This is a genomic window from Streptomyces sp. NPDC001709, from assembly GCF_053596375.1.
In genome coordinates this window covers 57672-115342 of the sequence record NZ_JBSFGB010000003.1, presented here as the reverse complement: position 1 = coordinate 115342, position 57671 = coordinate 57672, and the positions used below count along the sequence as shown (strand labels likewise).

Annotated in this window: 49 protein-coding genes (1 of these 49 only partly in view); 33 read left to right on the top strand and 16 right to left on the bottom strand. The window is 71.7% G+C overall.

The features are described from left to right. Positions 1-170: 170 nt before the first annotated feature. On the top strand, positions 171-1673 hold the full coding sequence (locus tag ACWC0C_RS05675; protein WP_449196839.1) for an SDR family NAD(P)-dependent oxidoreductase: 1503 nt from the start codon (positions 171-173) through the stop codon (positions 1671-1673). Between the two features lie 226 nt (positions 1674-1899). Here ACWC0C_RS05675 and ACWC0C_RS05670 read toward each other — a convergent pair whose 3' ends face one another. Further along, positions 1900-2295: a hypothetical protein gene (locus tag ACWC0C_RS05670; protein WP_450861855.1), complete on the bottom strand. Its 396-nt coding sequence runs from the start codon at positions 2293-2295 to the stop codon at positions 1900-1902. Between the two features lie 408 nt (positions 2296-2703). Between ACWC0C_RS05670 and ACWC0C_RS05665 the strand changes: the two genes are divergently transcribed. Both ACWC0C_RS05665 and ACWC0C_RS05660 read left to right on the top strand, forming a co-directional pair. Continuing rightward, the gene (locus ACWC0C_RS05665; RefSeq protein WP_449196841.1) at positions 2704-2877 is read left to right on the top strand and encodes a hypothetical protein; all 174 of its coding nucleotides are present in this window, start codon (positions 2704-2706) and stop codon (positions 2875-2877) included. A gap of 62 nt (positions 2878-2939) precedes the next feature. Further along, positions 2940-3425, top strand: coding sequence for an N-acetyltransferase family protein (locus tag ACWC0C_RS05660; protein WP_450861854.1), 486 nt, complete (start codon positions 2940-2942; stop codon positions 3423-3425). Between the two features lie 33 nt (positions 3426-3458). Here ACWC0C_RS05660 and ACWC0C_RS05655 read toward each other — a convergent pair whose 3' ends face one another. Then, positions 3459-4808 carry an amidase gene (locus ACWC0C_RS05655; RefSeq protein WP_450861852.1) on the bottom strand — a complete coding sequence of 450 codons (1350 nt, stop codon included), beginning with the start codon at positions 4806-4808 and terminating at the stop codon, positions 3459-3461. 219 nt (positions 4809-5027) lie between these two features. Here ACWC0C_RS05655 and ACWC0C_RS05650 point away from each other — a divergent pair, with 219 nt between their 5' ends. Then, on the top strand, positions 5028-7364 hold the full coding sequence (locus ACWC0C_RS05650; protein WP_450861851.1) for an alpha-L-fucosidase: 2337 nt from the start codon (positions 5028-5030) through the stop codon (positions 7362-7364). A 28-nt stretch (positions 7365-7392) separates the two neighbouring features. Here the strand turns inward: ACWC0C_RS05650 and ACWC0C_RS05645 are convergent, their stop codons facing one another. Continuing rightward, a complete protein-coding gene (locus ACWC0C_RS05645) occupies positions 7393-8451 on the bottom strand; it encodes a LacI family DNA-binding transcriptional regulator (protein WP_450861850.1) in 1059 nt (352 codons plus the stop codon). A gap of 222 nt (positions 8452-8673) precedes the next feature. On the opposite strand from ACWC0C_RS05645, the gene ACWC0C_RS05640 reads away from it, so the two are divergent. Genes ACWC0C_RS05640 through ACWC0C_RS05615 form a run of 6 tightly spaced genes read left to right on the top strand, consistent with a single transcriptional unit; the run spans position 8674 to position 18128 of the window. Continuing rightward, a complete protein-coding gene (locus ACWC0C_RS05640; RefSeq protein ID WP_450861848.1) occupies positions 8674-9960 on the top strand; it encodes an ABC transporter substrate-binding protein in 1287 nt (428 codons plus the stop codon). Positions 9961-9965: 5 nt separating this feature from the next. Further along, a complete protein-coding gene (locus tag ACWC0C_RS05635) occupies positions 9966-10853 on the top strand; it encodes a carbohydrate ABC transporter permease (protein WP_450861846.1) in 888 nt (295 codons plus the stop codon). Next, complete coding sequence (locus ACWC0C_RS05630; RefSeq protein WP_449196848.1) at positions 10850-11755, top strand: carbohydrate ABC transporter permease; 906 nt, start codon at positions 10850-10852, stop codon at positions 11753-11755. Before ACWC0C_RS05635 ends, ACWC0C_RS05630 begins: the two co-directional genes overlap by 4 nt. A gap of 26 nt (positions 11756-11781) precedes the next feature. Continuing rightward, positions 11782-13038, top strand: a complete 1257-nt coding sequence (locus ACWC0C_RS05625; protein WP_450861843.1) for a glycoside hydrolase 5 family protein — start codon at positions 11782-11784, stop codon at positions 13036-13038. Beyond that, a complete protein-coding gene (locus ACWC0C_RS05620; protein WP_450861841.1) occupies positions 13035-15068 on the top strand; it encodes an endo-beta-N-acetylglucosaminidase in 2034 nt (677 codons plus the stop codon). The genes ACWC0C_RS05625 and ACWC0C_RS05620 overlap by 4 nt, the downstream gene beginning before the upstream one ends. A gap of 36 nt (positions 15069-15104) precedes the next feature. Then, complete coding sequence (locus tag ACWC0C_RS05615) at positions 15105-18128, top strand: alpha-mannosidase (RefSeq protein WP_450861839.1); 3024 nt, start codon at positions 15105-15107, stop codon at positions 18126-18128. A 130-nt stretch (positions 18129-18258) separates the two neighbouring features. Here the strand turns inward: ACWC0C_RS05615 and ACWC0C_RS05610 are convergent, their stop codons facing one another. Next, complete coding sequence (locus ACWC0C_RS05610; protein WP_450861837.1) at positions 18259-18984, bottom strand: FadR/GntR family transcriptional regulator; 726 nt, start codon at positions 18982-18984, stop codon at positions 18259-18261. Between the two features lie 163 nt (positions 18985-19147). Between ACWC0C_RS05610 and ACWC0C_RS05605 the strand changes: the two genes are divergently transcribed. Genes ACWC0C_RS05605 through ACWC0C_RS05565 form a run of 9 tightly spaced genes read left to right on the top strand, consistent with a single transcriptional unit; the run spans position 19148 to position 27500 of the window. Next, positions 19148-20212, top strand: a complete 1065-nt coding sequence (locus ACWC0C_RS05605; protein ID WP_450861835.1) for a sugar ABC transporter substrate-binding protein — start codon at positions 19148-19150, stop codon at positions 20210-20212. Next, positions 20209-21699, top strand: coding sequence for a sugar ABC transporter ATP-binding protein (locus ACWC0C_RS05600; RefSeq protein ID WP_450861833.1), 1491 nt, complete (start codon positions 20209-20211; stop codon positions 21697-21699). The genes ACWC0C_RS05605 and ACWC0C_RS05600 overlap by 4 nt, the downstream gene beginning before the upstream one ends. Further along, the gene (locus tag ACWC0C_RS05595; protein WP_450861831.1) at positions 21692-22720 is read left to right on the top strand and encodes an ABC transporter permease; all 1029 of its coding nucleotides are present in this window, start codon (positions 21692-21694) and stop codon (positions 22718-22720) included. The genes ACWC0C_RS05600 and ACWC0C_RS05595 overlap by 8 nt, the downstream gene beginning before the upstream one ends. 36 nt (positions 22721-22756) lie before the next feature. Next, complete coding sequence (locus ACWC0C_RS05590) at positions 22757-24097, top strand: L-fuconate dehydratase (protein ID WP_450861830.1); 1341 nt, start codon at positions 22757-22759, stop codon at positions 24095-24097. Continuing rightward, entirely contained in the window at positions 24094-24849 is a 756-nt protein-coding gene (locus tag ACWC0C_RS05585) for an SDR family NAD(P)-dependent oxidoreductase (protein ID WP_450861828.1), read from the top strand. Before ACWC0C_RS05590 ends, ACWC0C_RS05585 begins: the two co-directional genes overlap by 4 nt. Next, positions 24846-25817: an aldo/keto reductase gene (locus ACWC0C_RS05580; RefSeq protein WP_450861826.1), complete on the top strand. Its 972-nt coding sequence runs from the start codon at positions 24846-24848 to the stop codon at positions 25815-25817. Before ACWC0C_RS05585 ends, ACWC0C_RS05580 begins: the two co-directional genes overlap by 4 nt. Then, on the top strand, positions 25814-26128 hold the full coding sequence (locus ACWC0C_RS05575) for an L-rhamnose mutarotase (protein ID WP_449196859.1): 315 nt from the start codon (positions 25814-25816) through the stop codon (positions 26126-26128). The genes ACWC0C_RS05580 and ACWC0C_RS05575 overlap by 4 nt, the downstream gene beginning before the upstream one ends. Further along, positions 26125-26958 (top strand): amidohydrolase family protein, encoded by an 834-nt coding sequence (locus ACWC0C_RS05570; RefSeq protein WP_450861824.1) that lies wholly within the window; start codon positions 26125-26127, stop codon positions 26956-26958. The genes ACWC0C_RS05575 and ACWC0C_RS05570 overlap by 4 nt, the downstream gene beginning before the upstream one ends. Before the next feature lie 53 nt (positions 26959-27011). Then, positions 27012-27500, top strand: coding sequence for a cupin domain-containing protein (locus ACWC0C_RS05565; RefSeq protein ID WP_449196861.1), 489 nt, complete (start codon positions 27012-27014; stop codon positions 27498-27500). 10 nt (positions 27501-27510) lie between these two features. Here ACWC0C_RS05565 and ACWC0C_RS05560 read toward each other — a convergent pair whose 3' ends face one another. Next, positions 27511-28932: a lipase maturation factor family protein gene (locus ACWC0C_RS05560; protein ID WP_449196862.1), complete on the bottom strand. Its 1422-nt coding sequence runs from the start codon at positions 28930-28932 to the stop codon at positions 27511-27513. Between the two features lie 128 nt (positions 28933-29060). On the opposite strand from ACWC0C_RS05560, the gene ACWC0C_RS05555 reads away from it, so the two are divergent. The 3 genes from ACWC0C_RS05555 (at position 29061) to ACWC0C_RS05545 (ending at position 33397) form a co-directional block, all read left to right on the top strand. Continuing rightward, a complete protein-coding gene (locus ACWC0C_RS05555) occupies positions 29061-30326 on the top strand; it encodes a DUF6777 domain-containing protein (RefSeq protein ID WP_450861822.1) in 1266 nt (421 codons plus the stop codon). Positions 30327-30406: 80 nt separating this feature from the next. Then, on the top strand, positions 30407-32476 hold the full coding sequence (locus tag ACWC0C_RS05550; protein WP_449196864.1) for a SpoIIE family protein phosphatase: 2070 nt from the start codon (positions 30407-30409) through the stop codon (positions 32474-32476). A 57-nt stretch (positions 32477-32533) separates the two neighbouring features. Continuing rightward, complete coding sequence (locus ACWC0C_RS05545; RefSeq protein WP_450861820.1) at positions 32534-33397, top strand: Fpg/Nei family DNA glycosylase; 864 nt, start codon at positions 32534-32536, stop codon at positions 33395-33397. Between the two features lie 15 nt (positions 33398-33412). Here the strand turns inward: ACWC0C_RS05545 and ACWC0C_RS05540 are convergent, their stop codons facing one another. The 3 genes from ACWC0C_RS05540 to ACWC0C_RS05530 all read right to left on the bottom strand — a co-directional run bounded on the left by ACWC0C_RS05540 (position 33413) and on the right by ACWC0C_RS05530 (position 35480). Beyond that, a complete protein-coding gene (locus ACWC0C_RS05540) occupies positions 33413-34066 on the bottom strand; it encodes a zf-HC2 domain-containing protein (protein WP_449196866.1) in 654 nt (217 codons plus the stop codon). Between the two features lie 173 nt (positions 34067-34239). Further along, a complete protein-coding gene (locus ACWC0C_RS05535) occupies positions 34240-34755 on the bottom strand; it encodes a hypothetical protein (RefSeq protein ID WP_450861818.1) in 516 nt (171 codons plus the stop codon). Positions 34756-34910: 155 nt separating this feature from the next. Beyond that, entirely contained in the window at positions 34911-35480 is a 570-nt protein-coding gene (locus tag ACWC0C_RS05530; RefSeq protein WP_449196868.1) for a sigma-70 family RNA polymerase sigma factor, read from the bottom strand. Between the two features lie 216 nt (positions 35481-35696). Between ACWC0C_RS05530 and ACWC0C_RS05525 the strand changes: the two genes are divergently transcribed. Continuing rightward, positions 35697-36842 (top strand): CapA family protein, encoded by a 1146-nt coding sequence (locus tag ACWC0C_RS05525; RefSeq protein WP_450861817.1) that lies wholly within the window; start codon positions 35697-35699, stop codon positions 36840-36842. 11 nt (positions 36843-36853) lie between these two features. Here ACWC0C_RS05525 and ACWC0C_RS05520 read toward each other — a convergent pair whose 3' ends face one another. After that, positions 36854-38278 (bottom strand): amino acid permease, encoded by a 1425-nt coding sequence (locus ACWC0C_RS05520; RefSeq protein ID WP_450861815.1) that lies wholly within the window; start codon positions 38276-38278, stop codon positions 36854-36856. A gap of 50 nt (positions 38279-38328) precedes the next feature. Beyond that, complete coding sequence (locus tag ACWC0C_RS05515; protein ID WP_450861813.1) at positions 38329-39276, bottom strand: LysR family transcriptional regulator; 948 nt, start codon at positions 39274-39276, stop codon at positions 38329-38331. Positions 39277-39358: 82 nt separating this feature from the next. On the opposite strand from ACWC0C_RS05515, the gene ACWC0C_RS05510 reads away from it, so the two are divergent. After that, positions 39359-40672 carry an MFS transporter gene (locus tag ACWC0C_RS05510; protein WP_450861812.1) on the top strand — a complete coding sequence of 438 codons (1314 nt, stop codon included), beginning with the start codon at positions 39359-39361 and terminating at the stop codon, positions 40670-40672. On the opposite strand, the gene ACWC0C_RS05505 is transcribed toward ACWC0C_RS05510, so the two are convergent. Beyond that, a complete protein-coding gene (locus tag ACWC0C_RS05505) occupies positions 40608-41084 on the bottom strand; it encodes a universal stress protein (protein ID WP_450861810.1) in 477 nt (158 codons plus the stop codon). The two genes, ACWC0C_RS05510 and ACWC0C_RS05505, sit on opposite strands and share 65 nt — an antisense overlap. 159 nt (positions 41085-41243) lie before the next feature. On the opposite strand from ACWC0C_RS05505, the gene lysX reads away from it, so the two are divergent. After that, positions 41244-44522 carry a bifunctional lysylphosphatidylglycerol synthetase/lysine--tRNA ligase LysX gene (gene lysX, locus ACWC0C_RS05500; RefSeq protein ID WP_450861808.1) on the top strand — a complete coding sequence of 1093 codons (3279 nt, stop codon included), beginning with the start codon at positions 41244-41246 and terminating at the stop codon, positions 44520-44522. Here lysX and ACWC0C_RS05495 read toward each other — a convergent pair. Continuing rightward, entirely contained in the window at positions 44467-45957 is a 1491-nt protein-coding gene (locus tag ACWC0C_RS05495; RefSeq protein WP_450861806.1) for an MFS transporter, read from the bottom strand. The genes lysX and ACWC0C_RS05495 overlap by 56 nt on opposite strands. A gap of 170 nt (positions 45958-46127) precedes the next feature. On the opposite strand from ACWC0C_RS05495, the gene ACWC0C_RS05490 reads away from it, so the two are divergent. Continuing rightward, positions 46128-46964 (top strand): polysaccharide deacetylase family protein, encoded by an 837-nt coding sequence (locus ACWC0C_RS05490; protein WP_450861805.1) that lies wholly within the window; start codon positions 46128-46130, stop codon positions 46962-46964. A 50-nt stretch (positions 46965-47014) separates the two neighbouring features. Here ACWC0C_RS05490 and ACWC0C_RS05485 read toward each other — a convergent pair whose 3' ends face one another. Next, positions 47015-47686, bottom strand: a complete 672-nt coding sequence (locus ACWC0C_RS05485) for a class F sortase (RefSeq protein ID WP_450861804.1) — start codon at positions 47684-47686, stop codon at positions 47015-47017. 334 nt (positions 47687-48020) lie between these two features. On the opposite strand from ACWC0C_RS05485, the gene ACWC0C_RS05480 reads away from it, so the two are divergent. Then, entirely contained in the window at positions 48021-48728 is a 708-nt protein-coding gene (locus ACWC0C_RS05480; protein ID WP_450861802.1) for a hypothetical protein, read from the top strand. Between the two features lie 108 nt (positions 48729-48836). Here the strand turns inward: ACWC0C_RS05480 and ACWC0C_RS05475 are convergent, their stop codons facing one another. Then, the gene (locus ACWC0C_RS05475; RefSeq protein ID WP_449196879.1) at positions 48837-49601 is read right to left on the bottom strand and encodes a bestrophin-like domain; all 765 of its coding nucleotides are present in this window, start codon (positions 49599-49601) and stop codon (positions 48837-48839) included. Between the two features lie 33 nt (positions 49602-49634). After that, positions 49635-49763 carry a hypothetical protein gene (locus ACWC0C_RS05470; RefSeq protein ID WP_449196880.1) on the bottom strand — a complete coding sequence of 43 codons (129 nt, stop codon included), beginning with the start codon at positions 49761-49763 and terminating at the stop codon, positions 49635-49637. 22 nt (positions 49764-49785) lie between these two features. Here ACWC0C_RS05470 and ACWC0C_RS05465 point away from each other — a divergent pair, with 22 nt between their 5' ends. From ACWC0C_RS05465 to ACWC0C_RS05450, 4 genes are all read left to right on the top strand, one after another. Continuing rightward, on the top strand, positions 49786-50070 hold the full coding sequence (locus tag ACWC0C_RS05465) for a hypothetical protein (protein ID WP_450861800.1): 285 nt from the start codon (positions 49786-49788) through the stop codon (positions 50068-50070). 442 nt (positions 50071-50512) lie between these two features. Beyond that, positions 50513-51481 carry an SCO0930 family lipoprotein gene (locus tag ACWC0C_RS05460; RefSeq protein ID WP_450861799.1) on the top strand — a complete coding sequence of 323 codons (969 nt, stop codon included), beginning with the start codon at positions 50513-50515 and terminating at the stop codon, positions 51479-51481. Positions 51482-51739: 258 nt separating this feature from the next. After that, positions 51740-52552 carry an SAM-dependent methyltransferase gene (locus ACWC0C_RS05455; RefSeq protein ID WP_449196883.1) on the top strand — a complete coding sequence of 271 codons (813 nt, stop codon included), beginning with the start codon at positions 51740-51742 and terminating at the stop codon, positions 52550-52552. Then, positions 52549-54693: a putative bifunctional diguanylate cyclase/phosphodiesterase gene (locus ACWC0C_RS05450; RefSeq protein WP_449196884.1), complete on the top strand. Its 2145-nt coding sequence runs from the start codon at positions 52549-52551 to the stop codon at positions 54691-54693. Before ACWC0C_RS05455 ends, ACWC0C_RS05450 begins: the two co-directional genes overlap by 4 nt. A gap of 118 nt (positions 54694-54811) precedes the next feature. Here the strand turns inward: ACWC0C_RS05450 and ACWC0C_RS05445 are convergent, their stop codons facing one another. Then, on the bottom strand, positions 54812-55696 hold the full coding sequence (locus ACWC0C_RS05445) for a LysR family transcriptional regulator (protein WP_449196885.1): 885 nt from the start codon (positions 55694-55696) through the stop codon (positions 54812-54814). A 119-nt stretch (positions 55697-55815) separates the two neighbouring features. Between ACWC0C_RS05445 and ACWC0C_RS05440 the strand changes: the two genes are divergently transcribed. Both ACWC0C_RS05440 and ACWC0C_RS05435 read left to right on the top strand, forming a co-directional pair. Then, positions 55816-56487 carry a succinate dehydrogenase gene (locus ACWC0C_RS05440; RefSeq protein ID WP_450862260.1) on the top strand — a complete coding sequence of 224 codons (672 nt, stop codon included), beginning with the start codon at positions 55816-55818 and terminating at the stop codon, positions 56485-56487. A gap of 1 nt (position 56488) precedes the next feature. After that, on the top strand, positions 56489-57671 hold the 5' portion of the coding sequence (locus ACWC0C_RS05435) for a fumarate reductase/succinate dehydrogenase flavoprotein subunit (RefSeq protein ID WP_450861796.1). Its footprint extends 767 nt past the window's final position; only the first 1183 of its 1950 coding nucleotides appear in the window; its start codon is at positions 56489-56491; its stop codon lies beyond the right edge, outside the window.

Below are 57671 nucleotides of genomic sequence, written 5' to 3'. Positions count from 1 at the left end.
GGTGGCCCCCGTGGGGCTTGTTCGCCGTCGGCGGGCGTGGGGCCGTCGGGGGGCCTCGGGTGCTGGGGTGGGCGGGTTTGGCGGTGAGCCGGTCCGCTTCGTAGAATTCCCCGTTCGAAAGCGGGCGCGAGTCGGAGCGCTGCGCGGGTGATCAGGGAAGCGGCAGCGCGATGACGGTGACAGAGGACGGCTCCATGGCCTCCATGGCCATGGACGAGGCGGTCTACGGGCCCGGCATCGACCCCGAGCGCCTGGCCGTCTGCCTGAGCGTGCTCGAGGAGCTCGACCAGCTGGATGTCGACCACCCGGACGCGATCAAGGTCCGCCGGGCCACCTCGCACATCTACCGCACGGTCAAGCAGCGCCGCCGCCAGGAGCGCCGGGCCGCCAAGACCGCGCACGACCGTGCCGTCACCGAGGCCACCGCCACCGGCTCCGCCGAGCGCATCGACGACGAGACCGAGGGCATCCTGCCCTCCTCCAAGACCGAGTCCGGCAAGATCGCCGGCATACTCCAGCGCCCCCGCTCCTGCTACACCTGCAAGACCCGCTACGTCGAGGTCGACTACTTCTACCACCAGCTCTGCCAGCGCTGTGCCGCCGAGAACCGCGCCAAGCGGGACGCCCGCGCCGACCTCACCGGCAAGCGCGCCCTGCTCACCGGCGGCCGCGCCAAGATCGGCATGTACATCGCGCTGCGCCTGCTGCGCGACGGTGCCCACACGACCGTCACCACCCGCTTCCCCAAGGACGCCATCCGCCGGTTCAAGGCGATGGAGGACTCGGCGGACTGGCTGCACCGGCTGGAGGTCGTCGGCATCGACCTGCGCGACCCCGCGCAGGCCGTCGCCCTCGCCGAGCAGGTCGCCGAGGCGGGCCCGCTCGACATCCTGATCAACAACGCGACGCAGACCGTACGCCGCCTGCCCTCCGCCTACGCGGCCCTGGTCGAGGGCGAGAGCGCCCCGCTGCCCGCCGGTGAACTCCCCGCCCATCATGTGATCGGCGCCTTCAACTCCGGAGCCGTCGACGGCATCGCCGCGCTGCCCGTCGGCACCAGCGGCCTGGACGCCCAGAAGGTCGCCGACCTCGCCCTCGTCGCGGGCAACGCCAGCGTCGCCCGGCACCTCGACGGCACCGCCATCGACGCCGGCGGCCTCGTCCCCGACGTCGTCGAATCCAACACCTGGGTGCAGACCATCGACCAGATCTCGCCGGTCGAACTGCTGGAGACCCAGCTGTGCAACTACACGTCCCCGTTCATCCTGATCAGCGCCCTGCGCCCGGCGATGGCCGACGCCGCGAAGAAGGCCTCCAGCGGCCGTGCGTACGTCGTCAACGTCTCCGCGATGGAAGGTGTCTTCAGCCGGGGCTACAAGGGCGCCGGGCACCCGAACACCAACGCTGCGAAGGCGGCCATGAACATGGTCACCCGGACCAGCGCGGAGGAGATGTTCGAGACGGACGGCATCCTCATGACCTCCGTCGACACCGGCTGGATCACCGACGAGCGCCCGCACTACGACAAGCTGCGCCTCGCCGAGGCCGGCTTCCACGCCCCGCTCGACCTGGTCGACGGCGCCGCCCGCGTCTACGACCCGATCGTCCGCGGCGAGGCGGGCGAGGACCTGTACGGCGTCTTCCTGAAGGACTACGCGCCCGGCAAGTGGTGACCCCGCGGAATCCGGTGGCCGGCCCGACCGTCGCTGTCCTAGGGTGACGGTCGTGCCGGAGTGCCCGGTGCGCAGGCCACGCGTTCTTCATGGTTGTGATCCATCAGCAGACCCCAGCGGGACTGTGGGCCCTTCGGGGCCGACGCGTAGCCGTCGGGATCTCGGGCACTCCGCACTAGCCCTTCTGTGACGGACCGTCAGTCGTCGGAAGGCCCGTGTCCCGGTGTCAGTCGAGGGCACCGAGCCGTGAATGACGGGCCGCCACCAGCTCCAGCACCGTGCGCCAGTCCTCCAGCACGCCCGCGTCGAAGCCCGCCGTGCGGCTCTCCTCGTCGGCCTGCCGCAGTCGCAGCACATCGTCGTCGGCCGCGCCGGCGTCCCCGCGGAGCAGCCGGAACACCCGCTCCCCGAGCAGGGAGCGCACCGCCTCGGCCGCGCCGACCGCCCGGCCGCCCGTGTCGTCCGGGTAGAGCACCGGCCCCATGCCCTGCACCAGCCCCGCGACCTGGAGCTCCTTGTCGGCGGGGCGGCTGCGGCGCAGCAGCGCGGCGGTTCGCAGCGCGTGCTGGTGCCGGCCGGAGTACAGCAGATCCATCAGCTCCTCGACGCTGCGCAGCTCCATGCGTCAGTCCTTCCGCGAGACAGCCGTTGCCGCTCATCAGCAGATCATGACGAGCTTGCGCCCGGGCCAACGGCAACTGAACTGAGCCATGTGTAGGCCGAGTGGGTGATGCGCTCCGACGGCGGGGTGATGCGCCTCAGGGTAAATAGCCGCATATTGGGAGGCATTGAGGGGTGAAACGACTTCTGATAGTTACACCATGTTTGCACTCCCGATCGAGCGCACCTCCGCTCATTTGGGTAATCTGGAGGGGACGGGCAGTAGTACGGGGTCCCACCCAGACCCAACGTCCGCGCCGGCGCCACCGCGTCCGAACTGGCTTTCCATCCAGACCCGAGCGGGCGCCGAGTGCCGGAGCGCAGGCTGGCCTCCAGCCCTCGAGGGTGACCGACACATAAGGAGTGCGCGGTGACACCGGAGAAGACGAACAACGAACAGCGCCCCGAGGAACGCACGGAGCGCGTGGGCCACCGGCCCGGAGAACTCGGCAGCCTCGACGTGTGGGCCCGGTCCGCCCCGATCCGCCTCGCGGGTTACGAGGACGACCTCGCCGAACCCCACATCCTGCCCAGCGTGGACTGACCCCCGGACCGGCCCCTTCGCGACAGCCGCGCGCATGGGCGTGACCTGACAGACTCACGCCCATGCTGATCAGAGAAGCCGTGGCCGACGACTGGCCACGGATCTGGCCTTTCTGGCACCGTATCGTCGCCGCCGCCGAAACCTACGCCTGGGACCCGGAGACCTCCGAGGAGGACGCCCGCGCGCTCTGGATGAACCCGGCCAAGCGTGTCTACGTCGCCGAGGACCCGACCGGAACCGTGGTCGGCTCGGCCTACCTCACCCCCAACTACGGCGGACCCGCCGCCCGCGTGGCCAACGCCGGTTTCATGGTCGATCCCGACCACACCGGAAAGGGCGCCGGCCGCGCCCTCGCCGAGCACGTCCTGGCCGAGGCCAGGGCCCACGGCTACCGCGCGATGGTCTTCAACGCCGTGGTCGAGACGAACCCCGCCGTCGCCCTGTGGACCTCCCTCGGCTTCACCGTCCTCGGCACGGTCCCCGAGGCCTACGACCACCCCCGGCACGGCAGGGTGGGGCTGCACATCATGTACCGGTCGCTCGAATAGGCGGCGATCACCGGACGCTCGGCCAGGCGGGACTCAGGAGCCCGCCACCGGTGCCGTCCGCCGCCAGGGGCGCAGCTTCTCCAGTTCCTCCGCCAGCACCAGTAGGACGGCCTCCGCACCGGGGCGGCCCACGAGCTGTACGGCGCAGGGCGCGCCCGAGGGCAGGGTGCCGAACGGGACCGACATCGCGGGCCAGCCCGTCAGGTTCCAGGGCGGGGTGAACGGGGAGTACGCGGTGTTGGCCAGGATGTTGCGCAGCCAGCCGCGCTCGTGCCACGGGCCGGCCGCGGGGGAGCGCCGGGCCAGGGCCGGGGTGAGCAGGACGTCGTGCTCGGTGAAGAAGGGCGTCAGCCGGGCACGCAGCCGCTCCCGGCTGTCCCCGGTGCGCACCGAGCGGACGAAGCGCCGGCCCACCTCCGCGTGCACCCGGGTCCGCCGGGCCAGCCGGGCCGGGTCCAGGCCCTCGGCGTCCACCGCCGTCCCGGCCGTCCAGTGCCGCAGCGCGGTCACGCCCAGCGAGAGGGGATACGGCGGCTCGGCCCGCCGCACGCGGTGTCCGGCCCGCGCCAGCACCCCGGCCGCCTCCCGGACCGCGGTCGTATACGGCCTGCTCACGGCGACCCCCGCGAGTGGGCTGCGCAGGGCCACCGCGATCCGCCGGCGCTCGGGGTCCGTGGCGCGGGGCGTATCGGCGCCGGCCAGCACGCCCAGCATCAGGCGCAGATCCTCGACCGTCGTGGCCAGCGGGCCGTTCTCCGCCATGCCGAACCAGTCGCCGTTGCCGATCCCCGCCGGCACCACCCCGAGCCCCGGCTTCAGCGTGACCAGGCCGCAGTTCGCCGCCGGGATGCGCAGCGAGCCCATCCCGTCGTTGCCGAGCGCGAGGGGCACCAGTCCCGCGGCCACCGCGGCCGCGCTGCCGCCGGACGAGCCGCCCGCCGTACGGGAGGTGTCCCACGGGTTGCGGGCGGTGCCGAACACGCCCTCCGTGGTGCCGAAGACACACAACTCCGGCACGTTCGTCAGGCCCACGACCACCGCGCCGGCCGCCCGCAGCCGGGCCACCGTGGCGTGATCCTCGGCGGCCGGGGTGTCCGGGGTGGCGGCCGAGCCGTCGCGTTGGGACTCGCCGCGCACCGCCAGGTTGTCCTTCACGGCCACCGGCACGCCTGCGAGCGGCAGTTCGGCCAGATCGGTGCGGGAGGCCACCTCGTCGGCCTCCGCGAGCGCCGCTTCGGCCCGCACCTTCCGGAACGCCCCGATCCGTCCGTCGAGCCGTTCGATCCGCGCGAGGTGCCCGGCAGTCACTTCGCGGGGCGTCACCCGCTTCTCGCGTACGGCGGCGGCTATCTCGGCGGCGCTCCGCCCGGCCCAGTCGCTCACGGGCACTCCTCGCTCGGTCGTCGGCTACTCGCTGGTAAGAATCAAGGCGCAGGGAGAACTGTGCCCGGTCGGGCGCGGTACGTCGAGAGGTCGATACTCAGTCACCCCCTCGTCATCCGATCAATGTCTCAACTGCCGTCCCCTGCAGCCCCGTTGACAGTCCCACGGCCGCCGCTCAATCATCAGAGGTCCGATGAATCGGAGTTTCGGGAGCCGCTCATGAGCACGTGTCCCAGACGTCTGGTCCTGGGTGCGGCGGCGGGCGTGACCGCCGCGGCCGCCCTGCCGCTCACCACCACGACACCCGCCCGGGCCGCCGGCCGGCCGGGACCGTGGGCCGCCGTCCCCGATCCGGTGCCCGTCCCGCTCGACGCCCTCTACGACAACGACGGCATCGACACCGCGTCCGCACGCGGCGGCGACTTCGACGGCTCCGGCTACACCTTCCCCGGCGAGGAACTCCCCGCGGGCCACGTCGAGGTCGACGGCATCACCTTCGCCTTCCCGGCGTCCACGGCGGGCACCAAGAACAACGTCGTCGCGCTCGGCCAGCGCATCGACCTGCCCAAGGGCCGGTACCTGTCGGCCCTCTTCCTCACCGCCTGCAGCTACGGCGACGCCTCCGGCGAGGCCACCGTCCACTACGCCGACGGCTCCACCAGCACCGCGGGCCTGGGCGGCGGCGACTGGTACTCGGCGGGGGGATCGCTCTCGGTGCCGTACCGCTACAAGCCGGACGGCACCAGGGACGAGCACGGCGTCGGGATCGGCACCTCGGAGGTGTGGCTGGACCCGCAGCGCGAGGCCGTCGCCCTCACCCTGCCGGTCACCAACCCGGCCGAGGCCGGCAAGACCTCCCTGCACGTCTTCGCGCTCTCCCTCCAGCCCGCCGCACAGGGACGGGCACTGGCCCTGCGCGACGCCCGCTCCACCAGCTCCCTGCTGGACGCGACCGGCGCCCAGAGCATCGAAGCCACCGTCGTGAACGCGGGCAGCGTCGCGATCCTGGCCGGCGACAACCTGTCCGTACGGGTCGACGTCCCCGGTGCCCGCACCGTCGAGCCCGCCCGCGTCCGCCGCCTCGACCCCGGCGAGCAGGCACGCGTGCGCGTCGGCATCCGCAACCGCGCGGGCACCGCACCCGGAACCGAACAGGACGGCACGGTGACGGCCGTCGGCCGGGGTGCCCAAGCCGCCTCCCACCACGGCAGGCTGACGCTCGGCACGGCCGACTACCAGCCCACCGAGGCCTCCCTCTCCGGTCATCAGGCGCCCTACTGGTTCCAGGGAGCCAAGTTCGGCATCTTCATCCACTGGGGCGTCTACTCGGTGCCCGCGTGGGCGCCGGTCGGCGTGCAGTACGCCGAGTGGTACTGGGACCAGATGCAGGACCCGGCCAACCCCACGTACGCCCACCACCGGGACACCTACGGCGAGGACTTCGCCTACGACGACTTCATCCCGCGCTTCACCGCCGAGAAGTTCGACCCGCGCGCCTGGGTCGAGCTGTTCCGGGACGCCGGTGCCCAGTACCACGTGCTGACCTCCAAGCACCACGAGGGCTTCGCGCTGTGGGACACCAAGGTCTGCGACCGCAACGCCGTCCGGCTGGGCCCGAAGCGGGACCTGGTCAAGGAGCTGTTCGAGGCATCCCGCCGGTACGCCCCCGAACTCCACCGGGGCCTGTACTTCTCGATGCCCGAGTGGTTCAACCCCGACAACCCCTGGATGGGCCACGCCCCGCGCAACCCGTACACCCTGGAGCCGGTCCCGTACACGGGATACACCACGGGCAAGGACTACGTGCGGGACTACCAGGCCCCGCAACTGCTCGAACTGATCCACGGCTACGACCCGGAGATCATCTGGTGCGACATCGGCGGCGTGAACGACAGCCTGCATGTCCTGGCCGAGTACTTCGACCACGCCAAGAACCGCGCCCGTCCGATCGACGTGACCGTGAACGACCGCTCCGGCATCGGCTTCCACGACTTCACGACACCGGAGTACACGACGTACGCCGGCACGGTCGTCGCCAAGTGGGAGGCCAGCCGCGGCCTCGACCCCCGCAGCTACGGCTACAACCAGGCGACGCCCGACTCCGCCTACATGACCGCGGAGGAGGTCGTGCACAGTCTCGTCGACATCGTCTCCAAGAACGGCAACTTCCTGCTGGACATCGGCCCGCGCGCCGACGGCACCATCCCGGAGATCATGCAGACCCGGCTGCGGGAGACGGGGGAGTGGCTGAAGGTCAACGGGGAGGCGGTGTACGACACGACGTACTGGTCGCGGATGGCCCAGCTGGGACAGGACCTGCGGTTCACCGTCCGCCCGGGCGAGGCCTTCTACATCCACTCCCTCGCCGAACCCGGCCCCAAGCTCACGGTCGCGGCCCCGGTGCCCGTCCGCCCGGGCGACAAGGTGACCATGCTCGGTCATGACCGCCCCCTGACCTGGAAGGTCGCAGGCGGCGAGCTGGTGATCGCCGTACCCGAGGCGGCCCGGAAGGCGGGCAGACACGCCTGGGTGTTCAAGGTGGAGTGGCGGGCCTGAAGGCTTCAGGACCGGGCCTGAAGGTCCGTCAGGATCGGGCGGCCGGCGGAGCCGCTGCCCCCGTGCTGCCCCGTCCCGTGAGCCGTGGCACCGGTACTCCCACCGCGCGCGCCGTGTTCCCGTCCAGGAGGGCCAGTAGCTCCCGCGCCGCCGTGCGGCCGAACTCCGCGCTGTCCCGGGACAGCGCGGACAACCGGGGCGTGACCATGCGGCACAGCGCCGAGTCCTCCCAGGAGACCACCGACACGTCCTGCGGGACGCGGAAGCCCAGTTCGGCGGCGGCGGCCAGGCCGGCCACGGCCATCACGTCGTTGTCGTAGATGAGTGCCGTCGGGGCGGGGCAGCCGCCGAGGACCCGGTGGGTGACGGCGGCGCCCTGCGCGTCGGAGTAGTCCGTGGTGACCGAACGGACCTCGGTGAGCCCGCGCCGCTCAGCCTCCGCGCGCAGGGTGGCGATACGGCGCTGGGTGTGGGCCAGATCGGGCAGTCCGGCGATGTGCACGATCCGGCGATGGCCGAGCGCCGTCAGCTCGTCCACCACGGAGGCCATCGCACCCGCGTCGTCCGCCCAGACCGTGGACAGGCCGGGGTGCCGTACGTCCGGTGCGCCGCCGATCACCACGGCGGGCAGCCCGAGTTCGTCCAGCAGGCCGGGGCGCGGGTCCGCCGAGCGTGGGTCGGCGACCAGCACACCGTCCACCCGGTGCTCCGCCCACCAGCGCCGGTACACGGCGCACTCCTCGGTCACGTCCTCCGCCACCTGGAACAGGAGGCCCAGGTGCCGCTCGGCCAGCACCTCCTGGATGCCCGAGACGAGCTGGAGGAAGAAGGAGTCGACGCCCAGGGTGTGCGCGGGGCGGGCGAGGACGAAGCCGACCGTGGCCGCGCCCTCGCCGGACAGGGCGCGCGCGGCCGTGCTGGGCCGCCAGCCGAGCTGCTCGGCGACCCGGCGGACCCGCGCCCGGGTGGCCTCGGAGACCCCGGGACGGCCGTTGAGCGCGAAGGAGACGGCGCTCTCGGAGACCCCGGCCCGCCGGGCGATGTCCTTCATCGTGGGCCGGCGTGCGGGGGACCGCTTGGTCGGCACGTTTCTCCCCCCTTCCTGACGAAGCTTGCTAATGCGCTTGAGTGTCAAGACCCTAAAGCGCATTAGCGATCGACGGCAAGGTCTCGGCCAGATATCTCTGACCTGCACTAATGAAGAGCCAATTTCTTTAGTTCGGATGACTGCATTGACTTTCTCCGAACGGCGCGGGCATGGTCTTCGCCGCCACCAACAAGCCCGATGCGCCAAGGGAGTCGTGTCCTCGTGCCCACATCTCGCAGAGCCCTCGCCGCCGCTGTCGTCGCCCTCGTTCTGCCGCTGAGCGCCTGCGGTTCGGGCGGTGACGGTGGCGGCTCGACCGACGCCTCCGGCAAGGTCGAGGGCGACATCACCTTCCAGACCTGGAATCTGCGCGCGAACTTCAAACCGTACTTCGACGGCCTCATAGCCGACTTCGAGAAGAAGTACCCCGGCACGCATGTGAAGTGGGTCGACCAGCCCGCCGAGGGCTACCCCGACAAGCTGAGCGCCGACGCCGGCGGCGGCACCCTGCCCGACGTCGTCAACGTCTCCCCGGACCTGGTCGCCCCGCTCGCCAAGGCGGGCCTCGCCCTCGACCTCGACAAGGCGGCCGGAAAGTACAGGTCCGAGTACCTGGGCGGCGCCTGGGCCAGTCACCAGGTGCCTGGCATGAGCGGCACGTACGCCTTCCCCTGGTACCTGAACACCGGCCCGCTCTTCTACAACAAGGCCCTGTTCACCAAGGCCGGACTCAACCCCGGCCGGCCACCGAAGACGTACGACGAACTCTTCGCCGACGCCCTGCGGATGGCGCAGAAGAGCGGCGGGAAGGTCGCCACCCTCGCCAACGTGCCCACCATCGAGGACTTCGGCCGCTACGGCGTCACCCTGATGAACAAGCAGGGCACCGCGTTCGCCTTCAACGACGCCAAGGGCATCGAACTGCTCACCAAGTACAAGGAGTTGTACGACGCCAAGGCCCTCGACCCGCAGGCGCTGACCGCGACCCCGGAGTCCTCCGGCAAGAAGTTCCTCACCGGCGCCGTCGCCATGAACCCCGGCAGCGCCCTCGACCTCGACAACTTCAAGAAGAACGCGCCGAGCCTCTACCAGAACATCGGCATCACCGACCAGATCACCAGCACCGGGCACGTCAACATGTACGTGATGGGCGTGATGGTCAACTCCCGCACCAAGCACACCCCGGCGGCCGTCGCCTTCGCGCACTTCGTCACCGACGCGCAGAACCAGATGTCCTTCGCCAAGAAGGTCGCCATCTTCCCGAGCACGGCCGGATCCCTGAACGACCCGTACTTCACCAAGGAGGACGGCACCGACGAGACCCGGGTGCGCATCGCCGCCGCCAAGTCCCTGAAGAACGCCGTGAATTACACGCCCGTGCTGTTCAGCGACCAGATGAAGACGGCGCTGCGCAACGAGGTGGCCAAGGCGCTCCAGGGCAAGGAGAGCCCCAAGCAGGCTCTCGACAACGCTGTCAACGCCGCCAACCGTCTCCTCCAGCAGGGCTGACGGCCATGGCCACACCCGTCCGCATCAGGCGCCAACTCCCGTTCAGCCCCTGGCTGTTCGCCGCGCCCGGGCTGCTCGTCACCGGCGCCTTCGTGCTCTATCCGTTCGTCTCCACCCTGGTGAACTCCTTCACCGACCGCCGCACCCTGCTGCCGGGCCACTTCGTGGGCCTCGCCAACTTCCGCGAGCTGCTGCACGACGACATGTTCTGGACCGGCCTGCGCAACAGCACCCTCTACGTCCTCGGGGTCGTACCCGCCCTGGTCGTCCTGCCGTTGCTGCTCGCGCTGCTGGTGCAGAAGAACATCCCCGGCATCACCTTCTTCCGCTCCGCCTTCTACACCCCGGTCGTCGCCTCGATCGTGGTGGTCGGGCTGATCTGGGTGTGGCTGCTCGACGAACGCGGCCTGGTCAACTCGCTGCTGGAGACCGTCGGGATCGGCCGGGTCGGCTTCCTCAGCGACCAGTGGCTGCTTCTGCTCAGCGCGATGGCGGTCACGGTGTGGAAGGGCCTCGGCTACTACATGATCATCTATCTGGCGGCGCTGGCGAACGTGCCCCGCGAACTGCACGAGGCCGCCGCCGTGGACGGCGCGGGACCGGTGCGCCGCTTCTTCGCGGTCACCGTGCCCGCCGTCCGTTCCACCATGGTGCTGGTCGCCGCGCTGTCCTCGGTCGCCGCGTTCAAGGTGTTCTCCGAGGTGTATCTGATGGCCGGCCCGAGCGGCGGCCCGGCCGGTGAGGACACCACCCTCGTCATGCTCGTCCAGCGCACCGGCACCGGCCTGACCGGCCGCGTCGGATACGCCTCCGCGCTCTCCGTCGTCGTGTTCGCCGTCACCGTCGCGCTGATGCTGCTCGTGCTGCGCGCCGACCGCAGGGAGGAGCCGTGAGCGTCCTGGAGAAGGCGCGGCCAAAACCGCCGGTCACCGTGCGCAAGGATCCGCGCGTCACCGACCAGCACGGCCGCCGTATCCGCGTCGGCGAGCTGGCCTGGCGCTACCTGCTGCTGCTCGCCGTCCTCGCCCTGACCGTCGGCCCGTTCCTCTGGCAGCTGTCCACCTCCCTCAAGAGCACCACCGAGGACATCTACAGCTCGCCGCCGTCGTTCCTCCCCGCCCACCCCACCCTGCACAACTACACGCGGGTCGCCGACACGATTCCCGTCTGGGACTACGCCCTGAACTCCCTCAAGGTCGCCACCGCCAACGTCGTGACCAACTGTGTCGGCTCCGCGCTCGCCGGGTACGCCCTGGCCCGGCTGCGCTTCCGGGGCCGGCGCGTGACCACGCTGGTGTTCGTGCTGGCCATGCTCGTGCCCGTCGAGGGCATCGTCATCGCCCAGTTCACCACCATGCGCGAACTCGGCCTGAACAACACGCTCGTCGGGGTCGTCCTGCCCGGCGCGATCGGCGCGATGAACGTGCTGCTGATGCGGGGTGCCTTCCGCAACCTGCCGTACGAGATCGAGGAGGCGGCCTACGTCGACGGCGCCAACGTCTGGCAGCGGTTCCTGCGCGTCGCGCTGCCCTCGGTGAAGGGGACGGTGGCCGTCGTGGCCATCTTCGCCTTCATGGGCGCCTGGGACGACTTCCTGTGGCCCTTGATCGTCCTCAGCGACCCCTCCAAGTTCACCCTCACCATCGGCCTCAACTATCTGCACGGCACCTTCGCCAACGACGAACGCCTCGTCGCCGCCGGCACCGTGATCGCCGTGGCCCCGCTCATCGCCCTCTTCGCCTGCCTGCAGCGGTACTTCTTCCGTGGGGTCGGCGAAGGCGCTGTCAAGGGCTGAACACCCGTACACGACAAGGACACTCCATGCCTCCTGCCGTGCGCTTCGGCGTCAACTACACCCCAAGCGTCGGGTGGTTCCACCACTGGCTCGACTTCGACCTCGACTCCGTGCGCGCCGACCTCGACGCGATCGCCGCGCTCGGCCTCGACCACATCCGCGTCTTCCCGCTGTGGCCCTACTTCCAGCCCAACCGGACCCTGATCCGCCCGCGCGCCGTCGAGCAGCTCGTGACCCTCGCCGACGCCGCCGCCGAACGCGGCCTCGACGTCAACGTCGACGGGCTGCAAGGGCACCTGAGCAGCTTCGACTTCCTGCCCGCGTGGACCCGGACCTGGCACCGGCGCAACCTGTTCACCGACCCGGACGTGGTCGAGGGCCAGGCCGCGTATCTGCGCGCCCTCGCCGCCGCCCTCGCCGACCGGCCGAACTTCCTCGGCATGACCGTCGGCAACGAGGTCAACCAGTTCGCCGCCGGCCCCCACCCCGACCCCGACCGGATCACCTCCGAGGAAGCCGAGCGGTGGCTCACCCGGATGCTGGCCGCCTGCGCCGAGGGCGCCCCGGACCGGCTCCATCTGCACGCCTCCTACGACGCCGCCTGGTACCAGGACGACCAGCCCTTCACCCCCGGCCACTCGGCCCGGCTCGGCGATGTCACCGCCGTGCACTCCTGGGTGTTCAACGGCACCGCCCAGCGCCACGGCCGTACCTCGGTGCCGGCCGAGCACCACGCCGCCTACCTGGTGGAGCTGAGCAAGGCCTGGGCGGACGCACCCCACCGGCCGGTGTGGCTGCAGGAGGTCGGCGCGCCCGCGCCGCTCGTGCCCGCCGAGCACGCCGCCGCCTTCGCCGAGGCGACCGTCACCCACGCCCTGGACTGCCCCGACCTGTGGGGCATCACCTGGTGGTGCTCCTACGACGTCTCCCGCGACCTCGCCGACTTCCCCGAACTCGAGTACGGGCTCGGCCTGTTCACCGACGACCGGCGGCCCAAGGACCTCGCGCGCGTCCTGGCCGACGCCGCCCGCTCACCGCACCCGGACCCCGCCGTGCGCGCCACCGCCCTCGTCGTACCCGACGATCCGGCCCGCCGCTCCCGCTGTGCCCCCGGCGGCCCCGTCTTCGACGCCTTCTTCCGGCTCGTCGCCGACGGTGCCCGCCCCACCACCGTCCTCGACACCCGCGCGGACGACAAGGACCACCTCGCCGCGCGCGGCATCACCGAGGTCGTCACTCCCGACCAGGTACTCCCCACCCCACACGGAGGCACCCGCTCGTGAACCCCAGCAGACGCACCGTCCTGATCGCCGGAACAGCCGCCGGCCTGTTCCCGCTGCCCGCCATCGCGGCCGTCCGCCCCAGAGCCGCAGCGACCCCGCCGTACGCCTCCTACTGGTACCCGGACTCGCTCCCCTCCGGCAGCCCGGGCACCGGCATCACCTGGCGCAGCCTGAAGAGCTGGCGCGCGGCCGACGACCCCGACCTCGCCTTCAACGCCGCGTCCGTGCCGCTCGCCACCCGCTTCACCCCGACCCCGGCGAACACCACCGCCCGCTCCGGCCAGGCCCGCATCCAGGCCCTGGTCTCCTTCGCCCCCACCTCCGGCAATCCCTCCCAGGGCTCGGCCACCGCCGACTACTACGCCCTCACCCACTGGGCCTACCTGGACGAACTGGTCTTCTGGGGCGGCTCGGCCGGCGAGGGCCTGATCCTCGCGCCCAACGCGCCCATCGTGGACGCGGCCCACCGGCACGGCGTCCCGGTGCTCGGGAACATCTTCCTGCCACCGGTGGCGTACGGCGGACAGCTCCAGTGGACCCGGGACCTCGTGCAGAAGGACGCCGCCGGGCACTACCCGCTCGCCGCGCAGCTCGTCGCGGTCGCGGCGGCCCACGGCTTCGACGGCTGGTTCGTGAACGCCGAGACCGGCGGCGGGAACAGCGCGCTGGGCCAGGCCATGCTCGGGTTCGTCAAGGAGCTGAAGGTGCTCGGGGCGGCGCGCGGACAGCGCGTGACCTGGTACGACGCGATGACCGTGAACGGCACGGTCAGCTGGCAGGGCGCGCTGGACAGCCAGAACCAGGCCTTCTTCCAGGCCGCCGACGACATGTTCGTGGACTTCCGGTGGAGCGCCGCCACGCTCGCCGCCTCGGGCACGAAGGCGGACCGACTGGGCCGCAGCCGCTATGAGCTGTGGGCGGGCGTCGACGTCGAGTCGAACGGGTCCGGTACGTCGGTGAACTGGGACGCGATCGTGCCGGCCGGCCGGCCGCACATCACCTCGGTCGGCTTCTACCGGCCGGAGTGGACCCGCAACCACCTGCCCGCCGACCAGAGGGCCCCAGAGGACTTCCACGCCGCCGACGACCGGTTCTGGACGGGGCGGTCGCTGGACCCGTCGCGGCCGGACGCGAGCGACCCGTGGCGGGCACCGGCGGTGTCGGTCGCCGACCGGTCGACGGTGACCGCGCTGCCGTTCGCGACCGTCTTCAACACCGGGCAAGGGCTGCGCTGGTACGAGGACGGGGCCGTCACCTCGGACGCGGCCTGGAACCATCTGGGGCTCCAGGACCGGCTGCCGGGGCGGCGGTGGGCGGTGCGCACGGCGGGGCAGCGGCCGGCGGTGTCCTTCGACTTCGCCGATGCCTGGCGGGGCGGCAGCAGTGTGCTGGTGGACGGTGAACTCGATCAACCAGCCGTGGTGGAGCTGTACGCGACCCGGCTGCCGATCGGTGTGAACACGGTTGTCGAGCTGACGTTCCGGGCCGACGCGGGTGCCGTGAACGTCGAGCTCGCGGTGGCGACGGCCGAGCCCAGCAGGGCCGGGGCGACGCCGCCGTACACATATCTGCCGGTGAACCCGGTCAACAAGGGTATGCGTGTGAAGTGGGTCAACGGCTGGCAGACCGTGACGCTTCCGCTCACCGGGACCGGACTGACCGGCACCATCCACGCCCTGGGCGTCCGGCTCACCGCCACCCAGGGCCCCGTCCGCTGGCGCCTGGGCGGCCTCGCCGTCCGGGACGCCGTCACCGCCCCGGCGGCCCCCACGGGCGCCCGCGTCACCGCAGCGAGCGGCGGCGATCTGCGCCTCGCCTGGAACGCCTCCCCCGGCGCCGTCCGCCACTACGAGCTGCACCGCCTCCTGCCCGACGGCACCCGCAGCTTCCTCGGCGGCACCTGCCAGCGCGCCTTCTTCCTCACCGGACTGCGACCCGAGCAGGGGGAGAAGGCCGCACGATTCGAACTGCGCGCGGTGGGGGAGCTCTACAACACCTCGACCGCCGTGACCGTCACCCATACCTGGTAACCACCCGGAATCCGTAACTCCGCAGGGAGCAGCCCGATGCATGACGACCGCACTCTGGTGGAAGCCCGCCTCAGGCGTGTCCTCGACGAGCGCATCCGCCCCGCCGTGTACCCCGAGTCCGTGCCGCTGCGGGTCGCGGTGTGGCACGCGCCCGGCGAGCCCGTACCGGTCGCGGACGGACTCGCCGCCGAGCCGGAGCCCATCGAGGTCGGCGCCCGGTGGGGTGCTCCCTGGGGCACGAGCTGGTTCCGGGTGACCGGGACCGTGCCCCAGGCGTGGGCCGGTCGGACCGTCGAGGCCCTGCTCGACCTGGGCTTCGACGAGAACATGCCCGGCTTCCAGTGCGAGGGCCTGGTCTACCGGCCCGACGGCACCCCCGTGAAGGGCCTGAACCCGCGCAACCAGTGGGTGCGCATCGGCGCCCCGGTGGCGGGCGGGGAGGAGGTGGTCCTGCACATCGAGGCCGCCTCCAACCCGGTGGTCCTCGACTACCACCCCTTCGTGCCCACGCACCTCGGCGACAAGGAGACGGCCGGCAGCGAGCCGCAGTACACGCTCACCCGTATGGACCTCGCCGTCTTCGACGCGTCGGTGTGGCAGCTGGTGCTGGACCTGGAGGTGCTCGGCGAGCTGATGGCCGAGCTGCCCGTGGACTCCGCACGCCGGCACGACATCCTGCGCGCGATCGAGCGTGCCCTGGACGCCGTCGACCTCCAGGACGTGAACGGCACGGCCGACCGCGCCCGCGCCGAGCTCACCGGTGTGCTGTCGGCCCGCGCCGTGCCCTCCGCGCACCGGATCAGCGCCGTCGGGCACGCGCACATCGACTCGGCCTGGCTGTGGCCGCTGCGCGAGACGGTGCGCAAGGTGGCCCGTACGACCTCCAACATGACCGCGCTGATCGAGGACGAGCCGGAGTTCGTCTTCGCCATGTCCCAGGCACAGCAGTGGGCGTGGGTGAAGGAACACCGGCCCGAGGTGTGGGCGCGGGTGAAGAAGGCCGTCGCCGAGGGGCGGTTCGTGCCGGCCGGCGGGATGTGGGTGGAGTCGGACACCAACATGCCGGGCTCGGAGGCGATGGCCCGTCAGTTCGTGCACGGCAAGCGGTTCTTCCTCGACGAGTTCGGCATCGAGAACGAGGAGGCCTGGTTGCCCGACACCTTCGGCTTCGCCGCCGGGCTCCCGCAGATCATCAAGGCGGCAGGCTCGAAGTGGCTGCTGACCCAGAAGATCTCCTGGTCACAGACGAACAAGTTCCCGCACCACACGTTCTGGTGGGAGGGCATCGACGGCACCCGGATCTTCACCCACTTCCCGCCCGTCGACACCTACAACTGCTCCATGAAAGGCGCCGAACTCGCCCACGCGGCACGCAACTTCAGGGACAAGGGCCGGGCCCGGCACTCCCTCGCACCCACCGGCTGGGGCGACGGAGGCGGTGGCACGACCCGCGAGATGGTCGCCAAGGCGGCGCGCCTGCGCGACCTCGAAGGCTCGCCCACCGTGGTCTGGGAGACACCCCGCGCCTTCTTCGCCAAGGCCGAGGCCGAGTACCCCGAACCGCCGGTCTGGGTCGGCGAGCTGTACCTCGAACTGCACCGCGCCACCCTCACCAGCCAGGCGAAGACCAAGCAGGGCAACCGGCGCAGCGAGCACCTGCTGCGGGAGGCCGAGCTGTGGGCGGCCACCGCCGCCGTACGCACCGGATTCGCCTACCCTTACGAGGAGTTGGACCGGATCTGGAAGACGGTCCTGCTGCACCAGTTCCACGACATCCTGCCCGGCTCGTCCATCGCCTGGGTGCACCGGGAGGCACGGGCGACGTACGAACGGGTCGCCGGGGAGCTGGACGGGATCATCGGTGCGGCGCAGCGGGCCCTGGCCGGGGAGGGGGCCCGGCAACTGGTCTTCAACTCGGCACCCCACAGCCGTAACGGCGTTCCCGCCGGAGGCGCCGGGGCACTGCTCCTGCGGGAGGGTACGCGGCTGTCCCCCCGCGCCGCGGGCGGCTTCCTCTTGGACAACGGCCTGCTCCGCATCCAGATCGACGCCCACGGCCTCGTCGTCTCCGCGTACGACGTCGAGGCCGACCGCGAGACCGTCGCCCCAGGCAAGGCGGCCAACCTGCTCCAACTGCACCCCGACTTCCCGAACATGTGGGACGCCTGGGACGTGGACTCCTTCTACCGGAACACGGTCACGGACCTCACGGACGCCGACGAGGTGAGCGCCGGCGAGGACGGGATCTCCGTGCGGATCGTCCGCTCCTTCGGCGACTCCCGGGTCTCCCAGGTGCTGTCGCTGCCGCCCGGCGAGCGCCGGCTGGTCGTGGACACCGAGGTCGACTGGCACGAGACGGAGAAGTTCCTGAAACTGGCCTTCCCGCTGGACCTGCACGCCGAACGGTACGCGTCCGAGACCCAGTTCGGGCACGCCTTCCGTCCCACGCACACCAACACCTCCTGGGAGTCCGCCAAGTTCGAGGCGTGCAACCACCGCTTCGTCCACCTGGAGGAACCCGGCTGGGGCGTGGCGGTCGTCAACGACTCGACGTACGGCCACGACGTGACCCGCACCGTACGCACCGACGGCGACCGCGGTACGACGAACACGGTCACCACTGTTCGGGTCTCTCTGTTGCGTGCCCCGCGCTTCCCCGACCCCGAGACCGATCAGGGCGTCCACCGCTTCCGGCACGCCCTGATCCCGGGCGCCTCCCTCGCCGACGCGGTCCGCGAGGGGTGGCGGATCAACCTGCCGGAACGGCACCTGACCGGCGCCCACGAGGTCGCCCCGCTGATCAGCGTCGACAACGACGCCGTCGTGATCACGGCGGTGAAGCTCGCCGACGACGGCAGCGGCGATGTGGTGGTCCGCTTCCACGAGGCCCACGGCGGCCGGGCCCGGGCGAGGCTCACGGCCGGTTTCGAGGTCGCCGACGTCACCGTGACGGACCTGCTGGAACGGCCGGTCGACGCGGAGCCGCCGGTGCGCGACGGGGACCGGATCACCGTACGACTGCGGCCGTTCGAGCTGGTGACGCTGCGGCTGCGGCGCTGACCCCGGGGCCGGGCCCGCGTCGGTCCGCCGGGGGTGACGCGGGCGCCGCCGGTTCGCCGGACGCGGACGGGTGCGCGTAACGAAGCGGCGACTGTGGCGCCCCGCCGCCACCGAACAGCAGGGCTGCCGGCTAGACCGCGGACTCCTCGCCGCTCCGCGTGGTGAGCTGCGCCCGCAGCCACTCCTCCACCTCGCCCACATGCGCCGCTGCCGCCGCGCGTGCCGCCTCCGGGTCGCGGGCCATGAGGGCGCGGTGGATGGCGGCGTGTTCGCGGCGGGTGCGGGCGAAGGCGCCCTCCTCCTGGTAGCCGCGCCAGACGCGGGCGCGGAAGGTGCGGGAGGACAGGCCCTCCAGGATGGCCGCCATGGTCTCGTTACCCGCGGCGGCGGCGATCTCGCGGTGGAAGGCGAGGTCGTGGGCGAGGATCTCCTCGGGGTCGTCGGTGGCGTTCATCGCCGCCAAGTGCTTCTCCACGGCCGCCAGTTGATCTGCGGTGATGCGCGCGGCGGCCAGCGCGGTCGCCGTCGACTCCAGGATCCGGCGCACCTCCAGCAGCTCCACCAGCCGCGGGCCCCGGGACAGGTCCGCGACCACGCCGAAGGTCTCCAGCAGATCGCCGGCCTCCAGCGCGGTGACGTAGATCCCGGAGCCGTGCCGGGCCTCCAGGACGCCCATCACGGTCAGGGCGCGGATCGCCTCCCGCATCGAGCTGCGGGAGATACCCAGCCGGGCGGCCAGATCCCGCTCGGTGGGCAGCCTCTGGCCGGGCTCCAGCCGCCCCTCGGCGATCATCGCCTTGATCTCCTCGATGGCGCGCTGGGTCACCGTGCCCTTCTGCGGGGCTTCCTCGTCCACGCCGCTCCTCCAGTCACCGGGTGCGTCGCAGTGTATCCACGGGAGTGGTCCGACCACTACGCATGCGTTCCTGGATTTTCTCCCGCACGAGGGTGTTGTCACGGCCAAGTGGTCTGATAAGTATGCGGCGTCTGCTCGAACACCCTCGACGAGGAGCCGCGAGATGCCCGCCAGTACTGTGAGGAAGCGCAGCAGGTCCCGGATCATCGGCGCGGCGGCCCTGGCCGCCGGCGCCTCCCTCATGCTCGCCGCCTGCGGCAGCACCAAGGACACCGCGAGCGCGGGGAGCGGCGGCACCGGCAAGGTCGGCGTGATCCTGCCGCTGCTGACCTCGCCGTTCTGGCAGTCGTACAACGACTACGTGCCCAAGATGGCCACGTCCGAGGGCGTCGAGGTGCTGAAGACGGTCAACTCCAACAGCGACCCCTCCCAGCAGATCACGGACATCGACAACGAACTCACCCAGGGCGTCAAGGGGCTGGTGGTCGCGCCGCTGGACAGCGCCGCCGTCCAGGCCGGACTCGACCAGGCCGAACGCAAGGGCGTTCCGGTCGTCGCCGTGGACGTCGCGCCCGACAAGGGCAAGGTCGCCATGGTCGTCCGCGCCGACAACGTCGCCTACGGCGAGAAGGCCTGCGACTATCTCGGACAGCATGTGAGCAGCGGCAAGGTCGTGCAGATCATGGGCGACCTGGCCTCGGTCAACGGCCGCGACCGCTCCGAGGCCTTCCGGTCCTGCGTGAAGAAGAAGTACCCGAACCTCAAGGTGCTGGAGATCCCCGCCAAATGGGAGTCCGACACCGCCGCCGCCAAGCTCGACACGCTCCTCAACGCCAACCCCGACATCAAGGGCATCTACCTGCAGGCCGGCGGTGTCTACCTCGCGCCGACCCTGCAGACCCTGAAGTCCAAGAACATGCTGAAACCGGCCGGGCGGCAGGGCCACATCGCGATCGTCTCCAACGACGGCATCCCGCAGGAGTTCGACGCCATCCGCAAGGGCGAGATCGACGCCACGGTCTCCCAACCCGCCGACGCCTACGCCAAGTACGGCCTGTACTACATCAAGGCGGCGATGGCCGGGAAGACGTTCGAGCCGGGGCCGACCGATCACGGGTCCACGATCGTCAAGCTGCCCAGCGGCATCCTGGAGGACCAGCTGCCCGCGCCCCTGGTCACCAAGGCCAACGTCGACGACCCCAAGCTGTGGGGCAACGCGGTCAAATGAGCACACCGCTTGTGGAAGCCGAGGGGATCGTCAAACGGTACGGCCCCACCCTCGCCCTCGCCGACGGCCGGCTCACCGTCCGGCCCGGCGAGTCCCACGCCCTGGTCGGCCGCAACGGTGCCGGTAAATCCACTCTGGTCAACGTCCTCACCGGCCTCCAGGCCCCGGACGCGGGCACGGTCCACTTCGACGGCCAGCCCGCGCCCCCGCTCGCCGACCGGGACGCCTGGCGCCGCAAGGTCGCCTGCGTCTACCAGAAGCCCACGGTCGTCCCGGAGCTGACGGTCGCCGAGAACCTGTTCCTCAACCGGCAGCCGACCGGCCGAGGCGTCATCAGCTGGCGCCGGCTGCGCCGCGAGGCCGCCGAACTCCTCGGCACCTGGGACGTGCACGTCGATCCCGAGGCGCGCACCGCCGACCTCAGGGTCGAGGACCGCCAGATGGTGGAGATCGCACGGGCGTTGAGCTTCGGCGCCCGGTTCATCGTGCTGGACGAGCCCACCGCGCAGCTCGACAACCGGGAGATCGAGCGGCTCTTCACGCGCATGCGCTCCCTGCAGGACTCCGGCGTCACCTTCCTGTTCATCTCGCACCACCTCCAGGAGGTGTACGAGGTCTGTCAGACGGTCACCGTGCTGCGCGACGCCCGCTGGATCACCACCGCACCCGTCGCCGAGCTGCCGAAGGCGGCGCTGGTGGAGGCCATGGCGGGGGAGTCCGTCGCAGAACGGGCCATATCCGGAAGGGGAGTTGACGACCGCGCTCCCGTCCTGCTGGAGGCACGCGGGCTCACCTCGCCGGCGTACCGGACCGTCGACCTCACCGTCCGCCGGGGCGAGGTCGTCGGACTCGCCGGCTCCAGCGGCAGCGGCAAGACCGAGCTAGCCGAGTCCTTCGCCGGACTGCACACCCCGACCGGCGGCACCGCTCAACTGGACGGCAGGAGGCTGCCGTTCGGGAACGTGCGGGCCGCCCTGCGGGCCGGTGTCGGCTGTGTGCCGCGCGACCGGCACGAGCAGGGCCTCGTGTCCGGCATGAGCATCGGCGACAACGCCACGCTGAGCGTGCTGGACCGGCTCGGCCGGTTCGGTTTCGTCGCCACCGACGCCAGGCGCCGCTTCGCCGCCGAGCTGATCCAACGCCTCGACATCCATGCCGAGGGCCCCGACCAGCCCGTCTCCGACCTGTCCGGCGGCAACGCGCAGAAGGTCGTCATGGCCCGCGCCCTCGCCTCCGATCCCCGCCTCCTGGTCCTGATCAACCCCACGGCCGGCGTCGACGTGAAGTCCAAGGAGTCGCTGCTCGCCCGCATGGACAGCGCCCGCGACGACGGCACCGCCGTCCTCGTCGTCTCCGACGAACTCGACGACCTGCGCCGCTGCGACCGCGTCCTCGTCCTCTTCCACGGCCGCGTCGTCGCCGAGCACCCGGCCGGCTGGCGCGACCACGAGCTGATCGCCTCCATCGAAGGAGTTGACCATGGCTGACACCCGGGCCGCCCCGCCGCTCACGCCCCCGAAGACCCCGGACGCCCGCTCGGCCCGCACCGTGCTGCTGCGTCGCGCCCGTGAACTCGCCCTGGTCCCCGCCCTGTTGCTGCTCATGGTGCTCGGCGCGGTGGTCAACGACTCGTTCCTGACCGAGCGGAACCTGATCTCGATCCTCGGTGCCTCCGCCGCGCTCGCGATGGTCGTGCTCGCCGAGTCGCTCGTGCTGATCACCGGCAAGTTCGACCTGTCCCTGGAGTCGGTGGTCGGCATCGCACCGGCCATCGGCGCCCTGCTCGTACTGCCCGCGAGCCAGTCCGGCTGGGGCACCGGCTTCCCGGCGGCGCTCGCCCTGTTCGCGATCCCGGTGGTCGGCGCGGTCATCGGCGCCTTCAACGGCGTCCTCGTCGTGAAGTTCCGGCTCAACGCGTTCATCGTGACGCTCGCGATGCTCATCGTGCTGCGCGGCCTGCTGGTCGGCGCCACCAAGGGCAAGACCCTTTTCGGCATGCCCGACAGCTTCTACTCCCTGGCCACCACCACCTTCCTCAACGTGCCCATGTCGGTCTGGCTCGCCGCGGTCGCCTTCGCGGTCACCGGGTTCGTGCTGAAGTACCACCGCACCGGCCGCGCCCTGTACGCGATCGGCGGCAACGCGGACGCCGCCCGCGCGGCCGGCGTCCGCGTGGACCGGGTCATGCTCGGCGTGTACGTGATCGCGGGCGTGCTCGCCTCGCTCGGCGGCCTGCTGCAGACCGGGTACGTCGGCGCGATCAGCGCCAACCAGGGCCAGAACATGATCTTCACCGTGTTCGCGGCCGCGGTGATCGGCGGCATCAGCCTGGACGGCGGCAAGGGCACCATGTTCGGCGCCCTGACCGGCGTCGTCCTCCTGGGCGTCGTACAGAACCTGCTGACCCTCGCCCAGGTCCCGTCGTTCTGGATCCAGGCCATCTACGGCGGGATCATCCTCGTCGCCCTCGTGATCGCACGCCTGACGACGGGCCGCGCCCAGGACTGACGAGCCGTCACCCATCCGACGACCGAAAGGACTTCAGTGTCCGAGGCCCCCGCCCGCGTCACCGCGGTCGACACCCACGACATCCGTTTCCCCACCTCGCGCGAGCTGGACGGCTCCGACGCGATGAACCCGGACCCCGACTACTCGGCGGCCTACGTCGTGCTGCGCACCGACGCCGCCGACGGGCACGAGGGACACGGGTTCGTCTTCACCATCGGGCGGGGCAACGACGTCCAGGTCGCCGCGGTCGACGCGCTGCGGGAGCATGTGCTCGGCCGGGACGTGGCACAGCTGTGCGCCGACCCGGGCTCGCTCTTCCGGGACCTGATCGGCGACAGCCAGCTGCGCTGGCTCGGTCCCGAGAAGGGCGTGATGCACATGGCGATCGGGGCCGTCGTCAACGCCGTCTGGGACCTCGCCGCCCGGCGGGCCGGCAAGCCGCTGTGGCAGCTGCTCGCCGACGCCGAGCCCGAGTGGCTGGTCCGGCAGATCGACTTCCGGTACATCGCGGACGCGCTCACCCCGGCCGAGGCACTCGACCTGCTCAGGCGCGGGAGGGAAGGCGCCGGGGAGCGCCGGGCACGGCTGCTGGAGCGCGGCTACCCCGCCTACACCACCTCCCCGGGCTGGCTCGGCTACGACGACGACAAGCTCGGCAGGCTCGCCGCGCAGGCCGTCACCGACGGCTTCCGGCAGATCAAGCTGAAGGTCGGCGCGGACCTCGACGACGACATCCGGCGCTGCCGGGTCGCCCGCGCGGTCGTCGGACCGGACATCCGGCTCGCCGTCGACGCCAACCAGCGCTGGAACGTGGACGAGGCCATCCGCTGGACCAAGGCCCTCGCCGAGTTCGCCCCGTACTGGATCGAGGAGCCCACCAGCCCCGACGACGTCCTCGGCCATGCCACCATCCGCCGGGCGGTGGCCCCGGTGAAGGTGGCCACCGGGGAACATGTGCACAACCGGATCGTGTTCAAGCAGCTCCTCCAGGCGGACGCCCTCGACATCGTCCAGATCGACGCCGCCCGCGTCGCCGGGGTCAACGAGAACCTCGCCATCCTGCTGCTCGCCGCCAAGTTCGGCGTCCCGGTCTGCCCGCACGCGGGCGGGGTCGGCCTGTGCGAACTCGTCCAGCATCTGTCGATGTTCGACTACCTGTGCCTCTCGGGCACCACCGAGGACCGGGTCGTCGAGTACGTCGACCACCTCCACGAGCACTTCGTCACCCCGGTCGTCATCCGCGACGGCCACTACACGGCACCCACCGCCCCCGGCTTCTCCGCCGCCCTGCGCCCGGAGGCCGTCGCGCGGTACACCTTCCCCGGCGGCACCTACTGGGCCGCCGACCCCGACACCCGGAAGGGACAGGCCGCATGAGCGACTTCGAGGGCCTGAAGGCCCTGGTCACCGGCGGTGCGTCCGGCATCGGCCGGGCCACCGCCGACCTCCTCGCCGCCCGTGGCGCCCGGGTCGCCGTCCTGGACCGGGACACGACCGGCGTCGACAAGCCGCTCCTCGCCCACCAGGCCGACGTCACCGACGACGCCTCGGTACGCGCGGCCGTCGAGCGTGCGGCCGATGACCTCGGCGGCCTGGACGTCCTGGTCAACAATGCTGGGATCGGCGCCCAGGGCACGGTCGAGGACAACGACGACGCCGAGTGGCGGCATGTCTTCGACGTCAACGTCCTCGGCATGGTCCGCGCCGCCCGCGCCGCCCTCCCGTATCTGCGCCGGTCCGCGCATGGGGCGATCGTCAACACCTGCTCCATCGCCGCCACCGCCGGCCTTCCACAGCGCGCCCTGTACAGCGCCACCAAGGGCGCCGTGTACTCCCTGACCCTCGCCATGGCCGCCGACCACGTCCGCGAGGGCATCCGCGTCAACTGCGTCAACCCCGGTACGGCGGACACCCCGTGGATCGGCAGGCTGCTGGACACCGCCCCCGACCCCGCCGCCGAGCGCGCCGCCTTGGAGGCCCGCCAGCCCACCGGGCGACTGGTCTCCGCCGCCGAAGTGGCGGGCGCCATAGCCTACTTGGCGAGTCCGCTGTCCGGCGCCACCACCGGCACCGCCCTCGCCGTCGACGGCGGCATGCAGGGCCTCAGGCTGCGGCCGGTGGGCCAGTGAGGACGCTCGGCCGGAGCGGCGTCCAGGTCACCCCGCTCGGCTTCGGTGCCGCGACGCTCGGCAACCTCTACCGCCCCATGGACGACGAGCAGGCGGGGGAGGCCGTACGGGCCGCCTGGCAACGGGGCATCCGGTACTTCGACACGGCCCCGCACTACGGCCTCGGCCTGTCCGAACGCCGGCTCGGCGCCGCCCTGCGCGCGTACGACCGCGCGCACTACACCGTCTCCACCAAGGTCGGCCGCCGTCTCGACCCCGTCGACGGCACGGGCGACGACCTGGCGTACGGCTTCGCCGTACCCGCCACCCACCGCCGCGTGTGGGACTTCAGCGCCGACGGCGTCCGCCGCACCCTGGAGGCGAGCCTCGCCCGCCTCGGCCTGGACCGCGTGGACGTCGTCTATCTGCACGACCCCGACGACCACGCCGAGCAGGCCTTCCGCGAGGGCTACCCGGCCCTGGAGAAGCTGCGGGCCGAAGGAGTGGTGGGCGCGATCGGCGCGGGCATGAACCAGGCCGCGATGCTCGCCCGGTTCGTCCGCGACACCGATGTGGACGTGGTCCTGTGCGCGGGCCGCTACACCATGCTCGACCAGAGCGCCGGAACCGTGCTGCTGCCCACGGCCGCCGGGCGCGGGGTGTCGGTGGTCCTCGGCGGCGTCTTCAACTCGGGGCTGCTGGCGGACCCGACGCCCGAGTCCACGTACAACTACAGCCGCGTCTCACCGGAGTTGCTGGACCGGGTCCTGCGCATGAAGGCGGTCGCCGAGCGGTACGGCATCACCCTGCGCGCCGCCGCACTGGCCTTCGCCTGCGCCCACCCGGCCGTCGCCGCCGTCCTGCCCGGGCCACGCTCCGCGTCCGAAGTCCACGACTGTGCCGACCAGTTCGCATCCCCGGTACCGCCGGAGTTCTGGCAGGAGCTGCGGGAGTGCGACCTGCTGCCCCGAGAGGAAGGCCCCTCATGAGAGTCGCCCTGCACACCAGGGTCCGTGCCGACCGCGTCGCCGAGTACGAGGCCGCCCATCGCGCGGTCCCGGAAGAACTCACCCAGGCCATCCGGGCCGCCGGCGCCACCTCGTGGACCATCTGGCGCAGCGGGAACGATCTGTTCCATCTGCTGGAGTGTGCGGACTACGCCCGTCTGCTGGCCGAACTGGAACAACTCCCGGTCAACGTGGCCTGGCAGGCCCGCATGGCCCAGCTGCTCGACGTCGTGCACGACTACTCCCGCGAGGGCGCGGACGCCGGGCTGCCCGTCGTCTGGGAGCTGCCGTGACCGTCGACGCCCACCACCACGTCTGGGACCTGTCCGTCCGCGACCAGGACTGGATTCCCGAACGCAGCCCGCTCAGGCGTGACTTCACCCTGGCCGACCTCGAACCCGAGGCGAGGGCGGCCGGAGTCACCCGTACCGTCCTCGTCCAGGCGGTGACCGTGCCCGAGGAGACCCCCGAGTTCCTGGCCCTGGCCGACGCACACGACCTGATCGGCGGTGTGGTCGGCTGGACCGACCTGACCCGCCCGGACGTCGCCGAGGAACTGGCCAGGCTGCGCCGGCTTCCCGGCGGTGCGTATCTGAAGGGCATCCGGCACCAGGTCCAGAGCGAACCCGACCCGGAGTGGCTGCTGCGCCCGGACGTACGCCGGGGCCTGACCGCGCTGGCCGACGCGGGGCTGGTCCACGACCTCGTCGTCCTGCCCCACCAGCTGCCGGCGTGCGCCGAAGCGGCCAGGACGCTCCCCCAACTCGCCTTCGTTCTCGACCACTTGGGAAAGCCTCCCATCAGGTCCGGCGCCCTGGAACCCTGGGCCACCGACCTCCGTGCCCTCGCCGCCCTGCCCAACGCCTTCTGCAAGCTCTCCGGCATGGTGACGGAGGCCGACCCCGCCTCCTGGACCGTCGACGACCTGCGCCCCTACGCCGAGATCGCCCTGGAAGCCTTCGGCCCGGACCGCCTGATGTTCGGCTCGGACTGGCCCGTGTGCACACCGGTGGCCACCTACACCGAAGTGCACGCCGTCATGGCCGAGTTGACGGCGGAGCTCGGCCATGCGGACCGCCGTGCCCTCTTCGGGGGCACCGCCACAGCCGTCTACGGTCTGTGATCCACGGCGTGGGCGACGGGTGCCTCGGTGACGCGTACTTCACAATGATCGGCATGACCGATCATCAGCCCCGCACTCCCGCCGCTCCGTTGCTGCGCGCTCCCGAGGACGGTGAACTCATAGACGTCGCCGGTGTCGCGCACTTCTTCCGGCTCACCGGTGAGCACACGGGCGGGCACTTCGCCTTCGAGGAGTTCAGCCTCGCCCCCGGCACCATAGGTGCCAGGCCGCACGTGCACGAGGGACACGACGAGTACTTCTACGTCCTCGAGGGCGAGTTGACGCTCCACACCGGCGACGCAGAGGTGACGGCCGGCCCCGGACACCTGCTCGCCGCCACCCGCGGCACCCCGCACGGCTTCCGCAATGCCGGCCCGGTCCCGGCGCGCGCACTGTGCCTGTACACCCCGGCCGGTTACGAAGACTACTTCCGCGACGTGCACGCCGCCGTGAGTGCCGGGGCCGAGGCGACCGACGAGCTGCTGGCCGAGTTCCGCAGCCGCTATCGGACCCGGACCCACCAGGCACCCGCGGACAGGTGACAGGACCCGGTCACGACCGCCCGGCCATCGCCGCCAGCCGCGTCGGCGGCAGGTACTCCCGGACGTACGTCCGCTCCCAGCACGCCCCGGTGTCCCGCAGCTCCCGCCAGGTGGTGTAGCGGTAGCGGAAGAGACGGGCCCGGATGTAACGGGGCGGGGTGTCCGGGGGGAAGGGGGAGCGGCGCAGCAGGCGCAGGGTGTCGCGGTCGTTCTCCAGCAGGCGTTCCACCAGACCCCCGAACCAGTCGCCGGCATAGCCCGGGGACAGCGCCGCGAACCACATCAGCCAGTCCAGCCGCAGGTGGTAGGGGGCGAACTGGCGTGGCCAGTGGCGGGTGTCCCCGGGCTTGCCCCGGAACTCGTACTCCCGCCAGTCCGAGTCCGCGCGCGGTACGTCGTCCAGCGTGCCCTCGACGACCACCTCGTAGCGGACCCGGCTGACGCTGCCGAAAGCGCCGTAGGTGTTCACCAGGTGCAACGGGTCGAAGGAGCGGTTCATGACCTGGCGGCGGGAGATCATGTTCAGCACCGGGTGGTAGCTCAGGAAGAGCAGCAGCGCGACCACCGCGAGCACCAGCACCTCGTACCACAGCGGCGCCGCCGGCACGGACGGCGCGGCCCCGGGGAACCGCAGCGCGGACAGGGCGAGCACGATGGTGATCCAGTTCAGCCAGGAGAAGTTGCCGGACAGCACCAGCCACAGCTGGGTGACGATCATCAGGGCGGCGGCGGCCGAGGCGATCGGCTGCGGCGTGAACAGCAGCACCGGTACGACCAGTTGCGTGACGTGGTTGGCGGCCACCTCCACCCGGTGCAGCGGCTTCGGCAGATGGTGGAAGAACCAGCTCAGCGGGCCCGGCATGGGCTGTGTCTCGTGGTGGTAGTACAGGCAGGTCAGCTTCCGCCAGCACGCGTCGCCCCGCAGCTTGATCAGCCCGGCGCCGAACTCGACCCGGAACAGGATCCAGCGCAGCAGGAACAGCACGACGATCGGCGGCGCCACCTCGTCGTTGCCGAGGAACGCGGCCAGGAACCCGGTCTCCAGCAGCAGCGACTCCCAGCCGAACGCGTACCACGTCTGGCCCACGTTGACGATCGACAGGTACAGCGCCCATGGCACCAGCCACAGCGGGATCCCGGCCCACAGCGGCAGCAGGGAGTCCGCGCCGGCGAGCAGCGCCGCCGACACCGCGCACCCGGTCCAGGCGCAGCCCGCGAAGAAGCGGTCGGAGTAGTGCAGATGGAACAGGCTCGGCGCCCGTTTGAAGGGCGCCCACGCCAGGAAGCGGGGGATCGGCAGCATGCCGCGCTCGCCCAGCAGGGCCCGGAACTGCCGGGCCGCCGTCAAGAACGCGACCAGGTACACGGCGGCCAGAGCCCGCTGGAAGACCAGCCGGCTCAGCCAGTAGTCGGGAGCGGTGAACCAGTTCACGGCTGCGCGCCCTTCGTCGCGGCCAAACCGCCGGTGTCATCTTCATCATGACCTCCCCCGAGTTGCCAGCCAAACGGGCGCAATGCACACAATAGGGAGAAGTTACCCACAGTGATGCGGAGTGTACGGTGCGGATACCCGCCGGATCCATCGTCACGGCCTGGGCCCTCTCGGTGGCGCTCCTCGTCGCCGGCTGTGCCCGTCCCGGCGTGAAGGAGGCCCGGGTGGGCGAGCAGGTCTACCTCCTGCCCGCCGTGGCCCAGGGGCCCGACCCCTTCACGGGTTCCACAGTCACCGCGACCGCCGCGCCGGCAGTGCCGGGTCGCGCGAGTGCCGACCCCAGGGCGCCCGCGCATACCGGCACGGCCGAGCCCACGGCCACCGCCACCGGACCGCCCGGCTCCGCGTCTCCCCGGTCGGCGCTGCGCGCCGCGTTTCTCGTCGCACCCCTGCGTGCGATGCGCGTCCTGTCCGGCGCCACCCCCGGCCTCTACGGCGGCACCGCACACGTCGCCGACTGTGACGTCGAGCGGCAGATCGGGTACCTGGCGGCGGACCGGTCCCGGGGTGCCGCCTTCGCCCGCGCGGCCGGTGTCTCCGTCGGCGGCCTCCCCGGGTATCTGCACGGCCTGACCCCGGTCGTGCTGCGCGCCGACACCTGGGTGACCAACCACGGCTACCGCGACGGGCAGCCGGTCGGCTACCAGGCCGTGCTCCAGGCGGGCACCGCCGTCCTGGTCGACAACAGGGGGCTACCGCGGGTGCGCTGCGGCTGCGGCAACCCGCTGGGCTCGCCCGCGCCGGCCCGCGGCGGCTTCGGCGCCCGCGGCAGTGCCTGGTCCGGCTACCGGCCGGACCAGGTGATCGCGGTGGCCCCGGCCGCCCGGGCCGTCACCAGCATCACCATCGTCAACGCCGAGACGCGTACCTGGATCGAACGCCGGATCGGTCGCGACGTGCGCGACGACCAGATCGTGCCGGCTCCCGCCGGGGCCACCACCGCCGTGCCCGACGGCAGCCCCGACCCGGCGGACACCGCTCCCACGGCCACCGCACCGCCGTATCTCACCCTGCCCAGCCCCCAGCAGACCCCGCCGGGATCCTCTCCGGGTACGGCCGGCAGACCGCCCGCGGCCGCCACCCCGACACCACCGGACGGGTCCGCCGGACCGAGCGGCCCGGCCCCAGGTGTGACGGACCCGCAGCCCTTGCCGTCGTCCCTGGATCTCACCCCGGACGCGCCCGACGACCTTCCGTCCGGCGTCCCCGTCACGCCCGGCGGCATTCCGCCCAGCGCTCCCGACGCGCCCGACGAGATCGGCCCGCTCGACGAGGTCGGCCCGCTCGACACCCCCGGGCCCACCGACGCCGCCGAGGACCTCCCCGCCGGCTGAGCCCCCCGTACCGGCCGCTCACGCCCGGGAGCCCGGACGACCAGGTCGAATAATCGGATAAATCCTGGCAAGGTGGGCCCATGGCAGAGCGGGTAGCGAGCGCCATGTCACTCCCGGAGGACTGGCCCGCCCACCCGGACCCGATCCTGGCGCTCAACCGCATGGGCAGCTTCGACTGGGACCTGGACACGGGCCTGTTCCACATGGACGCCCAGGCGTACGAGGTGTTCGACCTGCTGCCCGATGAGTACGACGGACGCCCCGAGTCCCTCGCCGTCCGGGTGCCGCAGCCCGAGGCCGCCCGGATGGACGCGGTCGTGGCCCGGGCCATCAAGGACGGCAGCGAGAACTACGGGGCCTACTTCCGCATCCGCCGCCGCGACGGCACCCCGCGCTGGACCCACACCCAGGGCTACATCCGCCGCGACGACACCGGCCGCCCGCGCCGGGTCTTCGGCATCGTCCGTGACGCCACCGAGGAACTCGCCGACAGCGAGGCGCACAGCCTGCGCACGGCCCAGGACGAGGCGTTCCGCCGGCAGACCAATGTCGTCCAGGCCGTCTCCGCCGCCCTCGCCCACGCCCGCAGCGTCCAGGACGTCATCGACGCCCTCAAGGACACCCACGGCATCCGCCACCTCGGCGCCGCCAGCCTGGTGATGGGGCTGGTGGAGGCCGGCCGGATCCGGCTCGTCGCCGAGGGCCCCGCCGGTGCCTCCGTCCCCGGCACCCAGGTCACCCGGATCGACGAGCCGTACCCGATCAGCGAGGTCGTCCGCACGCTCCGCCCGCGGTTCATCGAGTCCCCGCAGGAGTTCGCCGAGGGCTATCCGATCCTCTGGCCGCACATCACCGACCTGCACATCACCTCGGCCGCCTACCTCCCCCTGATCGCCCAGGCCCGCCCGATCGGCGGGATGGGCCTGCTCTACAGCGACCGGCGCGGCTTCTCCGCCGAGGAGCGCGCCGTCCTGGTCGCCCTCGGCAGCAGCGTCGCGCAGAGCCTGCAGCGGGCCATGCTCTACGAGCAGGAGAAGGACCTGGCCCAGGGCCTCCAGCAGGCCATGCTCCCGCGCACCATCCCCAGCGTCCGCGGCGCCGACATCGCGGTCCGCTACCGGTCGGCCGCTGCGGGCCGGGACATCGGCGGCGACTGGTACGACCTGATCCCGCTGCCCGGCGGCCGGGTCGGCGCGGTCATCGGCGACGTACAGGGCCACGACACCCACGCGGCGGCCGTCATGGGCCAGCTGCGGATCGTGCTGCGCGCCTACGCCGCCGAGGGACACACCCCGGCCGCCGTGATGGCCCGCGCCTCCGTCTTCCTCCACGAACTCGACACGGACCGCTTCGCCACCTGCCTGTACGCCGAGGCCGACCTGGCCACCGGAGTCGTGCAGGCGGTGCGCGCCGGGCACATCGACCCGCTGCTCCGGCACACCGACGGCACCTGCCGCCGGGCCCCGGTCGAGGGCGGGCTGCCGCTCGGCCTGTCCGCCGAGTTCGGCCGGCTGGATTACCCCGTCTCCACCCTCGAACTCGACCCCGGTCACACCCTGCTGCTGTGCACCGACGGGCTCATCGAACGGCCCGGCACCGACCTCGACGACGGCATGCGCCACCTCACCAGGCTCGTCGCGGGCGGTCCCGAGGACGTGCGCGAGCTCGCCGACCGGCTGATCCAGCTGGCCGAGGAGCGCGGCGGCGACGACGACGTGGCGCTGCTCCTGCTGCGCCGGCGCGTCCCGGTGGCCCCGCAGGCCGGCGGCCGGCTGCAGCAGCACGTGGCACCCGGCGACCCGGAGGACCTCGCCCAGGCCCGGCACCTGATAAGGGCCGCCGTACGTTCCTGGGGCTACCGCGACCGCGCCGACGAGATCGAACTGGTCGCGGACGAGCTGATCACCAACGCGCTGATGCACACCGAGGGCTCCGCGATCGTGACCCTGCGGGCCCTCGACGACGGTGGCCGCAGGCTGCGGATCGAGGTCGAGGACTCCTCCAGCGCCCTGCCGCGCCGCCGTGAGGCGGGGGAGGAGGGCGTCTCCGGCCGGGGCCTGCTGCTCGTGGAACGGCTGGCCGACGTGTGGGGCGTGGAGGCGCGGGGCGCCGGCAAGGCGGTGTGGTGCGAGTTCCGCCAGGCCGCCTGACCCGGCGCGCGACATCGCCGGGGGTGCGTTGTCGGTCCCCGATGGCACTCTTGACGTATGCCGGAACTGCCCGAGGTCGAAGCGCTCAGGGACTTCCTCGCCGAGCACCTGGTCGGCCGCCGGGTGGCGCGGGTGCTGCCGGTCGCCGTCAGCGTCCTGAAGACGTACGACCCTCCGGTCACCGCCTTCGAGGGCGGCGAGGTGACGGCCGTGCACCGGCACGGCAAGTTCCTGGACCTGGCGGCGTCCAGCGGGCTGCATCTGGTGACCCACCTGGCCCGCGCGGGCTGGCTGCAGTGGAAGGACCGGCTGCCGGACGGCCTGCCCAAGCCGGGCAAGGGCCCCCTCGCGCTGCGCGTGGCGCTGGAGACCGGCGAGGGCTTCGACCTCACCGAGGCCGGCACCCAGAAACGCCTCGCGGTGTACGTCGTTCGTGATCCGCTGCAGATCGAGGGCATCGCCCGCCTCGGCCCGGACCCGCTCGCCGCCGACTTCACCGAGGACCGCTTCGCCGCCCTGCTCAAGGACGAGAGACGCCGGCTCAAGGGCGCCCTGCGGGACCAGTCCCTGATCGCGGGTGTCGGCAACGCCTACAGCGACGAGATCCTGCACGCCGCGAGGATGTCCCCGTTCAAGCTCGCCGCCTCCCTGACCCCACAGGAGACCCACCGGCTCCACGAGGCGCTGCGCACCACGCTCACCGAGGCGGTCGAGCGCTCCCGGGGGGTGGCCGCCGGACGGCTCAAGGCCGAGAAGAAGAGCGGCCTGCGCGTCCACGGCCGCACCGGCGAACCCTGCCCGGTGTGCGGCGACACCATCCGCGAGGTCTCCTTCAGCGACTCCTCGCTGCAGTACTGCCCGACCTGCCAGACGGGCGGCAGGCCCCTGGCGGACCGAAGGCTGTCCCGGCTGCTGAAATGAGCCCGGCCGAGCCGGCTAGGACGCGTCGACGGACACCAGGTGCTGCCCGTCCGTGGTGCGCACGTCGTAGCGGGCGATGTCGCCGGGGTGCATCGTGGAGGACCCGAGCGCGGTGAAGGTGCCGGCGTCGTGGCCGGGTTCCATCCAGGTGCCCGCGACCTCCTCGGAGCCGTCGCGGCCCACGACGACGAGCCGGCAGGCGTGCGGCCCGGTGCCGTCCTTCACCCGCAGGAGCAGCCGGCTGCCCGTGTCCCCCTCGTCGGCCGTGACCTCGGCCCACACCCCGGTCCTCGCATCGGTCGCCGCGGTGATGTGCGCGGCCGGCTTCTCATGGCCGACGAAGGCCATGACCCCCGTACCGCCCACGGCCAGCACCACGGAGGCGGCCAGGCCGTACAGAAAGCGCCGACGGCGCACCCGCTGCCGGTGCGCGACCTCGCCGAGCAGCCGGTCCAGCAGCCGGGGACCGGGCTGGGTCATGGGGTGCACAAAGCGCGGCGTGGCCCGGCGGTAGAGCATCAACTGCCGTGTGGCCGGACCGAATTCGGTGACCTGTGCCGCGCACTGAGAGCACTCCATGAGGTGGTCCTCGAAGCGGAAGGCCTCCGCCTCGTCCAGCACGCCGAGCGCGTACGCGCCGACGTCGCGATGCCTTTCCAGGGACCTCATGCCGAATCCTCGTGCCGATGGGTGCGGGTGGGGTTACTCCGTGCACCCATCCGTACGCAGCCGACAGCCGAATCACTCAAGCCACCACAGAATCCCGGACAAGAGATTCGGAGCCGCGCGGCCCGCGGATTGGTCCGATTCCGAAAAACTTCGGAAGCGGCCGGGCCGGACGGTCAGAACAGGTGGATCGCGAGGTGCCCGAGGGGCAGCCCGAGCTGCCACGCCGGTGTCCACACCTTCGGCCCGTCGTCCTCGCCGCCCGGCGCGCCGCCGCCCGGCACCGCGTCCAGGTCCGGCGCGAGCAGCTCGGTCTCCTCCAGCCAGCGCCAGGCGTCCGCCGCGAGGGCCAGGTCGGGCGAGGCGGTGCCGGACCGCTCGTCCCGGTCGGCCAGCTCGGCCATGCGCTCGCCCACCCAGTCCCGCCACGGCTGGTCGTAGGCGGTCAGGGACAGCCAGTTCTCCAGCTGGGAGATCACCCGGACACCGGACAGCTCCCCGTCGGTGTCGGACAGGAAGACGGTGAGCGCCAGCGCGTCCCGGCCGGCCCGGAACTCGAAGGACGTCGGCGGCATCAGATCGCCGGTGCGCAGCAGCTCGTCGGCGATGTACTCGGCGTACAACCAAGCCATGGGGACGGCCAGTTCACCGCCGTCGGTGCCGTCCGTGCTCTCGTGCCCTCTGTGCAGCATCCCTTCCTGCCCTTCCTCCGGTGCGTGCGCGTCGCCCGAGCCTTGGTCGGGGCCGCGGCCCCGGCTCCCCGCCCGGAACGCGGATGAGGACAGCCCATTGCCCGAACGGGGGCCACAGCAAGGCGCTTTGCGAGAGCTTTGCCCTGCGGCCGGTTTCAGTGCAGGTCGGCCGCATAACCCGGAAGGACCCGGCGCAGCGCGCGCAGCGCGTAATACGCGCGGGACTTCACGGTACCGGGTGGAACGCCCAGGGTCTGCGCCGCTTCCGCCACACTGGCCCCGCGGAAATACACGAGTACCAGTACGTCACGGTGCTCCGGCGTGAGTGTCTTCACAGCCTCCCGGACATCGAGCATCGCGGCGGCCCGTTCGGCGTGATCGGCGGTCACCCGCGCGTTCTCGGGGATCTCCTCGCCGGTCTCCGGGGGCCGTGCCTGCCGGGCCCGCCGGGCGTCGATCGCGAGCCGCCGGGCGACCGTCAGCAGCCAGGGCCGTACGGAGCCGAAGCCGTCGGCGTGCAGGGCCTCGGGATGCTGCCAGGCGCGCACCAGGGTCTCCTGGGCGAGGTCCTCGGCACGCTGCCGGTCGCCGTCGCAGAGCCTGAGCAGCAGGGCGAAGAGGGGGCGGCCGTGCTCCCGCTGGAGCGCGGCCAGTTCGTGTTCGGCGGTCGTCGTCCCGTGGGCCGGTGCCGCCGTCCCGTGGATGAGTGAGGTTCCGGCCGTCATGGCCGTATGGCAACGCAGGGTGCGGCCGCGCGACAGGGCGCGCGCACGGCTCTGCGACGGACGGTCGATCGCGTCGGCGAACGGTCGGACGAACGGTCCGGCGCGGCACCGGATGGGCTAACGACAGTGCCTGGGCTGTTTATCCGAGGAGTCAGATTCGTACCCATATGCCCGTCAGGGCTTTGTCGGTAAATACGACTGTTCTGGGGTGAGCTGATGATCGGACGCAGGCAACAGGTGGCCCTGGCCCTCACCGCCGTCCTCGCGGCCGCGGCCGCCTGCCAGAACCACGAGCGCGAGAAATCCGGGCACCCGGCCCCCTCCGGGGCCGCCCGCGGCTTCACGCTCGTCGCCTCCGGTGACGTCCTGCCGCACACGTCCGTCATCGACCGGGCGGCCCACGACTCCGACGACGGCAGCTACGACTTCCGGCCCATGCTCGCCGGCGTGGAACGGGTCGTGTCCCACGCCGATCTGGCGCTGTGTCACATGGACGCCGTCTATGGCGCCGACGGCGACTACTCCGGCTACCCCGCCTTCAAGTCGCCGCCGCAGATCGCCCGGGCGCTCGCCGCGACCGGCTACGACGGCTGCTCCACCGCCTCCAACCACTCCCTGGACGACGGCACCGACGGTGTCCGCCGCACCCTCGACGCCATGGACGAGGCCGGCCTGAAGCACGCCGGCACCGCCCGCAGCGAGGCCGAGGCCCACTCGGTCACGATCCTGAAGGCCGGCGCCGCCAAGGTCGCGCACCTGGCGTACACCTTCGGCACCACCGGCACCCCGCTGCCCTCCGGCCCGCCCTGGGCGGTCGACCTGATCGACCCGGACCGGATGATCGCCGACGCCCGCGCCGCGCGGCGGGCCGGCGCCGACGTGGTCGTGGTCTCCGTGCACTGGGGCACCGAATGGCAGCAGGAGCCGGACCGGCTGCAGCTCGGCCTCGCCCGCCGGCTCACCGCCTCTACCACCGGCGGCCGCCCCGACATCGACCTGATCCTCGGCACCCACGCCCACATCCCGCAGGCGTACGAGAAGATCAACGGCACCTGGGTGGTCTACGGCCTGGGCGACCAGATCGCCGGCGAGATGTACAACACCCAGGGCGTGCGGGACTCGCGCGGCAACGAGTCCACCATCGGCCGCTTCACCTTCGCCCCGCCCAGGAGGCCGGGCGCCCGGTGGCAGGTCACCAGGGCCGAGTTCGTCCCGCAGCGCTACGACCTCGACGCCGGACGGGTCGTGAACCTCAACCGGGCCATCGACGACGGCGCCGAACTGCAGGGGGTGCGCGACCGCATCCGGGACGTGGTGCTCAGCCGGGGCGCCGCCAAGGACGGCCTGGTCATGGCGGAGTGATCAGCCGGTGCTCAATCGGCGGGCCGCACCTCGGCCAGCACCGAGCGCTTGTAGGAGTAGCCGAAGTAGATCACGCACCCGATCACGAACCACACGGCGAACCGCACCCAGGTCTCCCACTGCAGAAACGTGATCAGCCAGATCGAGAAGACACAGCCCAGCGCGGGCACGACCGGCATCCACGGCGTACGGAAGGTACGCGGCAGCTCCGGGTGCCGGTAGCGCAGCACGATCACCGCCGCGCACACCACCACGAACGCCAGCAGGATGCCGATGTTGGTCAGCTGGGCCGCCGAGCCGATCGGGACGAACCCGGCGATGGCGGCCGAGGCCACCCCGACGATCCAGGTCACCCGGGTGGGCACGTGCCGCGTCGGATGGGTCTTCGCGAACCAGGTGGGCAGCAGACCGTCACGGGACATGGAGAACCAGACCCGGGTCACGCCCAGCATGAACGTGAACATCACGGTGAGGATGCCGATGATCGCGCCCACCGCGATCACGTCCGCGAGCGCGTTCAGGCCCACCGACTTGAACGCGCTGGAGAAGCCGCTCTCCGGGTCGATGTGCTTGTAGTCCTGCATGCCCGTGAGCACCAGACAGGCCGCCACGTACAGCACCATCGAGATCACCAGCGAGTAGATGATCGCCTTCGGCATGTGCCGCTGCGCGTCCTTCGACTCCTCGGCCGCCGTCGACATGGCGTCGTAGCCGAACACCGCGAAGAACACGGTGGCCGCACCGGTGAAGGCGCCTCCGATACCGAACGGGAAGAACGGGTGGTAGTGCGCCGAGTCGATGTGGAACACGCCCACCCCGATCACCAGCAGCACCACCAGCACCTTCAGCGCCACCACGAAGGTCTCGAAGCGGGCCGCGCTGCGGATGCCCAGGTTCAGCAGCCAGGCGATCAGCAGGCACAGCACGACCGCGAACAGGTCCACCCGGTGCCCTGACCCGGTGCCCGGCGCCCCCAGCATCCAGCGCGGCAGCTTCGCGCCCATCTCCTCGACCAGGAAGCCGAAGTAGCCGGAGATGCCGATCGCGACGACGGCCACGATCGCCGTGTACTCCAGCAGCAGGTCCCAGCCGATGAACCAGCCCGCGAACTCGCCCAGCACCGCATAGCCGTAGGTGTACGCCGATCCCGCCTTCGGGATCAGCCCGGCGAACTCGGCGTACGACAGCGCCGCACAGGCGCTCGCCACACCGGCGATCAGGAACGACACCAGCACCGCGGGGCCCGCCGTGCCGTTGGCCACCGTGCCGGCCAGCGTGAAGATGCCGGCGCCGATGATGCCGCCCACACCGATGGCGGTGAGCTGCCACAGGCCGAGGGACCGGTCGAGCCGGGTGCCCTCGCCGACCTCGGTCTCCTCGATGTGCTCGATGGGTTTGCGGCGGAGAATCCCCTCACCCGCGCGGAGCCTGGCCATGTGCCTCACCTCTTCGCCGACGGCAACGGCTGACGGCGGATCATGATGGCTCAGGGGCGGCTCGCAGGGAAGACGCCACGCACGGCCCAGGCCGGGGTCCAGGCGCGGGACGCGGGCCGGGCGGGCGGCCGGGCGGTGAGGTGGGCGCGCAGCGCGGCGAGTCCCGGATGCGCGTTGTCCGCGGCCCAGACCAGGGAGTGCGGGTAGACCGGCGTCGGGTCGGTGAGCGGGATGCGCCGCAGATCGTGCCCGGCGGGCCGGGAGAGCTGGATCCGCTCGGCGACGAAGGTGGCGAGCGAGGCGGAGCCGGCGACCGCGTCGAGCAGCGGCTCCCCGCCGAGTCCGGGGACGACCGAGTCGATGGTCAGCCCGAACTCGGCGGCGAGGGTCGTGTAGTAGGCGGCCCACTCGGTGCCGTCCAGGAGGCCCGGCATCCAGATCCGGTGCCCGGCCAGCTGCGCCGGTGTCACCGACCGGGCCCCGGCGAGCGGGTGCCGCGCTCCGGTGAGCAGCTGCACCGGCTCGTCCAGCACCCGGACGGACCGCAGTCCGTCGGGAAGCCGTGTGGTGACCGCGCGGATGGTCGCGTCGATGGTGCCCGCGCGCACGGCGGCCAGGGCCGTGCTCGCGTCGAAGAGCGTCACCACGTCGAGGGCCGTCTCGGGCCGCGCCTCGTGGAACTCCCGCAGTAGGGCCGCCGGGGCCAGCCGGGCCCCGATCACGTCGACGCGCAGCGCGCGCCGTCCCGGCCGGACCGAGGCGAGGGCCCGCTCCTCGGCCGTCAGCAGCTCCCGCGCGTGCGGCAGGAACGCCTGCCCGTCGATGGTCGGCTCCGCCCCGCGTGCGGTCCGGGTGAACAGCCGCACCCCGAGGTCCTTCTCCAAGGCCGCGATCCGCTTGGAGACAGCCTGCTGGGTGATGCCGAGGACGGCCGCGGCCTCCTGGAACTGCCCGGTGTCCACCACGGTGACGAAGGTGCGCACGGCCTTGAGATCCACGCGGCACAGCCTACGCGTACAACCATCGGTTGTGTCTGCTGTACTGCCGGTTGTTTGATCCCGGCCCGGCCTGCTGGATTTCATGTCCCGGGACAACGGGAGGTCGTGCGTGAAGCTGGGTCGGCAGTTCGGGTGGCTGTGGAGCGCCTATGCGGTGAGTGCTCTTGGCACCTATCTCGCCTTCGACGCGTTCTCGGTGATCGCGGTCCTCGCGTTGCACGCCGGGCCGGCCGAGGTGGCGCTGCTCGCCGCGACCGGGCCGGCGGTGGGCGCCGTGGCGGCGATGCCGCTCGGGCCGTGGGTGGAGTTCCGGCGCAAGCGGCCGGTGATGATGGCGATGGACCTGGTCAGGTTCGCCGCCCTGCTGACCATCCCCGCCGCCTACGCGCTCGGCGGGCTCGGCCTCGGTCAGCTGCTGCTCGTGTCCGTGATCGTCGCGGCGGCCGACATCACCTTCAACGCGGCCTCCGGCGCCTTCCTGAAGACGCTCGTACCCGCCGACGGGCTGCTCACCGCGAACTCCCGGTTCGAGTCCACGAACTGGACCGCCCTGGTCCTCGGACCGCCCCTCGGCGGCGCCGCGATCGGCCTGCTCGGCCCGGTCACCACGGTCGTGGCGAACGCGGTCAGCTTTCTGCTGTCGGCGCTCGGCATCCGGGCCGTCGGCGGCGGCGAGCCGCGCCCCGAGCGCCCCGGCGTCGAGCGCCCCGGCGTCGAGCGCCCCGGCGCCGAGCGCCTGCGGGCCGCCGACCTGCTCGACGGCTGGCGGCACATCCTGAGCAGCCCGGCCCTGCGGCCGCTGTTCTTCAACAACCTCGCGGCCAACGCCCTGATCATGGTCGCCATGCCGCCGCTGGCCGTCCTCATGCTCGGCCCGCTCGGCTTCACCCCCTGGCAGTACGGCCTCGCCTTCGCCGTGCCCTGCCTCGGCGGCCTCCTCGGCTCCCGGGTGACGCGCCCGCTCGTCACCCGGTACGGGCAGCGGCGGGTACTGCGCACCGCGGGCACCCTGCGGGCCGTCTGGCCCCTCGGCCTGGCCTTCGTCCGGCCCGGGCTGCCCGGCCTGCTGCTGGTGATGGCCGTGGAGTTCGGCGTGATCACCTGCTCGGGCGTCTACAACCCGGTGTCCGCCACCCGCCGCCTGGAGTGCACCCCGAACGACCGGGTCGCCCGCACCCTGACCGCCTGGTCGATCACCGGCAAGGCCACCACGGCCGCCCTGACCGCCCTGTGGGGCCTGCTGGCGAGCCTCACCGGCCCACGCGCCGCCATCGCCCTGGCCGGCGTCCTGCTCCTGGCGACGCCACCCCTGCTGCTGCGGGAACGGGAGGCTACGGAACGACCGTCACCGGCCAGCGCCCCGCCTTCACCAGCCGCACCGCGACAGAACCGATGATCCGGTGCCCGGCCTGCTCCGAGGCGCCCACGACCACCGCGTCCGCCTTCAGCTCGTCGGCCGCCTTGACCAGCCCGTTGTAGGGGTCGCCGCGGAAGGTGTGGAACTCCCAGCGCACCTCGAATATCCCCTTGACCCGCTCGGCCGCCTCCCGGATGTACGCGACCAGGTCCTCGGCGATCTCGTCGGTCGTCTCCGCCACCGGCGCCCCGAGCGCCGCCCCGGCGGCCAGCACCGGCTGCACGTACACCACCGCCAGCAGCGCGTGCTGGCGCCGGGCCAGGCCGCCCGCGTACGCCGCGGCGCGCAGCGAGGAGTCGGAGCCGTCCACCCCGACCACGATGACCTTCGGCCCGTCCGTACCCCGCTCGAACTGTGGGTGCGAGGGCGAGTGCGCATCCTGTTCCGTCACGGCGCGAGGCTATCGGAACCAACGGTTCCCGCAGCGAGGCGGGGCCGTCGCGCACCGGGACGCACGACCGCTCCACGGGGGCGGCCGCCGGTCGCGCGGCAGGAGCGGGAGTGCCGTCTCGACGGGCGAGCCGGGCGCCCCCTTCCTAGAGTCGGAACCATGACCGCCAGCGCGGCGCCCGCCGCACGGAGCGACCCCACGACCCCGGCACGCCCACCCGCCGGCAGGCGGCTCGGCTGGGTGCCCGAGGCCTTCGCGACCCTCTTCGCCGCTCTCGGCCTGCTGTGCGCCCTGCTCGCGCTCATCGAACCGCTGCGCCGAGTGCTCCGTCCGGTCGTCCACACCCTCGACCTGCTGCTGGTGCCCATCAGCGCCAATCTGGCCTACGCCGTCTTCCTGTTCCTGCTGGGCGGCGCCACCGCCGCCCGCAAGAAGGTCGCCTGGTGGCTGGTCGTCGTCTATCTCGGCCTGCTCGTCCTCACCGATGCGCTCGGCATGGGCCTCGGCCTGTACGCCCAGTCGCTGCCGTCGCTGGTGCTGTGCGCCCTGCTGCTGCTCCTGCTCGTCGCGGCCCGCGGGGAGTTCTACGCCGCCTCCCGGCACGGTGCCGTGTGGCGGGCGCTCGCCGTGCTGCTCGGCGGGCTCGCCGTGGCCATCCTGCTGGGCTGGGGCCTGGTCATGCTGTTCCCGGGCACACTGCCGGCGAACGAGCACCTGGCCTGGGCGGCCGACCGGGTGTGCGGCGGGCTGGTCCCGGGCAGCTCCTTCTCCGGCCGCCCGCCGCGCGCGGTCACCTTCGTGCTCGGCCTGCTCGGCGCCCTCGCCCTGCTCAACGCCGCCGCCGCGCTCTTCCGTTCCCAGCGGCTGGAAGCCGCCCTGCACGACGACGAGGAGGCCCGCATCCGCGCCCTGCTGGCGGCCTACGGCGAACGGGACTCCCTCGGCTACTTCGCCACCCGCCGCGACAAGGCCGTCGTCTTCTCGACCAGCGGCAAGGCCGCCATCACCTACCGCGTCGAGGCCGGCGTCTGCCTGGCCAGCGGCGACCCCGTCGGCGACCCCGAGGCCTGGCCGCACGCCATCGCCGCCTGGCTGGACCTCGCCCGCCGCTACGCATGGGCACCCGCGGTGATGGGCGCCTCCGAGGACGGCGCCCGCGCCTACGCCCGCGCCGGACTCGGCGCCCTCCAGCTCGGCGACGAGGCGATCGTGCAGGTGGCCTCCTTCGACCTGGACGGCCGCGACATGCGGGTGACCCGGCAGGCCGTGCACCGGGTCCGCCGCACCGGCGCCACCTGCCGCATCCGCCGCCACGCCACCCTCGCCGAACACGAGATGGAGGAGGTCGTCGACAAGGCCGACGCCTGGCGCGACACCGAGACCGAGCGCGGCTTCTCCATGGCCCTGGACCGGCTCGGCGACCCCGCCGACGGGAACTGCCTGCTCGTGGAGGCCCTCGGCGAGGACGGCCGGCTCCTCGCCCTGCTCTCCTTCGTCCCCTGGGGCGACGACGGCGTCTCCCTGGACCTGATGCGCCGTGACCGCGCCGCCCCCAACGGGGTCATGGAGTTCATGGTCGCCGAACTGTGCGCCGCCGCCCCCAAGCTGGGCGTGCGCAGGATCTCGCTGAACTTCGCGGTCTTCCGGTCCGTCTTCGAGGAGGGCGCCCGCATCGGCGCCGGACCCGTCCTCCGGCTCTGGCGCCGCCTGCTGCTGTTCTTCTCCCGCTGGTGGCAACTGGAGGCCCTGTACCGCTCCAACGCCAAATACCACCCGGAGTGGTACCCGCGGTTCATCTGCTACTGCGACACCGCCTCCCTCGCCCGCATCGGCCTGGCCTCCGGCATCGCCGAAGGCTTCGTCTCCGTACCGTCGTTGCGCAAACTCTGGGGAAAGGGGCACCCGAAGGACGGGCAGCGGCCCGCCACCACCGTCGGGCTGCCGCCCCTGACGGCGCTCGGCCTCGTCGGAGGGGACCGGGCCGGGCCCGCCGCCCCGGACGCGGGCCTGCCCGATCAGGTCCGCGTCCGGCACCACAAGCTCGACACGCTGCGCGCCACTGGCACCGACCCCTACCCGGTCGGCGTGCCCGCCCCCACCCACGCCCTCGCCGACGTGCCCCCCGACGGGGACGTCACCGTGGCCGGACGGCTCATGCTGGTCCGCGACTTCGGCGGCATCGTCTTCGCCGTGCTGCGCGACTGGTCCGGCGACCACCAGATCGCCCTCACCCGCAGCGCCTCGGGCACCGCCCTCGACCGCTTCACCACCGGCACCGACATCGGCGACCACATCACCGCCACCGGCCACGCCGGCCGCAGCGACAAGGGCGAACCCACCGTCTTCGTCACCTCCTGGCAGCTCACCGGCAAATGCCTGCGCCCGCTCCCCGACAAACGCCGCGGCCTCACCGACCCCGAGGCCAAAGTCCGCCGCCGTTACCTCGACCTCGCCACCAGCCCCGCGGCCCGCGCCGTGATCCGGGCCCGCTCCACCGCCGTACAGGCCCTGCGCCAGGGCCTGCTGGACCGCGGCTATGTCGAGGTCGAGACCCCGATGCTGCAGCAGATCCACGGCGGCGCCAACGCCCGCCCCTTCACCACCCACATCAACGCCTACGACCTCGACCTCTATCTGCGCATCGCCCCCGAGCTGTATCTGAAACGGCTGTGCGTCGGCGGCCTGGAGAAGGTCTTCGAACTGGGCCGCACCTTCCGCAACGAGGGCGTCTCCTACAAGCACAACCCCGAGTTCACGATGCTGGAGGCCTACCAGGCCTACGCCGACTACGACGTCATGCTCGACCTCACCCGCGAGCTGATCCAGGGCGCCGCGACCGCCGCCTTCGGCTCCCCGGTGTCCCGCAAGGACGGGCAGGAGCACGACATCTCCGGGCGGTGGCCGGTCAAGACCGTCCACGGCGCGATCTCCGAGGCGCTGGGGGAGGAGATCGGCCCCGGCACGGAACTGCTGCGGCTGCACCGGCTGTGCGACCGGGCCGGGGTGCCGTACACCGCCGACGACGGGCCCGGCGACATCGTCCTGGAGATGTACGAGCGGCTGGTCGAGGAACGCACCCAACTGCCCACCTTCTACAAGGACTTCCCGACCGACGTCTCCCCGCTGACCCGGCAGCACCGCACCGACCCGCGGCTCGCCGAGCGCTGGGACCTCGTCGCCTTCGGCACCGAACTCGGCACCGCCTACTCGGAGTTGACCGACCCGGTCGAACAGCGCCGGCGCCTCACCGAGCAGTCACTGCTGGCCGCCGGCGGCGACCCGGAGGCCATGGAGCTGGACGAGGACTTCCTGGAGGCCCTGGAGTACGCGATGCCCCCGACCGGCGGGCTCGGCATCGGTGTCGACCGGCTCGTGATGTTCCTCACCGGCCTGACGATCCGGGAGACCCTGCCGTTCCCGCTGGTGCGCCGCCGCTGAGGCCCGGGTCTGCGGCGGACACCCGGTCACCGCGCCGGGGCAGGGTCAGCAGGGCGATCGCCGCGGCGGTCAGACACAGGGCCGTACCGAGTTCGAAGCAGTCGCGGAACGCGCCCGAGAGGGCGGCCTCGTACGCCGTCCTACGGGGGAAGGTGAGGGTCCCCGCCCGCTGCTGGGCGACCGTGACGATCCCGGCGAACAGCGACGCGCCCAGACCGGCGCCGAACTGCCGGGACGAGTTCAGCCCCCGGGGCAGCGCGCCGCTCCCGGACCGCGCGAAGCCCACGGGCAGCGCGAGCACACCGCAGCCGAACGCGATCAGCAGCAGCGGCAGCAGGACGTCCGCGAAGTGATAGCCCGCGCCCGGACGGCCCAGGAGGGCGAACCCGACGGCCGACAGGGCGCAGGCCCCGGCCACCGTGGCGCCGAGCCCGACGCGGGCCGCGAGGCCGGGCAGCACCAGGCAGCCCAGCACCACCCCGGCGACGGCGGACAGCAGGGCCCAGCCGACCTGCAGCGGGGAGAGGCCGCCGAGCATCTGCAGGGCGAAGGAGAGGACGAGTACGACACCGGACAGGCCCGCCGCCAGCAGCGCCACCACCGTGTAGGCGCCGAACGCGGCCCGCTCCCGGTCCAGCCGGGCCAGCAGCTCCGGCACGCGCTCCGCCCGGCCCAGCCACCCCAGCACGGACGGCACCAGCGCACCGGCCACGGCGATGACGATGACCGTGGTCGCGGACACGCTCCGGTCGCCGAGCCAGTCGGCGAACCAGGCCAGGAAGCCCAGCGGCACGACCGCCAGCGCGGCACCCCCCACCTGGCGCCGGGCCCCCGGCCGCGGCGCGGACTCGGCCAGCGCCAGCGGAACCAGCAGCAGGAGCAGCACCCCGGCCACGGCCTGCACCCAGAAGATCGTCTTCTCCGACTCCGAGGCGTCCAGCAGCAGGGTGCACGGCAGGAGCGCTGCCGGAGTGGCGCAGGCCACGACCGCGAAGTGCACGTTGAGCGCCCGGTCCCGGTCCGGGCCCGCCGGATGCGTCGCGTCGATCAGGGCCAGCGCACCGGCCGTCATCGCCGCCGCCGCGATCCCCTGCACCGCCCGCGAGGCCATCAGCACCCAGGAGGCGGAGAACACCGCGGGTGCCGCCGCGGCGACGCTCGACAGCACGAGCCCGCCCATCAGCACCCGCCGCTGCCCGAAGGCCCTGCCGAGGGCCCCCGCGAGTACCGGCAGCGCGGCGAAACACACGCTGTACGCGGACAGCAGCCAGGTCAGTCCGGCGACGGCCAGCCCCCAGTCGCGCGCGACCAACGGCAGCGACACCGCGAACGCCGTCGTGTCGAAGACGACCAGGAACTGGGCGACGGCCAGCAGCACCACCGCCAGCACGCTGCGCGGTATGCCGTTCGTGTTCGTTCCCCCGTGTGCGGCCACCGTGGCTCGACCCCCGTGTCTGTCATGGCACTTGCTGCGGACTGATTGCTTATCAGAAGCTTCCGCGGCGGGGCACCACCGCCCCTGGCACTCGGCCGTCCGGGTGTATTCCCGCCGTCGTAACGGTGTCGTTGTACTGCCCCGGAGCCTGGTGGGGCGACTGATGGGTCATGCAGAAGGATCAGTTGTTCACGCGGCGCGGGATGCTGTTCGCCGGCGCCGCCGCGCTGGGGGCCGCGGGTACCGCCGGAGTCCTCATGGCGGGCGGCGCCGAGGAGACCACACGGACCGCCGCCGTCCCCGTCCCCGGCCCACAGGCCCGTCAGGCGCCCAAGTCCTCCGCCTTCCGGCTCCAGCCGCTCACCGGTGACGCACCGCCGCGAGCCGCGCCACGGAAACTGAAGGTCCGCAAGGAGCCGATCCTGCAGATCTCCGGGCGCGGCCGGCACATGCTGCTGACCTTCGACGACGGCCCCAACCCGGACTACACCCCGCGCATCCTGGACACCCTCGCCGAGTACGACGTGCGGGCCATGTTCTTCCTGTGCGGCGAGTGTGTCGTCGACAACAAGGAACTGGTGGCCCGGATGGCCGACGAGGGCCATGTCGTCGGCAACCACACCTGGACGCATCCGCTGCTGACCACCCTCAACCGCCGGGAGATCCGCGACGAGATGGCGAGCACCAGCGACGTCATCGAGGAGAGCTACGGCGAGCGCCCGCAGTGGTTCCGTGCGCCCTACGGCGCCTGGAACCGGGCCGCGTTCCAGCTGGGCGCCGAGATGGGCATGGAGCCGATGGCCTGGACGGTCGACACCACCGACTGGATGGAGCCCGGTACCGACACCATCATCGACCGGGTGGAGACTGGCGCCGCCCCCGGGGTCGTGGTGCTCTCCCACGACGCTGGGGGCGACCGTTCGCAAACCGTCCACGCGATCCGGGAGTGGCTGCCCTATCTCCTTGACTCCGGATACCACATGACCGTGCCGCGCCGGCGCGTGTAACGGTTTTCCGCACCTTTCCCGGGCCTTCGCCTGCCCGGTCCCGGTGGGAATCAGTTCACCGCGACCAGGCGGGCGAAGGCGACGACATTCCCGTCGTAACCGTTCTGCTTGGAAAAACCGCCGCCGCAGGTGATGATCCGCAGTTCCGGTGCTCCCTTCGAGCCGTAGACCCGGGCGCCCGGAAATCCGCTCTTCGAGAAGACCTCGACTCCATAGGTCTCGAACACCGCGGTCCTTCCGTCCTTGCGTAGGACCTCGATCCGGTTTCCCTTCTTCAGGGCCCCGAGTCCGTAGAACACGGCGGGGCCGCGTTTGTTGTCGACGTGCCCGACGATGACGGCGGTGCCGTTCTCGCCGGGGGAGACCGCGCCGGTGAACCAGCCCGCCAGGTTGGGGTTGTCCGGCGGCGGCGCGCCGATCCAGCCGTCCGCGTCCAGGCTGACGGGCATGACCGGCGCGTTCACCCGGATCACCGGGATCCGGACCCGGTCGGCGGCGGAGAACCCGAGCGGCATCGGCACCTTGGCGAAGGTGCCCGCCTCGGCACGGGTGTCCGGGGCGGCGGCCGAGGCGGGCTGCGGCGGACCGACGTCGAACTCCCCCGAGCCATTCCGAATGAGCGCGAGGCCGGTCAGCAGGAAAAGCGCCATCACGCCCCACGGGGCGCGCTTCCTCCGCCGCTCCTCCTCTTCGGCAAACTCGCACAGCCCGGACGCATACATTCGCCATCCCCTCTCGACGGGGCCGTCACCGCGGTCAATCGCTCATGGAGAAACGCTAAGTCCCGCGCGCGCGACGGTTGACGGGGGTGATCGGCGAACGGGTGGCCAGAGGCCTTCGCGGTGCGCCATCCGAGTTGCCGTTCAGAGAAAGTTTCTGACGGTCCGTGACCTGGGGCAATATCGGATTATGTGTTTTTCGTTCGGCGTGTTGCCTCACCAGGACGGACGATTCTCGACATGCGGGCGTGTTCCGCGCGCCGGAGGGTCTTTCCGGGAGGCGATTTCTCGCCGAGCCACCGGGTACGGACCCGGGGCGCCTCCCGCGGAGGATCAGATGCAAAACCAACGCGCCCTGGCGGCCGCGTGCGCAGCGGTCGCCGTGCTCGGGCTCGCCGCCCCCGCGGCCGTCGCGAACGGCATGGGCAACGGCGGCGGGCCCACCGACGGCAACGCGGGCATCGGTAACGGCGGGGGCCCGTCCGGCAACATCCTGGACTTCGACCCGGGTAACGGCATCAGCGGCAGCGTCGGAAACATCGGCCGTGACCAGGTCCGCGGGGACGACCTCGGTGGGAGCGACGACAACGGGGCCTTTGGTCATGGTGACGACTCCGGCAGTCGTGGCGACGACTCCAGGGGCCGTGGCGACGGCGGGCCGCGGAACATCATCGCCACCCCCACAGTGCTCCCGGGCGGGGGCCGGCTCACCGTCACCGTGGACGGCTGCCCCCACGGCACCATGACCTCCCGTGCCTTCCCCACCACCCGGCTCGACACGTTCCACGACGACACCTCACACGCCGGCACCAGCATCGACCGCGACGCCCGTCCCGGCCGCTACGACCTCACGGTCCGCTGCGACGGCCGCACCCTGATCCGCCCGGCCGCGTTCACCGTGCTCGGCGGCGTCCAGGGCGGTGTCGGCAGCAGATCCGCCGGCGCCACGCCCGCCGACATGGCCATCGGCGCCGGGTTCGTGACCTTCGCGGTCGTCGGGGGCGGTGCGTACTGGCTGCGCCGCCGGCACGAGAAGCGGATCTGACGCGCCGTCGCCCGGTCCGTTCCCTTCGCACGGCGCACGTCGACACGCGATCGCCCCGGTCCCTCGCGGGAGCCGGGGCGAAGGCCTGCCGGTGCCGAGCGGTGCGGACTATCCGGTCACGCCCGGGAACATGTTCACGAACGGTCCCGCGGTCACCGCGATGCCCCGGCTGTAGGGGGCGTCGAAGTCCCAGATGAGGAACAGCATGAACGCGATGGTCGCGGAGAACAGCCCGGCCAGGACCAGTTCGCGCCGGGTGCGGCGGATCTGCAGCGCGAACACCATGCCGATGGTGACCAGCGCTCCGGTGAGCAGCCCCCACCACACCACCGGCGGCATGGTGGGCCCGGTGGAGTCGGCGCGCGCGTTGCGCGCCTGGTCGGCGGCGGCCATCTGGTCCAGCAGCGGCTGGTAGGCCTGCGCCTCGAAGTCGTTCTTCGGCTGGTAGTCGGTGACGTCCTGGCGGACCTTCTGCAGCAACCGGGCGCCGCGGTCGGTGACGTGCTCGTGGTGGGACATCGTCGTCCACTCGTGGTCGACGACGTAGGCGACATAGGCGTTGACGTCGCTGCGGATCCGGTCACGGACGTCCGCCGGATAGACCCGGACCCGCTCCGAGATCTCGTGCAGCGCCTGGGCCTCGGACTGCACATGGTCCTGGGCGGAGCTGCGGGCCTCCCACACGCCCGCGATGGCCAGTCCCAGGACGATGGCGTACACGACGCCGATCCACATCGTCATGTACTCGATGACGTCCGGTGTCTCGTTGGGATCCTCGTCCTCGGGAGCCCGCTTGTGCCGTACCAGGGTGATGACCACCACCACGGCACAGGCCCCCAGCATCGCGAGGACGAGAACAAGCCAATCCGGCAACGGATACCTCCAGAAGGTGAGCTGGCCGGCGCGTCAGCGCGGGCGCAGGGCCGCGACGGCGACGATCGCCGGAACGGTGATGAGCAGGACGTAGGTGACCGGCGTGGTGTGGTCGGGCGCGGTGTGCGCGACGGGGTGCGGGTGGTACGCCGGGTACCTCACGGGGGTCACCGGGGGCCGCGGGGTGGACTTCGGCTTCGGCGAGGGCGTGGACGTGGGCGCCGGGGCCGGGATGGGTGTCGGTGCCGGCCGCGGTGCCGGGGGAGCCGGGTCGGGCCGGGCCGGCGGCTTCGGTTTCGGCGCGGGTTTCGGCGTCGGCCGCGGAGTCGGCTTGGGCTTCGGCGAGGGCTTCGGTTTCGGCGACGGGGTCGGTGTCGGCGTAGGAGTGGGCGTGGGTGGGCACGCGCACGGGGGCGGGGTGGGTGTCGGGCAGGGCGGCGGGGCCGGCCAGTGGTGGCCGCCCGCATAGGCCACCGCCGCCGTGCCGCCCGGGCCCGTCGAGGCGGACGCACAGGCGTCGGCCGACGCGGTGCCGACCGGACAGCCCACCAGGATCCAGGTCAGCGTCACCAGGGCCAACACCCGTGCGGCGGGCGCGCATCGGGTCACTTCGGGTCCATGCACGCGAAGATCATGGGGTGCGGAAAGCGGTCGTACGCCGTAGTGCGCCTGGATTGCTCCTAAGGGGGGATTTGATGCGAACAATGGTTTGACGCGGCAAGGAGTCCCGTTGGTGCGAAACGTACGCCCGTACGAGCCCTTGGTGACCGCGCAGGTCACAGGACGCGGAAAGAAATTCCCGAAGAACTTCCCCTCCCCGTTGAACGCTCCGCCCCCCTCGGTGCGTACCCATGACCGTGCGGCGGCGCGGCAGGGCGCTGCAACAACCAGGCGAATATGGGGAGTTGGAGATGAAGACCTCCTGGCGGACCGCCTCACTGGTGGCCACAGCCGCCTCGGTGCTGGCGCTTACGACGGCGTGCGGTCAGGACAACAGCACCACCCCGGCATCGGCGGCCCAGAACGTCGGGGCCACCGCGCCCGCGGGCAGCCCGACCACCGGCGCCGGTGTCGGCACCGGCACCGGAGCGGGAAACGGTTACGGCGCCGACGGCAATCAGAGCTCGAGCTCCCCGACCCCGGCCGCCCCCGCGGGCAAGCTGACCGTGGCCGCCAACCCCGACCTCGGCAATGTGCTGACCGACGGCTCCGGCCTCACCCTCTACCGGTTCGACAAGGACACCGCGAATCCGCCCAAGTCGAACTGCGCCGGCGACTGCGCCACCACCTGGCCGCCGGTGCCCGCCGACGACGCCACCGCCGGTGCCGGCATCGACAAGGCGCTGCTCGGCGAGGTCACCCGCGCCGACGGCACCAAGCAGCTCACCATCGGCGGCTGGCCCGCCTACCGCTACGCCAAGGACGTCAACGCCGGTGACGTCAACGGCCAGGGCGTGGGCGGCAAGTGGTTCGCGCTGGCCCCGAACGGCAAGAAGGCCTCCCTGGCGGCCCTGCCCGGTCTGTCCGTCCGCAAGGACCCCAAGCTGGGCGACGTCGTCGTCGACAAGAACGGCATGACGGTCTACCGCTTCCTCAAGGACAAGGCCTGGCCGAAGTCCGTCTCCAACTGCACCGGCGCCTGCCTGCAGAAGTGGCCGGCCGTCGGCATCGTCAAGCCCGAGGACACCAAGGGCGTCAAGAAGAAGGGCCTGATGGGCTTCACCCGTCCCGACGGCGTGCAGCAGATGACCGTCAACTGCTGGCCGATCTACACCTTCTCCGGGGACAAGGCCCCCGGCGACACCAACGGTCAGGGCGTGGGCGGCACCTGGTACGCCGTCTCGCCCGACGGCAAGCCGGTTGGCGCTCCGGGCAACTAGATCACCTCCCCAGGGTTGATCGCCCCGCCCGACCCGGAGCGCCACCGAAGGTCCGCCCCCTCCGCACCGCACGGAGGGGGCGGACCGTTGTGCGTACCGGAATCCATCACACAGCGGGGTCATACGGGCACTTGCCGCAGGCAGTGGCGGGGAACGGACGGTCAATTTCCGTTTTGGGTCGCTCCTTTGGCGGGCGATCAGTAGCCTCAGCTCGAACACCGGATCGGCTGTCCCTGTCCCCTACCGTTGGAGAGATACATGGAGCGCCCCGCCTGGGCCCCACGAAGCATCGACATCACGGTGCCGAGCGTCTCGCGGATCTACGACTACTACCTGGGCGGCTCGCACAACTTCGAGGTGGACCGGGAAGCGGCCCGCAAGGCGATGGAGTTCATGCCGGGCCTGCCGAAGATCATGCAGGCCAACCGGGCGTTCATGCGCCGCGCCGTGCGATTCGCGGCAGGTGAGGGCATCAGCCAGTACCTCGACATCGGCTCCGGCATCCCGACCTTCGGCAATGTCCACGAGGTGGCCCAGGCGGCCGCGCCGGGCGCCCGGGTGGTCTACGTCGACCACGACCCGGTCGCCGTCGCCCACAGCCAGGCCGTTCTGGCGGACAACGACGCCGCGGACGTGGTCGCGGCGGACCTGCGCAAGCCGCAGGAAATCCTTTCGAGCCCCCAGGTGGAGCGACTGATCGACCTGAACCGGCCGGTCGCCCTGCTTCTCGTTGCCATACTGCATTTCGTGGAAGACGCGGACGACCCCTACGGTGCGGTGGCCGAGCTGCGCGACGCGCTCGCGCCCGGCAGCCTGCTGATCCTCACCCATGCCTCGTACGAGGGAATCCCGGTGCCTGCCGAGCGGGCGGCGGGCGCGATGGACGTATACAAGGACATTCGCAACCCGCTGGTCATGCGCTCGCGCGACGAGATCGCGCGGTTCTTCGAGGGGTACGACATGGTGGAACCGGGACTGGTGCCCATGCCGCACTGGCGGCCGGAGTCGGCGCCGGAGGACGAGGATCCGTTCGCCTTCTCCGGATTCGCCGGCGTGGGGCGTACGGCGTGAGCGCCGAGCCGGACGGGCCGGAGGACAGACTGCGCCGGTTCACGACGATCTGGAGCCGGGCGGTCTACCCGGTGACCTCCACATCGCTGACCCGGGCGGAGTTCGAGGAACGACTCCTTCCGCTCGCACGCCGGTTGAGCGAGCTGCTGCGCGCGCGGGGCTTCGACGCGGACGGCGCGAAGGCGGTGGGTGCCGCCCTGGTCGGCGCGCACTGCACCGACCCCGAAGCGCTGACCCGGACCCTGGACTGCGTCGACGCCTATCTGGTGCTGTACTGCGCCGAGGCCGGCCCCCAGGACGAACCACGCATGCGTTGCTCGCGCCTGCAGCACGCGATGGCCGCCGGGTACGCCGGGGCGCTGCGCGAACGCACGCTCGCCGAGCAGGAGTCCATCGCGCAGGCCGCACTGCGGGCGCAGGGCGTGGTCGCACAGGCCCTGCACGCCAGCGAGGCCCGCTTCCGCGCGGTCTTCGAGGGCGCGGCCATAGGGATCGGCATCGCCGACCTCGACGGCAACGTCCTCCAGGTCAACGAGGCGCTGCTGCGCATGTTCGGGCAGTCCGGCCACGCCCTGCGCGGCCGTCGCGTGCAGGACTGGGTGCACCCCGAGGACGCGCCCCAGACCTGGAAGCTCTACGACGAACTCGTCCGCGGCGAGCGCGAGCACTACCACCTCGAAAAGGCCTTCAACCGCCCCGACGGCACGGTTCTGTGGACCAATCTGACGGTCTCGCTGCTGCGGGACGCCGACGGAGCACCGCAGTACCAGCTCGCCCTCATGGAGGACACCACCGAGCGCCGGCTGCTCAACCTCCGGCTGCGCTACGAGGCGACCCACGACGCGCTCACCGGCCTGCCCAACCGCTCGCTGTTCTTCGAGCGCCTGGAAAAGGCCCTCAACGCGGGCGAGGGCCAGCGCTTCGGCCTCTGCTACCTCGACCTGGACGGCTTCAAGACCATCAACGACAGCCTCGGTCACGCGGCCGGCGACCGGCTGCTGGTGGAGGTCGCCGACCGGCTGCAGTCCTGCGCGACCGCGCCCGGCGAGATGGTCGCCCGGCTCGGCGGCGACGAGTTCGTGGCCCTGACCACCGGGCCCGGCACCGAGCGCACGGTGGACGAACTCGCCGAGCGCATCATGAACGCCCTGATCACCCCGATCAGCATCGACGGCCGGGACCTGATGGTGCGCGGCAGCCTCGGCATCGTCGAGGGCCCGGCGGGCGAGCGCACCGCCGCGGAAGTCCTGCGCAGCGCGGACATCACCATGTACCGGGCCAAGTCCGCGGGCGGCAACCGCTCCGAACTGGCCGACCCGGAGGCCGACGCCCGCGCGATCACCCGCCACGGCCTGACGACGGCCCTGCCCACGGCCCTGGAACGCGGCGAGTTCTTCATCGAGTACCAGCCGCTCGTCCACCTCGGCGACGGCAGCGTCCGCGGCGCCGAGGCCCTCGTCCGCTGGCTGCACCCGCAGCACGGCGTCCTCGGCCCCGACCGCTTCATCCCGCTCGCCGAGCACACCGGCTTGATCGTCCCGCTCGGCCGCTGGGTCCTGGAGGAGTCCATCCGCCAGGCCCGCGCCTGGCGAGAACGCCATGGCGAGGAGACGGCAGCGGGTCCCCTGCGCATCAACGTCAACCTGTCACCGTGCCAGCTCAGCCATCCGGGACTGGTGCAGGACACCGTCGACATCCTGGAGCGCGCCGGCGTCGCACCGGACGCCCTGTGCCTGGAGGTCACCGAGTCCGCGCTCATCGGCGCCGACGACGATCTGCTCAAACCCCTGCGCCGGCTGGCCGAGATGGGCGTGGACATCGCCCTGGACGACTTCGGCACCGGCTACTCGAACCTGGCGAACCTCCGCCGCCTGCCGGTTCGCGTCCTCAAGCTGGACCGCTCCTTCACCCGGGGCATGCAGCAGTTCCCGGCCGACCCCGTCGACCTGAAGATCGTCGAGGGGATCGTCACCCTCGCCCACAGCCTCGACCTCGCGGTCACCGTCGAGGGAGTGGAAACCGGTGCCCAGGCCGAACAGCTGCGGATACTGGGCTGCGACACGGCCCAGGGCTGGTACTACGCCAGGCCGGGCCCACCGGAGCGACTGCACGACCTGGCCTTGGTGGACGCAACGGGCTGAGCCTTTCGAAGAGGGGTAGCGCAGTTCCCTGAGGGGCGGGGAACTGCGCGATCAGCCACCACGCACCCGCACTCCGAAACGGCGCTCTCCAGGCAGACGAATCCGGGCGAAACCAGCCTCACCGCTCAAGAAGCATCCGCTGGAGCTCCCGCGCGGCCCGGGGCGGAGCGACGTCGCTTCGGTGCGCCAGCGCAATCGTCCGATGCAACCCGGGGCGGGCAAGCGGCGTCACCTTGAGCCCCAGTCCAGCCCGGGTGGCAACCATCCGCGGAACCACGGCGACCCCGAGCCCCGCCCGGACAAACCCCAACACCGCGTCCATCTCACCCCCTTCGACGGCGAACTCCGGCTCGAACCCGGCGGAGCGACACGCGGCGACGGTCAGCTCCCGCAGGTCGTACCCGTGCCGGAACATCACCAGCCGCTCGCCCTCCAGGTCGGCGATGTGCACGACCCGCCCGCCCCGACCGGGGGCCGGCGCCTCGGGGGAGGACACCACCACCAGCTCCTCCCGCAGCAGCTCCACCGTCGACAGTGCGGGCGCGGGCGTCGGCAGCGGCAGGACGATCAACGCGAGATCGAGGGCGCCGCGCGCCAGCCCCCGCACCAGGTCGTGCGAGCCGCCCTCCTCGATCAGCAGCTGAATGCCGGGATAGCGGTCGTGGAAGGCGCGCAGCACATCCGGCAGCAGGCCCGTGCACAGACTCGGCGTCGCCCCCAGCCGCACCCGGCCCCGCCGCAGCTGCACCAGTTCCTGCACCTCGTACCGGGCGGTGTCCGCGTCGGCCAGGATCCGCCGGGCCAGCGGCAGCAGCGCCTCGCCGGCGTCGGTGAGCGTGATGTTGCCCCGCGCGCGCAGGAACAGATCCGCCCCCAGCTCCCGCTCCAGCGCCTTGATCTGCTGCGACAGCGACGGCTGGGCGATGTGCACCAGCTCGGCGGCGCGGGTGAAGTGCCGGGTCTCGGCGACGGCGACGAAATACTGGAGCTGCTGGAACTGCATCCAGCCAGGATAGCTTTCTCCTATGGAAACGAGCTGGACCATGTCTTGGACTGATCGGACCCGTCGCGCCTAGCGTGCTTGCCATGGCTCTGGCAACGCGGACGGACCGACGGCCGTCCATGGCGCGCACGATGTGGGACTCCTCCGTCGGCAAGAAGACGGTGATGGCCGTCAGCGGCCTGATCATGCTGCTGTACCTGGTCGCGCACATGATCGGCAATCTGAAGATCTACTTCGGCGCGGGCGAGTTCAACCACTACGCCCACTGGCTGCGCACCATCGGCGAACCCTTCATGCACTACGAGTGGACGCTCTGGCTCATCCGGATCGTCCTCGTCGTCGCCGTGGCCGCCCACGCCACGTCCGCGTACCAGCTCAGCCGCCGCGACATCAAGGCGCGGCCCAGCAAGTACGTGCACAGCAAGCCCCGGGCGAGCTATGCCACCCGCACCATGCGCTGGGGCGGCATCATCCTCGGCCTGTTCATCGTCTGGCACGTCCTGGACCTGACCACCGGCACCGTGCACCCGGGACACTTCCAGGAGGGGCATCCGTACCAGAACGTCGTCGGCGACTTCTCCCACTGGTACAGCAACGTCGTCTACATCGTCGCGATGCTCGCGCTCGGCCTGCACATCCGGCACGGCTTCTGGAGTGCCGCGCAGACCCTCGGCGTCGGCAGCCGCGCCCGCGACCGCGCCCTGAAGACCATCGCCAACGTCCTCGCGCTGCTGCTCACGACCGGCTTCATCGCCGTACCCGTGGGCGTCATGACCGGAGTGGTGAGCTGACATGACCGAATACGTGAACTACGCGACGGGCGAGCAGGTCACCGACTCCAAGGCCCCGTCCGGCCCGGTCCACGAGCGCTGGGACAAGCGCCGCTTCGAGGCCAAGCTGGTCAACCCCGCCAACCGGCGCAAGCACACGATCATCGTCGTCGGCACCGGACTGGCCGGCGGCTCCGCCGGCGCCACGCTCGCCGAGCAGGGCTACCACGTGGTCCAGTTCTGCTACCAGGACTCCCCGCGCCGCGCCCACTCCATCGCCGCGCAGGGCGGTATCAACGCGGCGAAGAACTACCGCAACGACGGCGACTCGATCCACCGGCTGTTCTACGACACCGTCAAGGGCGGCGACTTCCGGGCGCGGGAGTCGAACGTCCACCGGCTCGCGCAGATCTCGGTCGAGATCATCGACCAGTGCGTGGCCCAGGGCGTGCCCTTCGCCCGCGAGTACGGCGGTCTGCTCGACACCCGTTCCTTCGGCGGCGTCCAGGTCTCCCGCACCTTCTACGCCCGCGGCCAGACGGGCCAGCAGCTCCTCCTCGGCGCGTACCAGGCCCTCAGCAGGCAGATCGCCGCGGGCAACGTGGAGATGCACCCGCGCACCGAGATGCTGGACCTGATCGTCGTCGACGGGCGGGCCCGCGGCATCGTGGCCCGTGACCTGATCACCGGAAAAATCGACACGTACATCGCGGACGCCGTCGTACTCGCCAGCGGCGGTTACGGGAACGTCTTCTACCTGTCGACCAACGCGATGAACTCCAACGCGACCGCCGTCTGGCGGGCGCACCGGCGCGGCGCCTACTTCGCCAACCCCTGCTTCACCCAGATCCACCCGACCTGCATCCCGCGCACCGGCGACCACCAGTCGAAGCTCACGCTGATGAGCGAGTCGCTGCGCAACGACGGCCGGATCTGGGTGCCCAAGGCCAAGGGCGACACCCGCCCGCCGGGGCAGATCCCCGAGGACGAGCGCGACTACTACCTGGAGCGCATCTACCCGTCCTTCGGCAACCTGGTCCCACGTGACATCGCCTCCCGCGCCGCGAAGAACGTCTGTGACGAGGGCAGGGGGGTGGGACCCGGCGGCCAGGGCGTCTACCTGGACTTCGCCGACGCCATCAAGCGGATGGGCCGGGGGGCGGTCGAGGCCAAGTACGGCAACCTCTTCGACATGTACCAGCGGA

Excerpts from the sequence above, each read along its gene's own strand:
- ACWC0C_RS05485 (WP_450861804.1), bottom strand. The coding sequence starts at position 47,686 with ATGTATGCGTCCGGGCTGTGCGAGTTTGCCGAAGAGGAGGAGCGGCGG.
- ACWC0C_RS05575 (WP_449196859.1), top strand. The coding sequence starts at position 25,814 with ATGAGAGTCGCCCTGCACACCAGGGTCCGTGCCGACCGCGTCGCCGAG.
- ACWC0C_RS05445 (WP_449196885.1), bottom strand. The coding sequence starts at position 55,696 with ATGCAGTTCCAGCAGCTCCAGTATTTCGTCGCCGTCGCCGAGACCCGG.
- ACWC0C_RS05595 (WP_450861831.1), top strand. The coding sequence starts at position 21,692 with ATGGCTGACACCCGGGCCGCCCCGCCGCTCACGCCCCCGAAGACCCCG.
- ACWC0C_RS05545 (WP_450861820.1), top strand. The coding sequence starts at position 32,534 with ATGCCGGAACTGCCCGAGGTCGAAGCGCTCAGGGACTTCCTCGCCGAG.
- ACWC0C_RS05615 (WP_450861839.1), top strand. The coding sequence starts at position 15,105 with ATGCATGACGACCGCACTCTGGTGGAAGCCCGCCTCAGGCGTGTCCTC.
- ACWC0C_RS05535 (WP_450861818.1), bottom strand. The coding sequence starts at position 34,755 with ATGCTGCACAGAGGGCACGAGAGCACGGACGGCACCGACGGCGGTGAA.
- ACWC0C_RS05625 (WP_450861843.1), top strand. The coding sequence starts at position 11,782 with ATGCCTCCTGCCGTGCGCTTCGGCGTCAACTACACCCCAAGCGTCGGG.
- ACWC0C_RS05660 (WP_450861854.1), top strand. The coding sequence starts at position 2,940 with ATGCTGATCAGAGAAGCCGTGGCCGACGACTGGCCACGGATCTGGCCT.
- ACWC0C_RS05565 (WP_449196861.1), top strand. The coding sequence starts at position 27,012 with ATGACCGATCATCAGCCCCGCACTCCCGCCGCTCCGTTGCTGCGCGCT.
- ACWC0C_RS05460 (WP_450861799.1), top strand. The coding sequence starts at position 50,513 with ATGAAGACCTCCTGGCGGACCGCCTCACTGGTGGCCACAGCCGCCTCG.
- ACWC0C_RS05490 (WP_450861805.1), top strand. The coding sequence starts at position 46,128 with ATGCAGAAGGATCAGTTGTTCACGCGGCGCGGGATGCTGTTCGCCGGC.
- ACWC0C_RS05600 (WP_450861833.1), top strand. The coding sequence starts at position 20,209 with ATGAGCACACCGCTTGTGGAAGCCGAGGGGATCGTCAAACGGTACGGC.
- ACWC0C_RS05675 (WP_449196839.1), top strand. The coding sequence starts at position 171 with ATGACGGTGACAGAGGACGGCTCCATGGCCTCCATGGCCATGGACGAG.
- ACWC0C_RS05530 (WP_449196868.1), bottom strand. The coding sequence starts at position 35,480 with ATGACGGCCGGAACCTCACTCATCCACGGGACGGCGGCACCGGCCCAC.
- ACWC0C_RS05540 (WP_449196866.1), bottom strand. The coding sequence starts at position 34,066 with ATGAGGTCCCTGGAAAGGCATCGCGACGTCGGCGCGTACGCGCTCGGC.
- ACWC0C_RS05455 (WP_449196883.1), top strand. The coding sequence starts at position 51,740 with ATGGAGCGCCCCGCCTGGGCCCCACGAAGCATCGACATCACGGTGCCG.
- lysX (WP_450861808.1), top strand. The coding sequence starts at position 41,244 with ATGACCGCCAGCGCGGCGCCCGCCGCACGGAGCGACCCCACGACCCCG.
- ACWC0C_RS05550 (WP_449196864.1), top strand. The coding sequence starts at position 30,407 with ATGGCAGAGCGGGTAGCGAGCGCCATGTCACTCCCGGAGGACTGGCCC.
- ACWC0C_RS05510 (WP_450861812.1), top strand. The coding sequence starts at position 39,359 with ATGTCCCGGGACAACGGGAGGTCGTGCGTGAAGCTGGGTCGGCAGTTC.
- ACWC0C_RS05440 (WP_450862260.1), top strand. The coding sequence starts at position 55,816 with ATGGCGCGCACGATGTGGGACTCCTCCGTCGGCAAGAAGACGGTGATG.
- ACWC0C_RS05635 (WP_450861846.1), top strand. The coding sequence starts at position 9,966 with ATGGCCACACCCGTCCGCATCAGGCGCCAACTCCCGTTCAGCCCCTGG.
- ACWC0C_RS05650 (WP_450861851.1), top strand. The coding sequence starts at position 5,028 with ATGAGCACGTGTCCCAGACGTCTGGTCCTGGGTGCGGCGGCGGGCGTG.
- ACWC0C_RS05605 (WP_450861835.1), top strand. The coding sequence starts at position 19,148 with ATGCCCGCCAGTACTGTGAGGAAGCGCAGCAGGTCCCGGATCATCGGC.
- ACWC0C_RS05520 (WP_450861815.1), bottom strand. The coding sequence starts at position 38,278 with ATGGCCAGGCTCCGCGCGGGTGAGGGGATTCTCCGCCGCAAACCCATC.
- ACWC0C_RS05480 (WP_450861802.1), top strand. The coding sequence starts at position 48,021 with ATGCAAAACCAACGCGCCCTGGCGGCCGCGTGCGCAGCGGTCGCCGTG.
- ACWC0C_RS05670 (WP_450861855.1), bottom strand. The coding sequence starts at position 2,295 with ATGGAGCTGCGCAGCGTCGAGGAGCTGATGGATCTGCTGTACTCCGGC.
- ACWC0C_RS05525 (WP_450861817.1), top strand. The coding sequence starts at position 35,697 with ATGATCGGACGCAGGCAACAGGTGGCCCTGGCCCTCACCGCCGTCCTC.
- ACWC0C_RS05585 (WP_450861828.1), top strand. The coding sequence starts at position 24,094 with ATGAGCGACTTCGAGGGCCTGAAGGCCCTGGTCACCGGCGGTGCGTCC.